This window comes from Leminorella grimontii, assembly GCF_039789245.1.
Taxonomy (GTDB): domain Bacteria; phylum Pseudomonadota; class Gammaproteobacteria; order Enterobacterales; family Enterobacteriaceae; genus Leminorella; species Leminorella grimontii.
In genome coordinates, this window is record NZ_CP146357.1 from 1,526,376 (window position 1) to 1,584,046 (window position 57,671).

The following is a 57,671-nucleotide window of genomic DNA, read 5'->3' on the forward strand; positions in this document are numbered from 1 at the left end:
GAAGTGCTCGGTCTCACGCATGACGGGCGTCGCGCCGGACACTACGGAACGAGGGTCGATAAGCTCCGTCGGGCTGTAGGTCGCGCCGCACACTTCGCAGTTGTCGCCGTACTGATCCTGCGCCTTACAGCGTGGGCAGGTGCCTTTAACAAAGCGGTCCGGCAGGAACATGGACTTTTCCGGGTCGAACAGCTGAGAGATGGTTCGGCTTTTGATAAAGCCGTTACTCTTTAAGCGACCGTAAATAAGCTCTGACAGCTCCCGGTTCTCTTCGCTGTGCGTAGAGTGATAGTTGTCGTAACTGATGAGGAAGCCGGCGAAGTCCTTCTGGTGTTCGCGGTTCATATCGTCAATCATGCTTTCCGGCGTAACGCCAAGCTGTTGCGCTTTGAGCATAATCGGCGTGCCGTGGGCGTCATCGGCGCAGATAAAGTTTATCTGATGGCCGCGCATTCGATGATAGCGAACCCAGATATCAGCCTGAATGTGCTCGAGAATATGACCGAGATGAATTGAACCGTTTGCGTAAGGGAGCGCACAGGTCACCAGTATTTTTTTCGCGACTTGAGCCATAGTTAACGTCTTAATCTTTATTGGTGAGTAATTGGGAACTTTCGATGTTAACTGATTGCGCCAGACTCGGCTAGGCCGTATCGCAGGGAAGGGCATATTTTTTACCTGCGGCTCTGCTTGCGGGGGAGCGCTGGCTTTTATTGGTAAAACCCGTTGATACCTTTGGGCTTGGCTTCTGTTATGCTAATAGACAGTGATTTCGCCATGCGGCCTACCGACGGCGAAACCTTTATTTGCTATCGTACTTGATAATAATAAGGAGTCGGGATGAGCGAACAATCCCAAAATGCGTTGACGCCAGACGCATTAAACCAGCTTGTGGCCGAGCGGCTTGCCGCGTTTAACCACCCAACGCTGAAGAAAAGCCTTGTCGAGATAAAAGCGCTGCACCACTGTGCGCTGTTGGATAACGTGTTGCACGTCGAGCTGCACATGCCGTTTGCCTGGCACAGCGGTTTTGAGGCGCTCAAGGCGGCGAAGGCCGATGAGCTTTTGAAAGCGACGGGGGCGAAGTCCATTGAATGGAAGCTGGTTTGCAACGTCGTTACGCTGAAGCGGGCGAACGATCAGGCCGGCGTTAAGGGCGTCAAAAACATTATTGCCGTTAGCTCCGGCAAGGGCGGTGTGGGCAAATCCAGCACGGCGGTTAATCTGGCGCTGGCGCTGGCGGCGGAAGGGGCCAAAGTGGGCATCCTTGACGCTGATATTTACGGCCCTTCGATTCCCACCATGCTTGGAACAACGCATGAGCGTCCAACGTCGCCGGACGGCGAGCACATGGCGCCCATCGTCGCGCACGGCCTGGCTACCAATTCAATCGGCTATCTGGTTGAGGACGGCAACGCAATGGTATGGCGCGGCCCGATGGCCAGTAAGGCGCTGCTGCAGCTGTTGCAAGACACGCTGTGGCCCGATCTTGACTATCTGGTTATCGATATGCCTCCGGGAACCGGGGATATTCAGCTGACCCTGTCACAAAACATCCCGGTCACCGGCGCTGTTATCGTAACGACGCCGCAAGACGTCGCGCTGGTTGACGCCATGAAAGGGCTGGTGATGTTTGAGAAGGTGCACGTGCCGGTGTTGGGCATCATTGAAAACATGAGCATTCACATCTGCAGCAACTGTGGTCATCAGGAAGCTATTTTTGGCACCGGCGGCGCTGAAAAACTGATTGCAAAGCACGGTAGCCAGCTGCTGGGGCAATTGCCGCTGCACATCAGCATTCGTGAAGATCTGGACCGCGGGGAACCCACTGTTGTTGCCCAGCCGAAGAGTGAAAATAGCCTCTTGTATCGTCAGGTAGCGGCGAAAGTCGCGGCTGAACTTTACTGGCAGGGACAGACGATCCCTTCAGAAATCAACATCAGAACCATGATGTAACGCCCTTCATTGCAGCCTGCCTTCCGCGTGCGTCGACGTTTGCTTGTGGCGCACGCGGTTATTAAATCATATACTTAAAGATAGAAACGTCGCGCCGCATCAATGATTATTTTCACCACGCTTTTCCTTTTAACGTTCGCGTTAATAGGAAAGACGTTATGATTTTTCAATAGAACGTGCGAGCGTGAGCTCTTTCAACTATGGCCAGCCACGTTAAGACGCGCGCGTTCAATGTGATAAGCATTAAAAGTAACCAGAATAGGACAGACAGGAGTTTAACCGTAATGAGACTATGCGACCGGGATATTGAAGCCTATTTGGACAGCGGTAAATTAAGCATTACTCCGCGCCCTCCCGAAACGCGTATTAACGGCGCTACGGTTGACGTTCGCTTGGGAAATCAGTTTCGCGTTTTTAGCGGGCATACGGCGGCCTACATCGATCTTAGCGGGCCAAAAGAAGAGGTTTCCGCTGCGCTGGAGCGCGTGATGAGCGACGAAATTAACCTGACGGATGATGAACCCTTTTTTCTGCATCCGGGAGAACTGGCGCTGGCGGTGACGCTGGAGTCGGTGTCGATTCCCGATGACCTGGTCGGCTGGCTGGACGGGCGCTCGTCTCTAGCGCGTTTAGGGCTGATGGTGCACGTTACCGCCCACCGTATCGATCCGGGATGGCAGGGTAAAATCGTGTTGGAGTTTTATAATTCAGGCAAGCTTCCGTTGGCATTGCGTCCGGGAATGGTGATCGGCGCGCTGAGCTTCGAGCCGTTGAGCGGCCCTGCGGCTCGTCCTTACCACTGTCGTGAAGATGCAAAATATAAAGATCAGCAGGGCGCAGTCGCCAGCCGTATAGATAAAGACTAGCGTTCTCTCGCTAGTGAATACACTTGACAGTAACCATTGGGGATAGTTGGGGATAGATGTCATGAGACGATTTTTAACCGCACTCGTCATCGTTTTGGTTGTCGTCGTAGCCGGAATGAGCGCGCTGGTTCTACTGGTCGATCCCAATGATTTTCGCAGCTACATGGTGAAAAAGGTTGAGGACAAGACGGGATACCACCTGAAGGTTGAAGGCGACCTTCGCTGGCACGTTTGGCCCCAGCTCAGCATTTTGGCCGGACAGATGTCGTTGACCGCGCCGGGCGCCGATTCACCGATTGTGAGCGCCGAGAATATGCGTCTGGACGTTGAGCTTATGCCGCTGTTTTCACATCAGCTGGTGGTAAAAAACGTCACGCTGAAAGGCGGCGTTATCCAGCTTCTGCCGCAAACGCAGGCGCAGACGGCAGAAAGCGCGCCGATTGCGCCGCCGGATGCAACGCAGGGGAAGGGCGTACCGGAGAACGGCAGCGCAGGCTCTCGGTGGGCGTTAGAACTTAATCAGGTGAAAATCTCTGACAGCATTCTGGTTTGGCAGCGAAGCGAAAATGACACGGTGACCGTGCGCGATATCAATATGACGCTGGAAAGAACCGATGACAGGGCCGCCGATCTTAACGTTAGCGCAAGGATTAATCGCGATCAGCGTGAGCTGGGTTTTTCTATGGACGGCGGTTTGAACCTTGTGGATTTCCCCCAGTCTTTAGCGGTGAATATCAGTAAGTTTGACTATCAGCTTCAGGGGGCGGGGATGCCCCAAAGCGGCATTAAGGGCGAAGGCGCTTTTGAGGCCGTTTATCAGCGTTCGCCTCAGTCCGTTCACATTGCGCCGCTATCGCTGACGGTAAACGACAGCCAGATTACGGCAGACCTCTCGGCGACGTTGGGAGAGACGCCGCATTATGCGCTGAAGGCAAACTCAGAAAGTTTGGATCTGGATGCGCTATTTTCGAACTCATTGGATAATAACGGTGGATCGGCGGTAAAAAATGAGACGCCGCGCCCCGTAACCTCCTCAGCAAACGGCCTTTCTGATGCGCTTGATTTGAGCGTGTTGAAGAGTTTTGACGCCACGCTTGAGCTTTCCGTCGGTTCTCTGACCTATCATAAAATCCCCTTGAGCGACGTAAGCCTGAAGGCGGTGAATAAAGACGGCGTATTGACGCTGGAAAACGCGACGGCGAAGGCTTTCAGCGGTGAGTTCGACGCCAAGGGCAGCGTTGACGGCACGAAGGCGCAGCCGACGATAGCCTTGGCCCCTCAGATTAAGCACATTCAGCTGGGAGAGTTGCTGAAAACGCTGGGCTATCCGCAAACCATGACCGGGCAGTTGACGATGCAGGGAAACTTTAACAGCGTCGGCTCTGAGCTTACCAGCCTGGAGAACGGGTGGCGCGGAAGCGCCCATCTGGTGGTTGACGGAGCACGGCTGCACGGCCTGAACATTCAGCAGCTCATTCAGCAGGCCGTGACGAGAAGCAATAAGGACGTGAAGGGGATGGACAACTACGAGCGCTATACCGAGGTACAGCGGCTGGTTGTCGATACCGTGCTTAATCGGGGGCAAGTGAAAGTCACCCGCCTTAACGGTGCGTCTGAACTGTTAACCGTCGCCGGTACGGGAACGCTAAACCTGCCGAAGCAGTACTGCGACATGAACTTGAATATTCGAGTGACGAAAGGCTGGGGCGGCAAGTCGGAGGTTGTGAACATCCTGCAGAAGACCACAATCCCGCTTCGTATATACGGGCCGTGGAGCAAGCTTAGCTACCAGCTTAACGTCGATCAGATACTGCGAGACCAGTTAAAGAGTCAGCTTGGGCAAGCGCTCGACAAGTGGCTTGATAAGAACAAGGACAAGCAGGAAAGTAAAGACGCGAAAAAGCTGCTGGAAAAGCTATTATAATCGACAGATCGTTAAAAACAGAAAGAGGCGCTTCATGCGCCTCTTTCTGTTTGAGGAGGAATTATTCCTCCTCGGGTTCAGGCTCAATCAGCGACGTAATGCGCACCTTCTGGATACGGTGGCTGCTGACTTCCAGCGGTTCGTACATCCAGTCTCCGATCTTGATTTGCTCACCCACTTCAGGAATACGCTGCGCGTGTTCCATCAGCAGGCCGGCGATGGTGTGGTAGTCGCGCTTTTCCTCAATCTCTATCGGAATATAGATAGTCAGGTCTTCCAGCGGCATATAGCCATTAACTATCCAACTGCCGTCGGCCTCGTGCTGAATGTCGTGGCGGGCGTCCAGATTTTCGCCGTGTACCGGCAGGTTTCCCGCGATGGTTTCCATCACGTCGGTGAGAGTAACGATCCCTTCGACAGAACCAAACTCATCGACAACGAACGCGAAGTGCGTTTGCGCCTGACGAAACTGTTCCAGCGCCATGAGCAGAGAAACGGTTTCCGGGAAGATCAGCGGTTGCTTAATCAGCGCGCGAATGTCCAGCGTTGGCTCAGACAGCTGCTGCTTTAGCAGGTCGTTGACGTGTATCACGCCTAGCGGTTCGTCCGCGGCGCCGTCTTCTGTCACTACCATGCGCGTATGCTGGTTGCGATGCAGCGTTTCGCGGATAGCTTCTTCCGGTTCGCTCAGATCCAGATCTTCGATGTCGTGGCGGGAAGTCATGATGCTTCCCACCGAACGCTGCGCCAGCCCCAGAACGCGCTCTATCATGTGGCGTTCCTGACGGTTAAATATTTCGTCGCTGTCGCCCTTGTGGCTGTCGGCTATCAGATTTGCTGAATGGCTGTCCAGCTCTGCGTCTTCGTGCTTACCGCTGAGCATGCGAAGCACCGCTTCTGCCGTGCGCTGGCGAAGAGGCCTGCTGGAGGAAAGGTACTTACGGCGGTTGGCCAGAGAAAGCTGGTTAAACACTTCAATAAGGATTGAAAAGCCGATAGCGGCGTACAGATAGCCTTTAGGAATGTGGAAGCCGAAGCCGTCGGCGACCAGGCTGAAGCCGATCATCAACAGGAAGCTTAAGCACAGGATCACGATCGTCGGATGTGCGTTCACAAAGCGCGTCAACGGCTTACTGGCCATCAGCATCAGCGCCATGGCGATACAGACGGCAATCATCATGACCGCCAGGTGATCGACCATCCCTACTGCGGTAATGACCGAGTCGAGGGAGAACACTGCGTCCAGCACGACGATTTGGGCGACGACCGCCCAGAACTTGGCGCCTTTATGGGCCGTAGTATCCTCATGGTCTTTGCCTTCCAGCTGTTCATTAAGCTCCATGGTGGCTTTAAACAGCAGGAACAGGCCGCCCACCAACATAATGAGGTCCCGACCGCTGAAAGGATGGTCGAACACTCTGAATAGAGGGGCCGTTAAGGTCGACAGCCAGGATATGCTGGCTAACAGAACCAAACGCATCAGCAGCGCCAGAGCAAGTCCGACGACGCGTGCGCGATCGCGTTGGTGTTTGGGAAGCTTGTCCGCCAGAATGGCGATGAAGACCAGGTTATCTATACCAAGAACGATTTCAAGGACGACCAGCGTTGCCAGGCCGGCCCAAATAGTTGGATCAGCGATCCATTCCATAAGTCAGGTGGTTACCTTCATGTAAAACAGCACGTGCTGCCCTTTCATTGTAGGGGCTAAACCGCATCACGACAATCTTTTCTCTTATTGTTAACGATATTGACAGTGAAACTGACCAACATGGCTGATTTATTCTTATGAATACCAAATAACCATCTAAGGAAGTGGGGTATCACAATATAAGCTTTTGTGAGTGGCGTGAAGAATGCGCAGCCGCAAAAAATAAAATGTCATCGGCGACAATTTCTCTGATAGCCATTTCTAACTTACCAATTACGGTATTGGTAAGTTATGATAACTTTATCTTTATATATTGTTCACGGTTATGCCCGTGAGTCTCCCCTGTCAGTGAGGTGTTTATATGTCTAAGCAGCAAATTGGTGTCGTTGGCATGGCGGTAATGGGCCGCAATTTGGCGTTGAATATTGAAAGCCGCGGCTATTCCGTTTCTATTTTTAACCGCTCGGCGGATAAAACCGACGAAGTCATTGCTGAAAACCCGGGGAAGAAGCTGGTTCCCTGCTATAGCGTAGAAGAATTCGTTAACTCACTGGAAAAGCCGCGCCGCATTCTGCTGATGGTGAAGGCGGGCGTTGCCACCGATAAGACTATCGAGTCTCTCAAGCCTTATCTGGATAAGGGCGATATTCTTATCGACGGCGGTAACACCTACTTCGAAGACACCATTCGCCGTAATAAAGAACTTTCTGCCGAAGGCTTTAACTTTATCGGTACCGGCGTTTCAGGCGGTGAAGAGGGCGCGCTGAAAGGGCCTTCCATTATGCCCGGCGGGCAAAAGGAAGCCTACCAGCTGGTGGCGCCGATCCTTGAGAAAATTGCCGCCCGCGCCAACGGCGAGCCCTGCATTACCTATATCGGCGCAGACGGCGCCGGCCACTACGTGAAAATGGTTCACAACGGCATTGAATACGGCGATATGCAGCTGATTGCCGAAGCCTACTCTTTGCTTAAGCAGGCAGTTGGCCTGACGAACGACGAGCTGGCCGATACCTTCTCGGAGTGGAACAAGGGAGAATTGGACAGCTATCTTATCGAGATCACGGCGGACATCTTCCGTAAGAAGGACGAAAGCGGTCAGTATCTGGTTGACGTGATCCTGGACGAAGCGGCGCAGAAGGGAACGGGGAAGTGGACCAGCCAGAGTTCGCTCGATCTTGGCGTTCCGCTTTCGCTGATTACGGAGTCGGTGTTTGCCCGCTTCCTGTCTGCGCTGAAAAATGAACGCGTAGCGGCGTCAAAAGTGCTGAGCGGCCCGGCTCCCGTTGCGTTTAGCGGCGATAAGGCCGAGTTCATCGAGAAAGTGCGCAGAGCACTCTATCTGGGGAAAATCGTTTCTTACGCGCAGGGATTTGCTCAGTTGAAGTCGGCTTCCGATGAGTATCAATGGAGTCTGAACTACGGTGAGATTGCCAAGATTTTCCGCGCTGGCTGTATTATCCGCGCCCAGTTCCTGCAAAAAATTACCGACGCTTACGCTGAGAATGGCGATATCGCCAACCTGCTTCTGGCCAGCTACTTCAAGAAGACCGCCGATGAGTATCAGCAGGCGCTGCGCGACGTTGTCGCCTATGCCGTTTTGCACGGCATTCCTACGCCAACCCTTTCAGCGGCGATCGCCTACTATGACAGCTACCGTGCGGCGGTGTTACCGGCTAACCTGATCCAGGCACAGCGTGACTACTTTGGCGCACATACCTACAAACGTACCGATAAAGAGGGTGTTTTCCATACGGAATGGATGGAATAACACTGTCAACGTTATAAAAAATCCGGCTTGGCCGGATTTTTTGCCTATAGTGACAAAAGAGAAATTCTTTTCAGTGGCGGTTTGCAGGTGAGTTACGTACTATCAGACAAATCACCATTGATTAATTGTTTATGACCAGTAAGGGGATCATGATGGAAAACGCGAAGCCTTCCTTCCAGAACGTGCTGGAATACGTACGCCTGTCTCGCCGCAAAAATAAGCTTAAGCGCGAAATTGTGGATAATGAGAAAAAAATTCGCGATAACCAGAAGCGCGTTTTGCTGTTAGAAAACTTGAGCGATTACATCAAGCCCGGAATGAGCATTGAAGACATTCAGGCTATTATCGCTAACATGAAGAGCGACTATGAGGAGCGCGTTGATGAATACATCATTAAGAACGCGGAGCTCTCTAAAGAAAGGCGCGATCTGTCTCAAAAAATGAAGTCTATGTCTGAAGTGAAGTAGCGCTGAAGGCCTAAAACGTAAAAATCCGCCGCGTAGTCGCTACGGGCGGATTTTTTTATGCCTGAAATCAGGCGTTATTGGGTTCGGATATATTCATCCATATCGCTTTTCAGGTTGTCAGACTTGGTGCCAAAGATGGCCTGAACGCCAGAGCCTGCAACGACAACGCCGGCTGCGCCCAGCTTCTTCAGCCCGTCCTTATCGACTTTTTCTATATCAGCGACGCCGATGCGTAAACGGGTGATACAGGCGTCCAGGTTCGTGATGTTGTCTTTCCCTCCAAACGCTGCAACCAGCGCGGCAGCCATGTCTGAACTTGAAGCGGCTACGCTTTTTTCCGTCGTTTCCACTTCTCTTCCCGGCGTTTTCAGGTTCAGCTTAACGATAGCGAAGCGGAATACGACGTAGTAGAACAGCGCGTAAAGCGGGCCGAGGATGAAGAACATCCAGCCTTTGGTTGAAAGGTGGTAAAGCAGCATAAAGTCGATGGCGCCGTGAGAGAACGTCATGCCGTGCTTCACACCCAGCAGTATGGTTATTACATAGGCAAGTCCGGCCAGAATGGCGTGGATTGCGTACAGCACGGGCGCAACGAACAGGAAGGCAAATTCGATAGGCTCGGTAATGCCGGTTAAGAAGGAGGTCAGCGCGGCAGAGATCATGATGCCGCCTATTTTTGCGCGGTTCTCTGGGCGAGCGGTGTGCCACATGGCGATGGCGGCAGCGGGAAGTCCCCACATCTTAAACAGATATCCGCCCGCCATGTTTCCAGCCGTCGGATCGCCCTGGAGATAGCGTTGAATTTCACCGGTGATCCAACGTCCGCCTTCTGCCGTACAGGCGGCTTCGTTAGCGATACCGGAAACAATCTTACCGTTTACGATACAGGCCTGACCCGCTTCATAGAAGAAGGGGACGTTCCATATGTGGTGTAAGCCGAAGGGAATTAACGAACGTTCCACTACGCCGTAAATACCAAAGGCTAACGCCGGGTTTTGGTAAGCGGCCCACTGGGAGAAGGCGTTAATAGCGCCGCCGACCGGAGGCCAAATAAATGAAAGAACGATGCCCAGTGCGATACAGGTAAAGCCGGTAATGATAGGCACAAAGCGCTTGCCGGCGAAGAAGCCGAGGTAGTCCGGCAATTGAATGCGGTAGAAGCGGTTAAACAGATAACCCGCCAGGCCGCCGACCAGAATACCGCCCAACACACCGGTATCTATTTTGGGAACGCCCAGCGCTTCCGCCATAACTTTAAGCGTGGCCGCCATAATGCCGTAGCCAACGATAGAGGCCAGGCCGGCGACACCGTCGTTGTTGGTGAAGCCCAGCGCGACGCCGACGGCGAACAGCAGGGGCATTTGGTCAAAAATGGAGCCGCCTGCCTGAGCCATAACTTTTGATACGACGGCGGGAAGCCAGCTAAATTCCGCGCTGCCGACGCCGAGCAGGATACCGGCGATGGGCAACACAGAGACCGGAAGCATCAACGCTTTACCGACCTTTTGTAGACTTGCAAAGAGATTTTTGAACATAAATGTGCCTTTGATGACGATGTTATATAAGTAGAAAAATAACCTTTCTATGCATAGATGATTCGGAATCAATTAATAAAATTTTTTATAAAGTGATGACGATCACGGCATTAAAATGAAGCAATAATTATAAGTATTAGATCTCTTTTTTGTTGTCCTCGTTTAAGTACTTCCTTTATAAAGCTAATTATTTTAAATAAGTATAGTTGCCTTTTTTATCATTGCTAAAAAAGTCGATGTAAAAAATGATCCACTATCGATGGATTTTGTTTCTTTTTGTTAAAATCAATGTGTTACGTTTTTTCTCGTTAGTCGGTTCAATAGAGGTAAAATGGTTTTTCGTTCCTGCAATAATGTAAGAGTGGGGGAAGTTGTTGTTTATTTTACTATCTTATTTTTTTGTGTTTTTAATATAAAAAGAGTATTGACAAACTTTAATAAAGAGCTAAATTTATAAACAACGCAGGCGCTATTAGCCTAACGGTTAAATAAAACGTTTGCGTTGTGAATGCGCGATAAAGGCCTTGTAGTTAACCAATGTTAATTGTGAAAGAGGATGCGGGCATCGTTCAACTGTAGTCACGTTTGGGAACCGCATCGGAAGTCGGGTCGCGTAGTTGAAGTACGATCGCGCTGCTGGGAACGAAAGGGGGATACGCGGGTTTGTATCAACCGTTGTATCAAGTGATGTTGTGAGACGGCTAAACATGATGAATATGCCGCTCGACCTGTTTAGATGTGAAGAAAAAAGGCGTTTTGGTTAATAAATCGGAGGGTTTTTTACTACAACAGCTTAATTTCTCGCTTACAAAACAAGTGCATCTAACTGCTACTGTTTTAGTCCACTAACTTAATACATGTTTAACTTATTATCGGTTCGACCTTAAAGCCCTGGCGCAACGTCAGGGCTTTTTGGTTTTATGCGATAAGCGAAGTAAAGATTGAACTAACGCATTAATCGGTAAGAATTTTCCCATAAGTTAAGCAAAGGCCGTTAAACTACCCGTGCGTGATAACGTTACATACAGTAGGAACGGCATGAAAGAAAACAGTGAGCTATTGCGGCTGGAAAACGTCGGCTATCGAACCGATGAAACGACTATTCTAAAAGGCGTCGGATTTAGCCTTAATCCTGGCGAATTTAAGCTGATCACCGGGTCATCGGGCTGTGGGAAAAGTACGCTACTTAAAATAATTGCCTCATTGATAAGCCCAACTGAAGGGAACATTCTCTTTGAGGGACAGGATATTAATGAGCTGTCGCCGGAGGCCTATCGCCAAAAGGTATCTTACTGCTCTCAAACTCCTTCGCTTTTTGGGAACACCGTCTACGACAATTTAGCCTTTCCTTATCTCATTCGTAAAGCCGAGCCGGACAGAAAAAAGCTGGCGGCGGACCTTAAGCGATTTTTCCTTCCTGAAAGCTTTCTTGATAAAGGCGTGAATGAGCTTTCCGGCGGAGAGAAGCAGCGCGTTTCTTTGATCCGCAACTTACAATTTCTGCCTAAGGTACTGCTGCTGGACGAAATTACCAGCGCGTTGGATGAAGACAACAAGCGCAACGTGAATGACATTATCCATGACTATGTTCACAACGAGAATATGGCTGCGCTGTGGGTTACTCATGACAGAGGAGAGATCCAACATGTAGATGATGCGATCGTCCTGACGGCGCGCGCTGGAAATGTGCAGGAGGTGAAGCATGAGCCAGCATAATATAACGAATGAGTCCCTTGCGCTGTCGATGCTGCTAGTGCTGGTAGCCATCCTTATCAGCCATAAAGAAAAGCTGGCGTTGGAAAAGGACATCCTCTGGAGCATTGGCCGTGCAGTAGTGCAGCTGATTATCGTCGGCTACGTGCTGAAGTACATCTTTGAGCTGAATAACGCGGCGTTAACCGTACTCATGGTGCTGTTTATCTGCTTCAATGCGGCCCTTAATGCGAAAAAGCGCAGCAGGTATATCGACAGAGCGTTTGCTATCTCTTTTGTCTCTATCACCACCGGGGCGGTGCTGACGCTCGTCGTACTAGTGCTGTCGGGTTCCATTGAGTTTGTACCTATGCAGGTTATTCCTATCTCCGGCATGATTGCCGGCAACGCGATGGTGGCGGTCGGGCTTTGCTATAACAATTTGGGGCAGCGCTTTAGCAGCGAGCGCCAACAGATTCAGGAGATGCTGAGCCTGGGCGCAACGCCAAGAATGGCCTCTGACAGGCTTATCAGAGACAGCATCCGAGCGTCGCTCATTCCTACCGTCGATTCGGCAAAAACCGTCGGCTTAGTCAGCCTGCCGGGGATGATGTCCGGCTTGATATTCGCCGGTATCGATCCGGTGATGGCGATTAAGTACCAGATTATGGTGACCTTTATGCTGCTTTCAACTGCCAGCCTGTCGACGATCATCGCCTGCTATCTGGGGTATCGGAAGTTTTATAACCAGAGGCATCAGCTGGTGGTGAGAGAGGTGAAGAAGTAGAGAACATAGAAGGTAATACCCGCTTGAAAAGCGGGTTTTTAAATGGAGAATCTTTACCGGAAAATGCTTCTGGCCTGCTCACTGTGAAGAGTTAGCCTTGAAGTGGCGAGCTATTCTGCCGAGCCTTTTTGTTAAATAGCCTTTTAAAGGCGGTTTTTTTATTCCACGTTAGCGACATTTTCCTGCATGACTGAAGTGAGAAACGTTGCGATTTTATTCTCAATCTGACTATCGATCGTTCTTAGCCGCAGTAGGCTAATACCGCATTCGTCGAGAATAGCATTTTTTAGCGCGTCGCGTTCGCGCTGCGCTGGGCAGTCATGATGTCCGCCATCTATTTCAATCACCGCTAAAGGTTGCTTTCCTACACGATAGTAAAAAACAAAATCGCAGCTTGCTCCTTGTACCATAAACTCTCGCTGACGTAGCGTAAAACGATCGTCCATACGAGAGACCAGCTGTCTGAGTGGGATCTGTGCGTGTACAGTAAGGACGCGGTAAGTCGGCAGCCTGAGCGTATCGTTGATGAGCTGCGAAGCAATCTGTTCTGAGCGAAAGCGTGAGTCGTTGGGATTAAGTCGTTTTTTCAGTTTATCTAATGAGCGGTCATACTCTTCATAGAGCAGGTCGAATGCGCTGACTACTGGGCTATAATGTACCCGATCGTTATCAGCGTAGTAGGTCATATAGCGAATTAGCGCAGCGATATGCTGATTGTTATTAGTGAATACATTATCACCGGTAACCAGCGTGAAGCGTTTTTGCGCACGTGAAACCGCGACATTGATAAGCTGCGGATCGTCAACAAAGTTAAGCGCCTGCCGATCTGCTTTCTTATCCAGTACGGTGGAAAAAATAATCTCTTCGCATTCGCGTCCCTGAAACTTATGCACCGTAGCGCTAATAAAATCAGTGGGAAGCGCTTGGTTTGAGAGGTCGACCTGAGCATTGTATGGCGCAATAAAACCGCGGCTATCTGCTTCGTCCCATTCTAGTGCCGTAAGCGACTCTAGTTCGCGTAAATTGCTTCTGTTACGCGTATGATTACCTTTAGCGGTCACTACCAGCGATAGGGCTGATTCGCCGTTGTCACGGGTCATTGCGATTAACTGATTGTCATAAAATTGCTTATTGCAGAACTGAATTATTTTTGGATGACAACGATAGTGCTCTTTCAACAAAGTGACGGGCAGCGAGTTGCCGTATAGCTTGAATAGTGAATCCAGCAGGCTGTGGCTGACACAGTCATAATGCGGCGCCGGTGCAAGCAAAGTGGTATTTTCTGGAACATGAGGAAGTTGCTTACGGTCGCCCACTACAATGACGTTTCTGGCGCAGCCTAAGGCTAAAATTCCCGGAACAATATCTTGCTGCGATGCCTCATCAATAATGACGTAATCCAATAAAGCCCCTGGAGCCAGAGAATTAATGATGGAGTGTGTGCTACTACCAATTATCGGATAGCGTTTTAGAAAATTAGTAAAAACCTTCTGATAATTTCCCTCATTGAGGTTGTCATCTGGTGTGATTGATTTCCAAAGATGTGCGCGAAGAAACGCCATGGAATCCTGAGTCAGTTTTTGTTGCAAACTTATCACATCATTATTTTTTAAAGTTTTTTCGTTTTTTATCAGCGCATTTCTGGCCTGTTGTAAACGGATAGCATAATAATGACGCTGTAAGGCAAAGAATATCGACTGGCGTTTCTCCATAGTATTTAAAGGTTTCGTTCTCACAATGCTAAATTTGAACAGGAGTATTAGCCTATTGAGAAAGCTAATACGATTTTCTTTTAGAGACTGGAGAAAGGCCATCAAGTCAGTAATTTTATGCTGCGTCAGCTGATAGCGCTCAATTTTATGATGATGTGTAATGTCGTGAGAATGTAGCCATTGGCTAAGATATTTTTCTTCGATGCTCAGTTCATCAATTTCAGCACGTAGCTTTGCTACGTCATTTTGTGCAAGGAGAAATTCTTTTAACCGCATTACTTGATTAGATATAACGCCGATTTCAGGTGCATTCGTTGGCGGTATTTTGGGGAGCTCGGGCTGAGTGGCGAAAAATTTGAGGCGATTATCCGCACTACCTAATCGAGCTACTACATAATCCAGATTTGCTTTTGCCAGTTTATCGTAAACATTCTCTACGGCAGTGTTGTTATTAGAGACGATTGCGACACTGCAATTCTTGATCAGGATATTGGCGAGGATATTAAGTATCGTCTGGGTTTTTCCTGTACCAGGAGGTCCTTCTATAACTGAAATTTGTGCGCTAAATGCTTTCTCAACAGCCGTCATTTGGCTTTCATTCAGTCCGAAGGGATAGATAATGTTGTTCGGTATGCGTCGTGTTGCATTCTTACTGTGGCAATAAGCTTCTAATGCCGTGTCGGGATGAGCCACAATTTTATCTAACTGATTCAGTATATTCTCTGCGATAGGCTTCTTGTCCTGAGTCGCGTTATGGACACGCTGTCTGGCAACGTCGCGGAAATAGGAAAAAACGTCATCATCTTTTAACGATGTTGCCGGCAGAATTTGCACGTCTTCAGCTTTCATCACATAACATCGTTCCGAGTTTGGATAATAAATAAGAGCATATTTATTACCTACTATTTCGGCGCGAGCGATGGCTCGCACATTAGAGTGGCCTTTTTTGATGAGTAAAGTGCCATTGACAAGCGTAGTGGGTTCGACCTTGCAGGCGCTGAACGGCCAAGTATAAGTTTTTCCTGAATGGAAATGACCAGTCAATTGAAGGCTCTTTGCGCTATTGCTGTAATACAGAGTCCAGTCAGAAAATTGCGCAGTTCTGTCTTGCCCTTCAACGTAAATAATGGTCATTTTCTCTTCTCCATGAGGAATGGGAATGTTCTTGTCTAACTTTGGAGATAATAAGGATAAAAGAAATTTCCCCTAACGGAAAAGAAAAAAGATTATTTTTTATGATTCGTTTTTACTAGCTGTATCAGATGTGTGTTTTATCTTATGGAATATAAATATATTAAATTCTAAAACTCTAAATAATATCTAAAATTATATGGATATTGTCGCCGTTTTTAAACATTTCGGGCTGTTGTACTGTCTGTAATGAAAAAAGGCCGTTGGCTTAATGCCTGATACGGGAATTGATATGTGAAGATGCAGCTAGTACAACCATTTATTATTTAATCATAGGATTAAAAATAGGTTGTTTTTAGACGATATCTAATCGATTTTATGAAAACGGTTTTTTCTTACTTATAGCATCTGATTATATGTCCGCCGGATATTATAATCTCTTAATTCGGCAATGTAGAAAGTAGTTCATTTCATTTTCATCAATAGCCCTGCTTGTACGTGTAGTCTCCCCAGTTTTTCGGTACAGGCCGTAAACAGTGGATGTTATGCCCGTCATTCACTGAAATACTTGAATGCGTCTTCAGATTTGTAGCTATGACGCATGAATCCCTCATTCCGCCGCTTCATAATCACATTTATAGCTTTACATCTATATAGTGTTTAACCTATATTTTCGGGGCCCGTGTGGACGATTAAAACAACGGATACGTTCGATCATTGGTGACTGATATAGACAGAGCCTGCGTGCTTGCGGCGTTAATTGTACTGAAAGAGAAGGGGCCAATGTTGTCCAGACCTTACGCCGATACGGTTAAAGGCGCTCGCTACGGTAATATGAAAGAGCTACGGCTGCTGAGGCGGGGCGAACCAATTCGGGCATTTTTTGCCTTTGATCTTCATCGTATCGCCATTCTGCTTTGCGCTGATAATAAGGTCGGTAACGAGAAACGTTTTTATGATGAAATGATTTCGATAGCCGATCGGGAATTTATGAACTATCTGAATAAATTAGAAGAGAAGGAGTAACGCCATGGGCAGAACGCTGGAACAGCTTCTCGCAGATGAAAAACCGAGCGTCGTGGCCGAAGCTCAGGCAATGGCTAAGGATATCCTGCTCAATATTCATCTTGCTGAACTGCGTGAGAGGGTGCAGAAAACCCAAGTGGAAATGGCACAGGAGCTGGGCATCAAGCAGCCTACCGTCGCGGGAATGGAAAAGCCGGGACGCGACCTGAAGCTTTCTACGCTTAAACGCTACGTTGAGGCAGCGGGCGGTAAGCTGCGGCTTGACGTTGAGCTGCCGGACGGGTCGCATTATGGATTTGTTTTGTAAGCAGTAAAGTGGGTCGTAGTGTAAATTCTTCTGGCGCAGCCCGGATACGGAAGCTGCGCCGCATTTTGTTTATTCGATCCGCAATAATCCTTTTAACTGCAAAAACAGTTTTCTATTATCGACCTTCTTACCACGAACTAAGATCCTGCCTGTACGAAATGCTTCATGACCTGAAAGAAGCGTCTGATGTATCAGGACTGTCGCCGTTTTACCGGCAATGCCGCCTTTGAAAACTGCCGGATCTGTCCTCTGATGGATTAAGGCTTTCTTCACGCTTTATTGCGCTAAGGAAATCACAATGAATCTGATGAATAATTGTGCATCGCCCGCCGCAGATGTTATATTAAAATATAATATCCGGAGGTGCTCTATGTATACCACTCGTCTGAAAAAGGTTGGCGGATCTGTCATGCTGGCGGTTCCTCCCGCCGTGCTGAAAACGCTGGGGCTGTCGACGGACAGCGAAGTGGGCATGACCATTGATAATGGCTGCCTGATTATTGAACCTCAAAAACGTCCCCGCTATTCGCTCGAAGAACTGCTGGCGCAGTGCGATCCGCATGCTGAAATAAGCGAAGAGGATCGGGAATGGATTGATGCGCCTGCGGTGGGCAAGGAGATCCTGTAAATGGACAGAGGGGAAATCTGGCTCGTTTCACTGGATCCCACCAGCGGCCATGAACAAAGCGGAAAACGTCCGGTACTCATCGTGTCGAAGGCATCATTTAACACATTCACCCGGTTGCCCGTTGTTGTCCCTGTGACCAGCGGTGGAAACTTTGCTCGCGAAGCCGGTTTTATCGTCTCACTGGACGGCGCGGGAACAAAAACAACGGGCGTGATCCGCTGCGACCAGCCCAGAACCATTGATATGGGGGCCCGAAATGGTAAGCGACTGGAACGTATACCAGACGCTGTCGTGAATGAAGTGCTGGCCCGACTGGAAGCCATTCTGGGCTGATGTTTTTTATGTGATTGAGAGATTCTGAAAAGCAAAAAGCCTGCTACAAAGCAGGCTTTTCTGAATTTGGCTCCTCTGACTGGACTCGAACCAGTGACATACGGATTAACAGTCCGCCGTTCTACCGACTGAACTACAGAGGAATCGTATAGACAGGGCGCATCATATCCGCCAGCCCGGGCGCTGTCAACCGCTTGGAAACCTCGTTAAGCGCGTTTGCTTATACTTCATCCAAAAAGGGCGCGATCCGTTTCTATTTTAGCCATTTTGATACTTTTTGGGCCTAATTTTATTTTTTCTACGCGGCTGGAAAAGCTACATATCTTTAGTCAGAAATATTCTCATACGGGTATAGCTATTGAAAAAAGTAATATAGACTTTAAGTCAAGGTGGCCGAGGCTGCAGAGAGTGGGTATTTAGCCATTGCTTTCAATTTCACTTTTCGCAGCGGCATAATATTTGATGGCTAAGTGGTGGGCGAGTGCGTTTATTTAATTCCATATCATTAAAACCGCTAGTGACGCTGCTGTTTGTGCTGCTGTTGACGATTACGCTAAGTTCGGCGCTGTTTCTCCAGTTTCGCAATGAATTGCGCATTTTTGAAAGGCTTAGCGACCGCGTGACGGCGACGCACATTGAGTCCGTTGGTACCCATCTTTTTAACTTTATGGAAGTTCCTATCCAGTCTAACGCGGCCGTTGAAATGGTCATGCGGGAAGTTCTGGATGCCCCTAAAGATACGCTGGAAGAGTTTGAATCACCGCTGAAGAGCACGATGGAAAAAATATTTCCCAATATGCCTCAGCTCAGCCTGATTGCGTTCGGTTCGATTAACGGGAATTACATTGCGGTCGACAGAGGCACTGAAAATGGCAATTTTCGACTGCTGTTAAAAGACGCTAGGACTCACGGCGTAATGAACTTCTATTCGGGGATGAGCATTCAAAGCCCGATTATTAATAGCGTTAACCACTACGATCCTCGTCTTCGGCCTTGGTACCGTGATGTAGAAATTAATCGCCAAGCAGTCTGGACTACGGCCTACTGGGACCTCAACAAGGTTAGGGAACTGACGATTTCTTATAACAGCCCCGTCTATGACGCCAACAGGCGGTATGTGGGGGTCGTCTCTAGCGACATCAAGATTGAGCGCTTTAATCAATATTTACGTTCTATCCCCAGCTTGGGCAATGGCGTGATATTCGTTCTGGATGGCGACAACGAAATGATTTCTTATTCGTCGAACGATAAGCTCTATAACGCGCCGGAGAGAGGAACGTTACTGCACGATAAGGCTAAGCTTCGTACCCCGCTGGACAGCACTAACCCCATTATTCACACCATGGCGCCCTATTTGGTTGACAGAGGGCTGGATAAGTTCACTTTTACTTTGAATGGTGAAATATTTCATGCTCGAGTTGCTCCCTTTGGCGCTTCGCTGGGGCTAAAAGATTGGCGGATCGTTGTCGCCGTACCTCGAAGTGACTTTATTGGCAGGCTTGACGCCGACAGGCGTACAACTATTTTCCTTATTTTAGGCGTATTTCTGGTTGGCATAACTCTGGCCTGGGTTGTTTTATCAAAAGTGACCACACCGATATTGGACGCAGCCCGACAGGCGAAGCTGCTTGCCCGGCAGGAGTGGTCTCCGTCCCACGAGTCGGGTTTTCAGCTTAAAGAAATCCGGCAGCTTAATAATGCGTTTAACGAGATGTCATCCCGGCTGTCAGCGGCCTTTTCGTCCTTGAAACATCAAGTTAACTACGATCCCGTGAGCGGGCTTTTAAGCGCCGAAGGGCTGTTGGAACAAATGAAGGCTCTCGATTTCTCGGGGGAAAAGCCCAAGTGGCGTGGGTTGATAATGCTAAGCCTGGACAATATTAGCGACGTCAACAACACGCTAGGCTATCAGAAAGGTGAGTGGCTGTTGGGCGAGTTTGCGGCGTCCTTAAACGCTATTGTGCCTGAAGGCGCGCTGCTTGCCCGGGTCAACGACGTCGAATTTGCCGTCTGCTACCCCGAAAGCCACCAGGGCGATATTCTGAAAGATAAAATTCCGAAATATGTTTATCTCTACACCCACTCTCAGGGCAGTGAGCACCTGATGTTTGTTGGCAATATTGCTTTCGTTGATGAAACGTTTGACGACGAATCCTTAACGGAGTATCTGCGTAAAGCGTCTCTGGCACTGGTGAGCGCACGCAAGAAGGGTACCGGCGCCTATGAAGTATATCGGCCGGAAATGATGACTCAGGCGGTTGAGAATACTCGAATGCTGTCGGAATTAAGCCAGGCGCAGTTTAATCAAGAACTGCTGGTCTACTTTCAGCCTATCGTTGAGTTGCGCGACGGCAGAGTTATCGGCGCGGAGGCGCTGATCCGCTGGCGGAGTAGGGCCTATGGCATGGTGGCTCCCTACGTTTTCATTCCTTTAGCGGAAGAGTCTGGTCTTATTCTCTCTATCGGCCGCTGGGTGCTAAAAGAGTCGTGTCGCCAACTGGCGTTGAAGATTTCTGCCGGCTGGCCGAAGGACTTTATGATTCATATCAACGTTTCTGCCCGTCAGCTTATGCAGCCTGACTTTTATGATTCCATTGTAGAATCGCTGCGCGAAAGCGAGCTTTCTCCATGTAATCTTGCTATCGAACTCACGGAATCCATTCTGGTAGAGAAGGGAACCATCATTGGCGAGCAAATTGCGAAAATCAGGGCATTAGGGCTTTCGGTCGCGATCGACGACTTCGGTTCCGGCTTTTCCAGCCTTTCTTATTTATATCGTCTACAGTTTGATTGCCTGAAAATTGATAGAGACTTCGTCTGTGGCGTACTTGAAAGCGGCAGGAGCGAAGCGATCGTCTCTGCTGTCGTGCGACTGGCTGACGGGCTATCCGTACCGCTGGTTGCAGAGGGTATTGAAACCGAGGAGGCTGCCGCGAAGCTATATCACTTGGGCTGTAAACGCGGACAGGGTTACTATTTTGGCAGACCGATTCCGTTGGATGAATGGGAAAAGCCTGAGGGAGATGGCAAGAGAGGGTGAGGCTTGTATTGCCTCTGATAACGAAAAAGCCCGCTTTAAAAGCGGGCTTTTGAAATTTGGCTCCTCTGACTGGACTTGAACCAGTGACATACGGATTAACAGTCCGCCGTTCTACCGACTGAACTACAGAGGAATTGCTTGAACGCCGCGCATCATATCCGGCTGTGCTCACCCTGTCAACGCTAAATTTTTATCTTTTATCTAAGTGCTCATCAACTGAGCAAGCCGAACGTTGTTTGAGCAAAGATAGAGGGCATGGATATGCCGATGGTACGAATGGTAAAAGTGGCGGTAATAGACGGATGAGGACGAGTGTATAAATAATAGCCGATAGAGCGCGAGTTTGCTTTAAATTAAGATGTACGTTTCTTTACTCGAACAGCCATCTATTTCATAAGGTGATTTTCACTAATCGAGAAGATGGAGAAAAAAGCATCAATACCAATAACGAAAAGCTCCATCTACCAACTTTTCGTTATTGAACTGTAATATTTATATTCTATTAATATTAATAATTAGGGGGTGTTGAAAATAAGGTGCTACGTCAGAAGATCTTTTTATACGGAATTGATTTTTTAACCTTAAAAGACGTTACTTTTACTTTCTATATATTTTGGCCGTTGGCAGCTAACAAAACACCCGACCTGAGGAAGGCACAATGTAAGTATTACTGAACCATCAGAGTAGGCAATTCTCTGGCTTGCTAATTAACAGGCACAGACAAACCGCAACGGCGTTCCGTTAGTCAACTAACTCAAACAGCAGGTGAACCCTAGCTTAATCAACGCTCTTGAAGCGTCGAATTATTTCACTTGGTACCAAATAGACTTTGGAACTTTGCCCAAATCAAAAAGCTTACCAGCAACTAGCTCTGCTCGACGGTGATCGGCAGCGCGATACATATTAGCCAAAATACTATTATCAGACAAAGAATAGTTTAGCTTATCGTAAAGACGCTCTAAGCTATCTTCGTTAGAACACTTACGAAACATCATTAAATAATCAATATCACTCATTATAGGCTACTTTATATTTAGCTCCGCGTGCGTAAATACGTGCATTGATTAATGCATCTCTAATGTCATACAACGCGCAGAGGTAATGGATTGAGAGTAATCAGCGACGGCATTAAAGTAAATGCCATCTCTGATATCATAGTCCGTTGGTAGAAAATGAACAAGCACTTATAGCGTTATTATTGCAATAATATGCAGTTAGTAGCTTAAGCTCAAAATTCTACGGGCTTCAATTTCTGTGATGTCCTTATGCTCCCCAAGAGGAAATAAATTAAATCTTTTTAAATAGTTAATTGCATCATCAATGGATGATTCCGGTATCCCATACGCTCTCAGGCTGGTCATTATTCCCATATTTTCAAAAAAACGCTTGGTTAGAGATATCGCACTATTTATCCGTTCGTCTTCATTGCCGTTCGTTAATCCCCAAACTCTGTCTGCGTACTGTAATAGTTTCAATCGCTTGTTTTTTCTTTGTACTTCCAAAACGGAAGGCAGTATTACTGCAAGGGTTTGAGCGTGATCAAGGCCGTGATATACCGTAAAATAATAGCCCATCCGATGAGTAGCCCAGTCCTGAGGAACGCCCAGACCAATCAGGCCGTTAAGCGCCTGTGTCGCACTCCACATAATGGAAGCTCTGACGTCGTAGTTCTGTCGGTCAGCCAGCGCCTTAGGGCCTTCTTCGATCAGCGTCAGCATTAATCCTTCCGCATAGCGGTCTTGCACTTTTCCGTAAACCGGGTAGGTAAGGTATTGCTCGGTAACGTGTACGAAGGCGTCGACAACGCCGTTGGCAATCTGTTTTTCGGGCAGAGTGTAGCTCTTTTTCGGGTCGAGCAGGGCAAAGCGAGGGAAAAGCAGAGGATGCTTATGGCTTAGCTTGGCGTTAAGGTCTGAGCGGCTTATAACCGCAGTGCCGTTCGTTTCAGAACCGGTTGCGGGGAGCGTTACTACACAGCCAATGGGAAGCGTCTGCTTTAAAGGGACGTTTTTTATCCAGCTGTCCCACGCGTCGCCTTCAAAGTAACGAGCGGCGGCAATAAATTTTGTCCCATCAATAACAGAACCTCCGCCGACGGCGAGAAGAAAATCGATTTTTTCTTCTTTTGCGATGCCTACGGCTTTCATCAACGTATCGTATTGGGGATTTGGCTCTATCCCGCCAAATTCAATGTACTGTCTTGCACCTAACGCGTGTTTTACCTCATCAAGCGTGCCGAATCGTTTCGCGCTTCCGCCTCCGTAGGTTATTAATACTTTGGCGTCCGCAGGGATTTGAGCGTCAATGTCCTTAATTCGCCCTTCACCAAAAAGGATCCGCGTTGGATTGTAGTAATCAAAGTTAAACATCGTTATCTCCCAATAGCGGGCATATATAAAGCTATGCGCTGAGTGGCTTGACCTTCAAGGTACTTCTGTAAGCACCGTTTATTGATGCTTATTTTAGTGAGGGATATAAATATAGCCTATTTGCACCAGCCGCTTTACTGACGTGGGATAAATTATATTTCATTTTTATTTTCTTGTTATAGAAGGAGTAATTTTGAGATTGCGTGCAGATTGAATAAATAGCGCAGGAATGTATGAAGCGGAGCAATATCGGGGACAAAAAAGCCGACCCTAAGGTCGGCTTTGCAATGCGGTGATTAAAGGAACACGCCGCCGGACTCGCCCAGCTTCTGATCGCCGGCCTTAGGCTTAGCTTTTGCCTTTGGCTTAGATGAGGTTGCTTTGGCCGGCTCAGCCTTGGCCTTATCGGCTTTAGCTTCAACTACCGGAGGGGCTAAGCGCGCGACAGCGCCTTTATCTACGGCTTCGATTTTACCGCTTTCGATTACGCCGTAAGAGATTTTGTCTTTAATTGAGGTAATCACGATGGTCGCGACTTTCTCTTCAGCGGCGCCGAGCACTTCACCCGTATCCGGATCGACCAGCTCTTCGCCCTGAGAGTAAATGTCAAAACGGTCGCCGTCATAAACCATGGCTTCGCCGCGGTTGATAATAACCTGGCCGTTCGTCACGGCAACGACTTTAGCCGGCGTCAGCTTGTTAACGATTTTATCGGCGATAACGTCGCTAATTTGCTTACGCGCGGTTTCAATGTATCGGCCGCTTTGCTCAAATACCGTAGAGTCGGACCACTGAATGCCGTGGGTTGCCGCTTCCAACAGGGAGTAGCGAACGGTGACCTTGGTTTTTGACGAACTGGAGACGTCGAATTCGCCGGTCAGGTCAACGCTGGTGACTTTGGTGGTCGTTCTTACGCCGGCTTCGGTCACGTTAATGACCAGCAGATAGTCAGCGGGTAGGGCGGTTTGGCGAACGTCGATAGAGTTGTTCAAACGGCCTTCCAGAAACTTCTCTTCTGCTTCAAAAGCCTTGTCGTTAGTCGCGCTGCGATCCAGTACGGTGAAGCGCTGTGACTGAACGATACGGTCAGTGATTTCCTGACGAAGCGTATTGGCGAACGCCGAACGGCTGCGGTTGCCGGTAGTGATAATCGCCAAACGATCGCGCTTTGAAGCCGCTTGAGACGTTTTACGTTCTACCTTATCGATTTCAACGGTCAGAATAACCGTACAGCCTTTGGCATCGCAGTCGCGCGTTTTAACCTTATAGCCTTTTACCGTACCTGCGCTGCGCGTGTCTATCTGTGCGCTTTTGCCGGTATTTACGGTAACGTCGCGGTTGGCGTTTCCGCCTACGTTAACGTCAAGGTTTTCGGTGTAGGTAGAGTCGCCGGCCTTATTGCTGAGAAACGAATTGTCGTTGTTCTTCGTATTCTCAACGTAGGTGCCTTTTCCTTCCACGTTAACGTCGGCTTTGTCTTTGATACGGACATAGTCACCCGCACGTTCAGACTGCGTTTTTACGGTCATTCCATTCACCTGACGAACGGCGTCGGCCAGAGCGGCATCGACGGCTTTTTCGTAGGTTTCACCGTATCCTTGTGCTTCGACGGTTTCAATTTTTGCAAAAGCAGAAGATGAAAACGCCAGAAGTCCTACAAGTACCAAGATCCATTTTTTCATTAGCAAGCCCTAATGGATGAAACAAACTTATGCGGCACCGCCCAATCTCTTGTCGGGCGCGCCGCTCCTAGGCATTCCGTCATTACCAGCTGGCGGTGCGATTGTCGCCGCGCTTGATGATGGGATACTCTTTTTCCCAGTAAGCCAAACCGTCATCGAGGTTGGTCAGCGTCAGCTGGAAGTAGTATTCAACCTGCTGAGTGCTGGAGTTTACGGTACGGTTTTGCTGAATGATCTTACCGGTCAGCGAGAAGTCAGGTGCGATAACGCGGCCGTCTTTCTTAACGGTTTTCTGGTTGACCATCTTGGAATTACGCAACTGGCGCACTTTACGGGTCATCTCATCTTCGGGACCGTTGGCGCTAATTGCCGTAGTCACTACGAAACGGCCAGAGTTTAGCAGGCTGGTGCGGATTTTCTTGGTCAACTGATCGGTATCGATACGCTGATCGGTGTCGTTGATAATGCCGGTAACCGTCAGTACATAACGACCGCCCTGCGGATGAACCAGCAGGTCGGAGCTCAACATGTCGTCAACCATGTTGGTCGCCGCCATTTCGAAGTCCTTATAGTCCAAGCCCATAATGGCTACGTTATCGTTTTTGCTGTCGACGTAGTAGGCGCCATCCTGCGCACATCCAGCGAGAGAAAGGGCTACTGCCGCGGCAAGAAAAGTCTTTTTGTTAAAAATAGTCATCATAACGTTCTCAACATAAGTTTAGGGTTATTACGATATCGATCCCTCAAGGGAAATTCTACATCGCATTCTTACTGGTTAATACGTCCACTTTAGGCTGCATCAGCGAATTTATACTGCGCACATAAACGACCACGGGCTGTGGCGTTGCCGGCAGATCGACGGTGATAGCTGAACCTCCTGAAGGAGCAATCTGAATCTTTTGACTGCTGGGCCATTTGACATAGGCAACCTGAAAATCGTAGGGAAGCGTATGCCAGCTGCGGATATCGGCCTGAGTGGTGACTGCCTGGGCAATCCCTGTGATAGCGCCGAGGATCCTGACCGTTTTATTATCCGAGTTCATCATCGTCGCCTGCGCTGCCGTCTTCAGAACGGCGCGAGTGAGCTCTTTAATAAGGATTCCGGTAAATTCCGTTTTAAATTCACCCTGAATGATTTTATCCATTTGGGCGAAGGATTCCGTTTTAGTCCCTCCATTGACTGAAAGATAAGGATACGCCGGGCTGCCTGATTCCAGCGTCGGTAGTGCAATACCCGCGTAGGCTACGCGTTTGGTTAATAAAATCAACGGTAAATCAATGCGCCGTTCGACTTTCTGAGCCGCCGCGCCGTTTTCAAAAATCACCCAGACGCCGGGCGGAACGCTGCGGCCTTTGCTGTTCGCCAGACTGAGGTCTGAGCGAATCTGACGGTTGCGCGTTAGCGCATAGGCGCGCTTAAGGCTTTCCTTGGCTTTGGCCAAATCGCCTGCGCTTTCGTTATTAATCAAGAAATAAAGGCCGTGCAGATAGAGAGAGGCGGGGTTGATATAGCCATCATAGGGCTTCCACTTGTCAACATCGATCCCTGATCCTTCCAGCGTTTCCATTGATTTTTTATACGTATCGCCCAGATTATTGCTTTTTATGGCGCTTTTCTGCTCATTGATCTCTTTTGAAAAATGTTCCGCGGCCCTGCGCTGGCGGTCGTCAACTCGGTTCCACTCTACGCGGGCGTTGTTAAAATCGGCCTGCTGCCAAAAGTTCAGCGCCTTATAGGTATTCACCATCACTCGGTCATAAACGCGCGGAGAGTAGTCCATGACGTTGTCGTTGACAACCATAGACGCAGCCTGGCTGAAGCCGGACGCCGCGATGTTTTTGGTCTCATCCTCTTTAATCAGAAGCTCTGCGCCGTCAAAAACTTTGGTTGAACGGTCCAACTGGTTGGTCATGCGAAGCAGGGCGCCCGCTTCCAAAGACCACAGCAGGTTTGTCGCTTCGCCGCTGCCGGATACGCCTTCATCCAGCGCAATTTTTTCCGCCATTTCAATCTGACCCTGAGACAGGGAGTAGTCAAGGTTTTTACGTGAGGGGGGATTAGCGCAGGAGGCTAGAGTTAGGGCGATGCCACAGCAAAGCGATATACGTGAGATCTGATTTTTCATAAGGTTTCTATTATTGGTAGTTATTATGTTGTCGTATTTTTTTCGTCGTATTAAAGCAGTATCGTTTGATAAATGGCTAAAAGGGCTTCCCTGCCGACTTAAAATAAATCTGCGCTGGGTTGCTGAACCGAGAGACGTACTTTCTTTTTGGCTTATTGCCTTCTCAGTTTTCCTTAATGCCATTTCCATCAATTAAACCTCCGCCACAGCTGAATAAACTGCTGTTGGTAGAGATTTAAAAGATCGGGATTGTCCGTTACGAGCACGTTTTCATAGTTATGTTGAGATGCGCTCTTCGTCCAATTAAAGCTGCCGTTAAGCAAATAGCGGCCGTCAAAAATCGCGAACTTATGGTGCATATGATAGGGCGTATCGTCCATGACGATAGAAATGCCCTTACGCATCAGATAGTCGATATCGCTGCCGCGATCTTCCGACTTATCGTCATCAGTAATAATTCTGATTTTAATATTTCGCTGATGGGCACGCATAATAGCGTCGGTGATATCATCATCGGCGATAGTGAATACGCAGATGTCGGCGCTTTGCTTTGTATGGGAGAGGAGGGCGCAGATTTTATCGCGACAGGCGTTGCCGGGAGAAAAAAAGGCAGTGCTGTTAACCTGTTTTTGCTGGCCGGAGAGGTCCAGCGTTTTAACAACCGTTTCCAGCCACTTCAGCACTGGCTGAAGATCGGTCGGGGCGGTATCAAGGTGGTCACGTACCAGATCGAAAGCGCGATTGCGCATGAATCCATACTGCTCCGCTGTGAGCGACTGGCTGATTTCCCTTAACTGGATACGCTCCCCCTGGCTTAACGAAAGATCGGCCAGCGAGTCTTCGAGGTAGCGTTCCAGCTCTTTATTTTCCATTGTCCTTTTTCTCATCCATAAAAAGAAAAATTGAAATGCTTTACATAATTTTTATTACTTTATTACCCTGCATATCAGTGATTTTTTACCTTTTAGTCAATATGCCGTCCTAGTTTGCGGGAATCGGTTACCAAAAGAAAGGGGATTAACTGAAAAATTACTTATAACGAAAGCGAATATCGCTAAGAGGGAAATATGCGAAATGAAGTCCTTCTTTGACGTTAATTTTTTCGCGCAGCTTCTGCCTTTAATTCCCTGATATCAATTCGTTAACGAGTGTTTTATTTTTTTAACCTATCCCTTCTCTTGGTGAACACGGCATAAAGAACGCCAGCCGCCGCGCCGGCGATGTGGCTTTCGGTTGAAATATAGGGATCGCTGGGCAGCAGGCCAGCCGCAATGCTGCCGTAATAAACGAGTACCAGCAGTGCAAAAAGCAGATCCAACAGCCTTCTGCGAGTGATTGCCTGAGCTAAAAGCAGCGCCCACAGGCCGAAAATCCATCCGCTGGCTCCAATATGATAGGCCGGACGGGCGAATAGCCAGACCAGCAATCCGCCGATAAAAATAATAGTCAGACTGGAGAACAGATAGTCCCGTATTGAATGCGTCATTAACAGCGCGCTGAGGAAAAGCAGTATCGGAAGGTTGCTAAAGAGATGCCTCCAATCGCCGTGAATAAACGGAGCCAGCGGGATCCCCCATAGTCCGTCCAAGCTGCGGGGCAGGATCCCCAGCGTCGCAAGCCGGCCGCCAAAAAGCGTATTGGCGCACTGAATGAGAATAAGCAGGGCCGCCAGAGCGGCCAACGTATAAACGCGATGCTTAAGCCAGGTCTTCACCCTATGCTAGTTCCTCAATGCCTGGACGCTTTCAACCAGCGATGCCAGCTGAACAACAACGCGATCGCCGACGTCTGCGTTATCGCCGCCCAGCGCCTTGTTTTTCATAAAGTCGCGCTTAATTTGCTGCCAGCGCAGGGTCTCTTCCGGCGACATGGTGTCTCGAATTTCCGCCAGCTTAAGCAGGTTCTCTTCTGCGCCTTGAGTCAGCAGCTGCGCTTCTCCCAGATAGTGATCGTCAAGGATCTGGCGAATTTCTGCGGCGTTCATCACCGCCGAGATCTTCTCGGCCAGCTTGTTCATGTTGCGGTAGCTGCCCTGAAGCTTAAAGGGCGGTTCGGTTCGGTACTTATCCGACTGCGCGGCGCTGGCGATGTACTGCTGGTTGACCTTCAGCACCACGTCGCGCAGTGAAATCATGCGTTCCAGAATGGCGACGATCTCGCTAATTTCCGCTTCGCTATACTGATAGCTTAGCGACGTTGCGGAGAACGGCTTGCCCATGGCCTTATCGACAAACAGATAGAGATCGTTCATATCCCGCAGCGCCAGCGGCGCCAGCACAGGATTGGACGTCAGGCTGTTTTCTATATAGCTTAAGGCAAAGGCCTCTTCCATTCCGCCGAGCACTTCGCCCAGATTGTAGATGTCCGCTCGGTTGGCCAACATGTCGGGAATTTTGAATACCTCGCCGGATTCCGTATACGGGTTGCCGGCCATGACGACGCAGAACTTTTTGCCGCGCATGTCGTAGGTTTTGGTCTTTCCTTTCCAAACGCCCTCGATGCGCCGCGTTCCGTCACACAGCGAAATAAACTTCTGCAGGAACTCGGGATGCGTATGCTGAATGTCGTCCACGTACAGCATCACGTTGTTGCCCATTTCCAGCGCCAGGTTGAGCTTTTCCAATTCCTGGCGGGCGGTGGCGTTCGGCGCCTGCTCGGGGTCGAGAGAAAGCACGTCGTGCCCCAGAGCAGGACCGTTGATCTTCATAAAGATCAGGCCCAGGCGGTTAGCGACGTACTCCATCAGCGTCGTTTTGCCGTAGCCGGGCGGAGATATCATCAGCAGGAGGCCCATCAGGTCTGTCCGCTTGTTTTCACCGATGGTGCCGATTTGCTTAGCCAGGTTATCGCCGATGATAGGTAGATACACGTCGTTAATCAGCTTGTTGCGAACGAAGGAACTTAGCGGCTTGGCCTTAAATTCGTGCAGGCGCAGGGCGTTTCTTTGCTCATTTAGCGCCTCCTGACGCAGCGACTGATAGCGCTGATAGCCGGGAATGAAGACCTTACGCTGTTTGCGCATGCGTACGAAGTAGTCGTCTAACCTCAAGAGCAGAGACCTGTCGACGATAAGCGGATGTTCGCCCATCAGATCGCTTACCGTGAAGTGCAAATCGGCTTCGCTAAAGCGGGCAGTGGCCGATTTGTCCAACAGCGTGAGAACAACCGCTTCGGCAACGTAGTCGCACAGCGAAGCGTATTCCGGCAGAGAGCATAGCCCCTTGAGCCAGTTTTCTATCAGCGACCAGCGCTGGGCGTAGCGATGGCCCAAGTTCTGCTGGGACTGAATAAAGTCGCGCCACATGTGGGCCTGCGTTAGCCTGGCCTGCAATCCCTCCAGCAGCGTTTTAGCGTATTTGCTAAACGTAAACTCAAGGGGAGAGCGTCCCAGCGCCAGGCTGAGATATTCGGCAGCCTGGTGCTGTTGGTAAGGCTGGCAGCTTATCGGATTTTGCTCAAGGAACAGGCTTAACTCGGCCTCTATTTCCGCCTGCAGATCGAGCAAGCCTGAGTCGTGCCGGAACAGCTGTAAAATATTAAGGCTGGTGCGTGCGCGCTCCGGCCACAGCGACGGCAGCTCCTGCTTTTGTACGTGCTGCCAGAACAGCACCGCCAGGCCGCGCGCCAACGGGTTAAAGCGCAGCAAATCCGCGCTTTGCCCGACCGGAATCAGCTTTTGTAAAATCGCGACGGCGTCATGGTCGTGAATGCCTTTTTCATACCCTTCGCGGTAGCGCGGCGCGGCGAAGTCCCGTACCGCTTTTTCCAGCGCTTCCGGCTGATTAAGCAGGCTGGTCAGCGACTCCAGCGTTAGCCCGTCCTGCTCTTTGCTTGCCGCGTAAATCATCGAATAGGCCAGATACTCAGCGCGATAAACGCTGTCGGACTCAGACTCTATTGAAATCGGCCAGTAGTCTTTCAGCTCGTCGAGTTCAGGCGTATTCAGCGGTTCCTGATAGTCGGTACCGGTCAGGTGTAGGAACAGGCGATCGCCGTGGGGCAAAATCGTGAGATCCAGCTCCTGCGTGTTGACGCTGAAACGATGGCGAGGGCCCAGTTTGATAACGCTGCCGTCGTTTTCAAAGATTTCCGACTTGTCCCTCAGGCTGCGGATAGCCTGATCGCGGGCGGCTTTGAACTTGGCGTCGATGTCGTCCGCTTTGACGCTGTCTTTCAGATCCCTTAGTCGCTCAACGATTTCCCTCGTTTTCAGCGAAAGAGGATCGGAGGCAAAGAACGCATTGAGCTCGTCCTGCGCGTTAAACTTGGCGGTTCGTCTGCGGATGCTGTCCAGCAGGCGTTCGGCGGCGACCTGAAGGTTTTGCGCCTTGCGTTGGCGCTCGTCAAGCAGCGCCTGCTTGTGGGTTTCAAACGTTTCCAGCAGCTCTTCGCGCTTACCGAGAATGTCGTTTAGAAACTCATCGTGTTCGCTAAATTGGCTTTCCAGCTCTTCAAGCTGAACCAGCAGCCTTGAAAGCTGTTCATCGCAGCGCTCTGGGTCGGTTGCCAGCGAGAGCGCGTTGGCGATCCCCTGGCTGAACAGCTTGAACTGGGCGCCGAACTGAGCGACGGACTCGGTTGAGGTTTGCTCTTTACGGCGCTGCTGTAGCCGGGCTCTGGCTTGATTAAGCCGGGCGTAAATCTCTGAAATGGACTCAATGATGCGCGTTTGCTGCGTAGTGTCTTCAAACCGAAGCGACGCCATCAGGTTGGAGAGCATGTCCAAGTCTGCCGACATGGTGTCCATGTCGGCCATCGGCTCGGCCAGTTGGGCGCTGTTGACGGCCTCCTGGGTTTGCTTTTCCAGATTTTGCAGGCGCTGATTGAAAGGGACAAGCGCCGCATCGCCGGCAAGAAACGACGCCGTCGCCAGCGAGATACGCTGCTGGCTTTCCGCCAGCTGTTTTTCCATCTCGTCTAAGCGGGCCAAATCGATATAGCGGTAGTCGCGCAGGGTGATAAGGTGGCCGCGCTGGACGCTCAGGGCGTTTAGCGCATCAACGAACTGCTGCGCGTCGGTCCAGCTGTCCGGCAGCATGGCGGACAGCAGCTGCTTTTGGCGCGTCGTCGCTTCGTTCATCGCACGTACGGACTGGCGGCGAATGCTTTCTACTTTTTCGTATTCGTCCAGCACCAGCTCGCCGGTTTGTGCGATTTCTTTAAGCAGGATGGCGGCAAACAGGCTGTGCTCATCGTTAAGCCAGTAGTAGATGTCTATCAGGCGACGGGCGTCCTGACTTAGCTTTTCATAAAGCTGAGAGGAGATCTGCTGCTGTTCGATCTCTCTGGCGATGTGGTAAAGGTCGGAAATCCCTCGCACCAGCTCGGCGTTGCCGATGCGGCCAAAGAAGCTGTTCTTGGCCGGCTGGCGCGCCGCGAATTCTTCCGAGTAGAAGGGCGTTTGCCAAATCTGCATGGGATGAATGCGCGTCGGCTCGTCGGACTGACCTTCAAACAGCACCATTTTGCCGTCTTCCAGCATCGCGTAGCCGTGACCGAACAGCGGATTTTGCAGCCTGCGTTCGATCATGTTGTAGTTGAACAGCGCCAGCCGGCCTCGGTTGGGCTCATAAAAGATGTACATGACGTCTTCGCCGTTCGGCGAACGCCTCACGCGGCGAAAGCGCATGCCGTCCATCGGCTGGTCGAAGGTTTTGTACTCGCCGTTTTGCAGGTAGTAGCCACCGGGGAAAATGATGCCGTGGTCTTCCGGCAGCTGGATACAGGCCTGTCCGATGGCGTCGATGCGCTGGACCGTTTGCGTCAGCGTGTTATAGACCAAATAGCGCCAGCTCTCTTCACGGTAGGGCAGCACTTTGATAAGGATCAGGCTGCCGGTTTGCGCATACTCGATTTGGGCGTCGTCCAGAGATTGCGTTTTATCCAGCACCGCTTCGCGATAGATCCCCAGCCCGTCCTCGGTGTTGTTTTCACACTTGATAGTCAGGTCGCCGCCGATGGTTTCCACAAACACCGTATCAAGGATGTTCATGTGTGGATGTCGGCCGTTAACGGCGTTTTCTCGCGTGGTTTTGTGCCATTCAAAGTCGTAGGCAGGGGGAAGGGCGATGTCGCGCTCGCCGCGGTTATCGATATAGCGGATTTCCGTCTTATCGCTTGAGATAGACCAGCGGAACACGCGGATGTCGGTGATGCGTTCACCGATCTGAAAGCTGGCCAAAAGCTTGCCGTCGCGTTCGACCAGCTGTAGCAGCTGCGTGTTCTTGTAGTAGGTATAAAGCTCGTTGAAGTCCTGCACGAAGCTTTGAACGTTTAAGAACGTACCGGCCAAGGGGACGGACTCAACGTCGTATTCGCCGTTTTCCTCTTTTAACCGATAGAGAGAGAACACGTCTTCGATGCGGGTTTCTCTTTTTAGCCCGATAAAGACGTTATAGCCAAACAGCAGCCAGTCGCCGACGCGAACAATATCGCGGGCGACGCAGTTGTTTTCGGTACGAATACGAATGCGGCCGATGGCGTCCATTTGGCTTTTGCCAAACTCTTCCAGACGCCGGGCATTGAGCACGGCGGCTTTCTCATGCAGCTGTTGACCCTGTTCAGACAGCCGCTTGCGTAAGATATCGTAGGCGCCGCCTTCGGCAACGGCGTTATCCAATAATTCCTGTTCGCGCTGGTTTGTTTGACTGTCTGACATAGCGTGTAGCATTCCCTTTAACGATTCTACGCGCGCAGCCGGCGGGCTTGCGCGCTTCATAAGACTGACTGAGATAAGAACACGGCGCCGTATGCTTATCTCAGCCAACGTGGGCTAAAAACGCCCGACCTTTACCAGAGTAAAAGCCGGGCGCAGAGGACGTTACTCTTCGCTCACGCCGTGGTTGCCTGACGCACCGGGCAGCGCTTTAGTGGCGCCAAACTGCTTTATCAGCGCCTGAACTTCAGGGTTTTGCAGCAGGGCGTCGAGGTCCAGCTTTTGGCCGTCCTTGCCGCTTAACAGCTTATCGACCACGTTTTGCACCAGCGGGCTCTTTTCCACCACGCCGTTAATGGCTTTGCCTACGCTTAGCGCTTTAGAGAAGGTGTTAAAGAAGCTGCCGTCACCGCCCACAATGTCGATGTTGGTCTTGCTGAGGGCCGACGCCAGAACCTCCGCCTGCTCGCGAGCAATCTCTTTGTTGGCGGCAATTTCGGCCATGGCCTGCTCAAAGTGCTTCTCAAGACGCATGCGGAACTCTTCGTGGCTACGTGCCGTATCGTTGAGGTTGCCCATAGCGGTGAACTTGTCGGTCAGACCGTCCGCCTCGGCCTTCAGGCGCTGGCGAATCACTTCGGCCTGCGCGGAGCCCAGTTGGCCCTCACCGCGAGCCTGTGCGCTCAGTTTTTCTTCCAGGATCTTGGCTTCCGCCAGACCCAGCTTCTCGTTAGCGGTGGCCTGTTGTTCGTCGCCGCGCGCTTGAGCGCTCAGCTTTTCTTCCAGCACCTTCGCGTCCGCCAGCCCTTGCTTCTGAGCGGCTTCGGCCTGCGCTTCCATCACGCGAGCCTGAGCCAGACCTTTTTCCTGGGTGCCGCGGGCTTCGGCCAGCAGCTTCTCGGCGGTGATGTTAGCCTGTACCAGACCCTCTTTCTCTTCCGCCTCGGCCTGCGCTTGACGCACGCGAGCTTCCGCTAGCCCGGTTGCGGCCTGCTCGGCCTCGATACCTTCGGCCATACGCTTCTTGGCTTCCGCCTGCTTGGCGGCGGCTTCCAATTCGGCCTGAGCCATGGTGCTTATTTCCAGCGCCCTAAACTTCGCGCTGTTTTCATCGGCTTCCGCTTGCTTGACCTGACGCACCAGCTCCTGTTCGGCCGAGGCCTGAGCCTGGATCACGGTGACCTGCTTCTGGCGGTCGGCGTCGGAGATCATGCGAACTTCTTTGATGCGCTCTTCTTCCTGAGCGACGGTTTTTTCCACCGCGACGCGCTCGCGGATCACGTTAGCGATGTTCTTACGCTCTTCTTCCAGCGCCTTCTCTTTTTCGATGCGCTGTAGCTCGACTTCACGCTGGCGAGAGACCACTTCCAGCTCTTTCGCGCGGGTGACCTTTTCCATTTCAATGGTGACCGCGCGGGTGCGGTTTTGCTGTGCGACTTCCACTTCACGCAGGCGATTTTCTTCGCGAATTTCAATTTCCTGCTGGGTTTGGATGCGGGCCTGTTCGGCCTTCAGGCGCTCTTCTTCCTTCACGCGCAGCGTTTCAGCCGCTTCACGTGCGCGGATGCTCTCGATTTCGCGCTGCTGGCGGGCTTCGGCGTCGGCCTGCTGACGCTCCAGCGCCAGGCTGGCTTCGCGGGTTTCCACGTTTTTCTTCTGGATGGCCAATTCCTGATCGCGTTCTTTCTGGTTGGTCTCGATGTTGTGGATAGCCGTGATTTCGGTGATCTTACGGATACCTTCGGCATCGAAGATGTTGTTCGGATCGAGGGAGCTTTTCGGCGTTTGTTCCAAATAGTCGATGGCGACGTCTTCCAGCGCGTAGCCGTTAAGATCCTCACCGATAACGTCAACGATGCGGTTGCGGAAGTTCTGGCGGTCTTCAAACAGCTTGGACAGCTCGAACTGCTTACCGACGGTTTTCAGCGCTTCGGAGAACTTGGCGTTAAACAGCTCGCTGACCGCCTGGTGATCGGAGGCGCGGTCTACGCCGATAGACTTGGCGACCTTCAGCACGTCTTCCGTTGTTTCATTTACGCGCAGGTAGAAGGCAACGGTGATGTCGGCGCGCAGGTTGTCTTTACAGATAAGGCCGTCTTTGCCGCGGCGGTCTACTTCAAGCGTCAGCAGCGAAATGCGCATGAACTCTTTTTTGTAGATAACGGGATAAACCAGCGCGCCGGTAAAGTGCACCTTGGGCTGAGCGGTCATGTCGTTGACGATAAGCGCCGTCCCCTGAGGCACCTTGATGTAGAACGCCTTAAAAAGTCCAAATACGCCTAAAGTAAAGACGATGAACCCGCCGATGCCGACGAGAAACGGCATGAGGTTTTCCATAGCCATAAGATGAGTGTCTCCGTGTTATACAAAGGGGGCTGGGCCCATAAGCTTAAGGTTTAAAACCGCTACCGGCTTTTAGTCGATAGCCATTATTCGAATTCGCCCCGAGCCGCCGTAAGGGAGAAGGACCGCGCTTGAACGAGCCGCGGCATTCCCACAACATGCAACGGGTAGTGCGCGAGGCTATAGTCGATTAAATTCTTCTTCGCTGACCACGTCATAGCTGTGGGTTGCGGCGCTGTAGCTGATAATGACGACGCGGTCTCCGCGCTTGAGGCCTGCGTCTTCCGCCGCTCTGATTTGTAAGATAAGGCCAGCGCCGCCGTCTTCCATTAGGGCTTCGCCACGGCGCTCCGTGACGCTGTCTGAGCGCACTTTAGCCACTTTGCCGATCAGGTTTTTTACGCTTTTTTCTACGTTGGTTTTAGCGAGGATCGGGCGAAACGGTTTCAGGATGAAGGCGGTTATCAGCAAGGCTACAAACGAGACAGCAACAAGTACGACGACGCCGAGAGGATAACGAATCAGGTCGGTGTCAATAAATCGTAAGAACCAGTGAACGCTAAAGTAGCTCATAAACCAGCCGATAAAGCTGAAAAATGAGAGGATGATGGTGATGGGAATGCCCGCCAGGCCGAACTTCGCCAGCCAGCCGGCCAAGCCGCTGAGGTCTGCGCCATCGATGTCGACATCGGGCGTGTCAACGTTGAGAATATCGGCGTCCATAAGGCCAAAAGAGGCGCTTATCCAATAAAGCAGCGTCAGAACCAGCAGGCCGCTGAAGATGATTGCCGGGAAGGTTAGACAGTTTTGCAAGAATACGGCCATCAGAATCCTTTCTAAAATAGTGTATCAAGGTGAGTGTCCAAAACTGTCTTTAAGTAGAACAGTTTTTGCCTCGCTTTTGTAGTGCAAATCCCCGCTTTTTTCGTTTTTTGAGACCCTAAGTTCGATGTTCGTATTATTTTTAACCAGTTATGCGCTGAAAGAAAAAATCAGAAAGAAAATCAGCGAGTAAAACACGTTTATCAGCGGCGTGGCGATCGAGTATAGTGGCGGCTTAACGTTATAACGTCGTGACCGTTTATCGGACGCTGAGCTTAGCTCATTCATGTTTATCAGCTTAGGAGCGTTGACCTGCCATGCGTGGACCTTACGCCGTTCTCTTTTTATTTTTGCTGGCAATCGCGTCGGGCTGCACCCCGCTTAAGGACAGGGGAGACTATTGGGTTGACGAAAGTTACTCTGCGATAGGCAGTGAACCGCGCATTCAATCGCTGATTTTCCACTATACGGCGGAAAACTTTCCCGTTTCTTTGCGGGAGCTGACCGGCGAGCGGGTCAGCAGCCATTACCTTATCGACAGTGAGCCTCAGACGATAGGAGGAAAGCCGACCGTCTTTCAACTGGTGCCCGAATCGCAAAAGGCCTGGCACGCAGGGGCAAGCTTTTGGCGCGGTCAGTACAGGCTGAACGATACGTCGATTGGCATTGAAATCGTTAACTGGGGCTTTAGGGATGAACCGAACGTAGAGCGCTGGCAGCCCTACAGCGAAAGCCAGATTGAGCTGCTCATTGCGATGTCGAAGGACATCATTGCGCGCTATAACATAAGGCCGGAAAACGTGCTCGGCCACAGCGACGTGTCGCCGCAGCGTAAAGTCGATCCGGGGCCGCTGTTCCCTTGGGAGCGGCTTGCTCAAGCGGGCATTGGCGCTTGGCCGAATGCGGACGATGTAGCCAGACGCCTGAGCGTACGGCGCGAACGGGAAGCGGTCAACCTTGAAGAGCTGCAAACCAACCTGAAGCGTTACGGCTACGAAATAGACGTCAGCGACCGCATGGATGCGCAAACGCGCAGCGTGGTCAAAGCGTTCCAGATGCACTTTCGTCCGTCAAACTACGACGGCGTGCCGGATGCCGAAACGATGGCCATTCTGGATGCGCTGCTGATGAAGTATCACGACGGCTTTTGACCGTCGCGCTCTAACGCCAGCTCCGCGATGCGCTTCGCCATGCCCTTGAAGATGAACAGATGGGCCGGCATCATGGCGAACCAGTAAAGAAGCCCGTTGAAACCGGCCGGATGCCACCACGCCCGCACGTCAATTTGGCGATACTGCGTCGTATCCGTAATGGTCAGAGTGAGTCTCCCCAGCCCCGGCGCCTTCATGCGAAACAGCATGGCCAGCTGTTTTTGCGGTTTGATAGTAATTACCTGCCAGGCGTCGATGCGATCGTCTATCTGAAGCTCTTCCCGGTCGGGGCGGCCATAGCGCTTTTCTCCGCCGACCAAATCGTCTAAAACCGCGCGGATTTTCCACAGTACGTTAGCGTAGAAATAGCCGCGCTCTCCGCCGATTTGCTGGCAGACCCACCACAGGCTTTCGGCGCTGGCGCGGGTTTTCACGCTATAGCCCGCCTGTTTGGGATAAAAGGCGTATCCGGGCCGCCAGCGGGCTTTGGCTTCGGGGGAATAGCCCCAGTCGGTGGAGTTAACCGCCTGTTGCTCTTTTTGCATCGTCCTGCGCACCGCTTCGTCATAGTCGATGAGGGTCTGCGGGATAAGCCTGCGTATTTGCGTATCGTCGGCCGGTAAATCGTGCTTTAACCCCTCAATCAGCGCTTTTGCCGTAGAGGTCGGCACGGTGGTTATCATATTCAGCCAGTAGATGGAAATCAGCTGTGTAGGCAGCGGAATAGGGATTATCCAGCGCTTTTTCCCCGCAAGGCGAATGAAGCGCTCAAACATGTTTTGATAGCTAATATATTCCGGGCCGCCGAGGTCGAAAATTCGATGCTCCTCAGAGGGATGCGCCAGAATTTTTGACAGGTAAATCAGCAGGTTTTCCAGTGCGATAGGAGAGGACTTGGAGCGCACCCAGCGTGGCGGAGTCAGCACCGGCAGGCTGTAGACCATGTCCCTCATGACTTCAAACGCCGCTGAACCTGCGCCGATGACGATCCCTGCGCGCAGCTCAGTAACAGGAATACCGCTGGCGCGCAGAACTTCACCGGTAATTTTTCTCGCCGTCAGGTGCAGAGAATGGCTACGCTCTTTGGGCTGAAGCGCGCTTAAAAAGACGATTTGCTTAACGCTAGAGAAACGCAGCGCCTGCTGCAAGTTTTGTGCAGCCAGGCGCTCGCTGTAGAGAAAATCGCTGTTATCCGCCATGCCGTGTACCAGATAGTAAAGGACGTCGACGTTGTTTAGCACCGGCGCGATGGTTTCCGGCTGCAAAAGGTCAACGTACTGGCAGGACACGTTAGGAAAATTCTGTTCTTCCAGCCAGCCGATTCGCCGACCGGCGGCAACGACCCGATGGCCATCGGCAACAAGATAGGGAAGGAGGTTTTGGCCAATATAGCCGCTGGCTCCTAAAACCAGTACGCGTAGTGGCGTCATAGGGTGTGACCTTAACCTATAGATTCTAAATAGTTCGAGTATAGTCGTAGTCGTGGAGATGCGGCTCGATAAAATAGACTCTATCATAGTGAAAGTTAAAAAGTTATTTTTCTGTATCTTTTCTGTTAAATTACGGCGACTGTGCCTGCCGCATGAGAATGAGCAATGAAAGAAAATATTTACGACAGCGAGCGCTTTTTTGAAAAATACCGCCGTTTTCCCCGTTCGGTTCAGGGGCTGGCCGCGGCGGGTGAGTGGCACGAGCTGGAAAAAATGCTGCCTGACTTCGCTGGAAAAAGGGTGCTGGATTTAGGCTGCGGTTTTGGCTGGCACTGTATTTACGCTGCCGAGCGCGGTGCGGCATCGGTGCTGGGTACGGATATTTCCGCCAACATGCTGTCCGTCGCCCGAGAAAAGACCAGCTTTTCGAACGTGGAGTATCGGCAAATAGCGATAGAGGACGTTAACCTGACGGCGCACAGCGTGGACGTGGTTATCAGCTCTCTGGCGCTGCACTACGTCGAAGACTTTGAAAGCGTCTGCCAGCGGGTGTATGAAGGGCTGGCGCCAGGCGGTACGTTCGTCTTTTCCGTCGAGCATCCGGCGTTTACCGCCTACGGTACGCAGGACTGGTACTTCGATAAAGAGGGAAACCGCCTGCATTGGCCGGTCGATCGCTATTTTACGCAAGGGTGGCGCAAAGCGGTCTTTTTAGGTGAAGAGGTGCCCAAGCACCATAAAACGCTGACAACCTACATTAACGGGCTGCTGAAAAGCGGATTCAGGTTAACTTCGCTAGTCGAACCTCAGCCTGCGCCGCATTTATTGGAGGCGGTGCCGGAGATGGCCGACGAGCTTCGCCGCCCGATGATGCTGCTGGCGGCGGCGGTTAAGCCCTAATGGCGCGTTGGTCGCCGAGAGGCGGCGACCGTATTTACACGTGCGTCAGGCGATTTCTACGCTGCCCGTCAGTCGGCAGCTACAGGCCAGAACGTAACCCATGCTGATTTCATCGTCGGTCAGCGTTGACTGGCTGCTGGTGGTGTAGTCGCCCTGTAAAATTTGAGTTTTGCACGAGCCGCAGATGCCGGAGCGGCAGGCAGCAATCACGGGCAGTTTGTTTTGTTCCAGTGCGTACAGCAGCGTAGCGCCCACCGGCACGGAAAAGTCCTGCGCCAGGCGGCGAACGCGCATTTTTATTTCATCGCCGTTGCCGTCCGCATTTTCCGCCGAAGAGTGAAACCTTTCCTGATAGAAACGCTCTGGCGTAATGCCCAGACGTTCACACAGCGCCTGCGCTTCGTCCATGTAGCCTTCGGGGCCGCAGGTCATCACGATGCACTTTGTCAGATCGGAAACATGTTGGCGGACCTGCTCTTCACTAAGCCTGCCTTGAAGAAAGCCTTCTGAGACAGATGCGCTGGTTGCCAAGCGAAACCGGAGCCTTTGTGGATGATTTTCGCAAAGCGTACGCCACTCTTTGGCAAAAATAACGTCGTTGGGCGTATGCACGTGATAAATCACGGTCACGTCAGAGTTTGGCCTGTTGGCTAACAGCCAGCGCGTCATGGACATAATGGGCGTTACGCCGCAGCCTCCCGCCAGCATAAGAAAGGGGGCATCGCCCTTATCGGCGCAGGTGAACTCACCCTGCGCGTCCGACAGCCAGAGGGTGTCTCCGGGCTTAACGTCCTGTGTCAGCCAGTTTGAACCCTCGCCGTCTTCAATACGACGGACGGTGAGCGTGATAAAGCGGCTGAGGCCCGGCGATGAAGAGAGGGTATAGGCGCGAAGCACGGCGTCGCTGTTGCGAATGCTGACCAGCGCATACTGGCCGGGAGAGTAGGGGTAAAAGTCCTGAGCGATAAGCTCGAGCGTCCAGACGTCGTCGGTTTCCTGATGAACGCCGTGAACCTGCATAGCGTTGGGGCAAAGGGAAGTCGGAAATGTCATCGTTATCACCTTGAAAGATGCGGGAGCGAAGGGCGCTCGCTCCCGCAAAGCCGGAAAGAGATATTATGCCGCGAGGATCTCTTCCATATCCTGTTCTACGGTGGTTATCGAGCGCAAGCCGAAGTTGTCCTTCAGTACGTTCATCAGGTTATCCGTCAGGAAGGCAGGCGCGGTAGGGCCGACATAAATATCCTTTACGCCCAGCGCCAGCAGCGTCAGCAGAATGACGATAGCCTTTTGTTCAAACCAGGACAGCACCAGCGTCAAAGGCAGATCGTTAACCGTACAGCCCAGTTTTTCTGACAGCCTGACCGCCAGCATGATGGCGGAGTAGGCGTCGTTGCACTGGCCGACGTCCAGAAGGCGCGGCAGGCCTTCCAGCGTACCGAAGTCCAGCTTGTTGAAGCGATACTTACCGCAGGCCAGCGTCATGATCAGGCAGTCCTGAGGCACGCTGCGGGCGAAGTCGGTATAGTAGCTGCGCTCCGTGCGGCTGCCGTCGCAACCGCCGACCAGAAAGACGTGACGAAGCTTTTTCTGCGAGACTAAATCGATAACCGTGTCAGCCGCGTTTAACAGCGTCTGGCGGCCGAATCCGACGGTGATATTATGCTCAAGTTCGCTGTAAGGGAAGCCCGCGAGAGACTGAGCCTGTTCGATAATCTGGCTGAAGTCGTCGCCTTTGAGATGCTTGACGCCCGGCCAGCCGACGATGCTGCGCGTCCAGATGCGATCGCCGTAGTTACCGACGTTAGGATCGATAATGCAGTTTGATGTCATGACGATGGGGCCAGGGAACTTGGCGAATTCGGTTTGTTGATTCTGCCAGCCGCTGCCGTAGTTGCCGACCAGATGCTTGAACTTGCGCAGCTCCGGATAGCCGTGGGCCGGCAGCATTTCGCCATGGGTATATACGTTGACGCCGGTGCCTTCCGTTTGTTGCAGCAGCATGCGCAGGTCTTTCAGGTCATGGCCGGAAATCAGAATCGCTTTACCGGCGACGGGCTTCACGTTAACGGATACCGGCGTCGGATCGCCGTAAGCGCTGGTTTCACCGTGATCGAGCATGGCCATGATGCGAAAGTTCATGTGGCCAATCTGCATGGATTTTTCCAGCAGATCGCCCATCTCGCTTGGCTGCGTTCCCAGCCAGGACATCAGCTGATGAAACTCGGCGTATACGCCTTCATCGTACTGGCCCAGCACCAGTGCGTGCTCCATATAGGCGGCGGCGCCTTTTAGCCCGTAGAGGCAAAGCATTCTCAGGCCGTGAATGTCGTCGCCGATTTCCGTTTTGTCCTTGTTCAGCGCAAATTCTGTCGCCTGCTCGAGCAGTTGAGGAAGCGTATCGGCGAGGGTAAGTTTCGCCATCGGATGGTCAAGAGTGACTGCGGCGTTTTGAGCCTGGCAGCGTTCGGCCAGAGAGGCTCTCATTTCGATAGCGTCTCTGGCGTAGGCGATGATGCGGTCGCTGTCGAAGTTAACGTTGGTGAGGGTGGAGAAAAAGGCTTTAGGTACGAAGGCGTCAATCTGATGATCGACAATGCCCAGATCGCGCGCTTTAGCCGCCCATGCTGAAAGCCCCTCCAGTACGGCAACCAGCAGGTCCTGCAGGTCTGAAACTTCGGCCGTTTTGCCGCACATGCCTTGAGCATAGGAGCAGCCGTTGCCGGCAGGAGTACGGATAGTTTGTTCACATTGTACGCAATACATAATGAATTATCCTATAAGTTGTATTTTATATTCATGTTTAATGGTAAGGGAGAGCGGCGCGTTTAAACAGGACTTTTTAGTGCAACTTCAAGGTCGCTTGATCGAAATCAATATTTTCTGCAGAAAGGCCTTCAGGCCGCCGAGAATAGCGCCATAAAGACCGGGGCGAGGAGGCTTAGAATAAAGCCGTGAACGATGGCTGCGGGGACGATTTCTACACCGCCGCTGCGCTGTAGAACCGGCAGAGTGAAGTCCATCGACGTAGCGCCGCAAACGCCGAGCACCGCAGACTGGCGGCGTTGGATAAGTGAAGGAATAACCAGGATCGCGGCCAGCTCGCGCGCTAAATCGTTAAAAAAGGCGGCGCTGCCGAGGACGGGGCCGAAGGCGTCGGTAAGTAAAATGCCGGAAAGGGAATACCAACCGTATCCGGAGGACATGGCGATGCCGACGTTAATCGGCAGCCCAAGAAGTAGCGCCGCAAGCGCGCCGCCGACGGCGGCGCTGAGGGCGACCGTCAGCGCAATCGCCGCACCGCGCTTGTTAAGCGTGATTTCTTTAATCGTCATCCCGCTGTTTCTAAGCTGAATGCCTATCAGAAGCAGCAGAATAACCAGCGCGACTTCGCTGGCGGTAGAGGCATGCTTTAGCCAAGGGTAATGGGTCAGGCCTATCAGAAACCCACCCGCAACGACGCCGCAAAGCTGCAGCGACTCCAAAATCATGTGCAGCCGGGAGCCGGCCTCTTTTTTCAGACGGGGCAAACGCCAAGGCCAGCGTTTATCCAGAAGGAGCAGCGCTATCAGGTTGGTGCCGAAAATAGCGATAAAAAACGTCACGCTGTAAAGCAGAATGGTTTGCAGGTTAGCGGCAAGATTGTCGAGAAAGGCCAGGCTAATCCCCATAAAAAACAGTATGATGTAGACCATCGCCCCCAGCGTTCGGTGGATCGTGCGCAGCGCATCGACGCTCTTTAAAGGAATGAGGTAGCCTGCGATGAGTGGGAGTAAAACGATGGCCAATCCGGAATACATAGCCTTCCAACGGCGTTAGTGAACAATAGGACAACGCTAACCAAAAGCGGTCGCAGAGTAAAGGCGAGGCAGGAAAAAAGAGCGCATAAGCGGTTTTACCTCTCGTTTTTTACGGCGATCCGTCGCATTTGAAGTCGACTGGAATATAATTATGTTATCAGTCAGCCAATTAAAGTTAAGAAAATAGCCTAAACGACCGACTTGGGAGAAAACAAAGCATGTTTTTAGAGCGCGTTGAAATCGTCGGTTTTCGAGGTATTAACAGGCTATCGCTGTTGTTGAACGACAACGTGGTTTTAATCGGTGAGAACGCCTGGGGTAAGTCCAGCCTGCTTGACGCGCTGACGCTGCTGTTTTCGCCCGGCAACGGGCTCTATCAGTTTAGGCTACAGGACTTTCACTATCCCTTAGGCGATATTTCATCCCGGCTTGACCACCTGCACATTGTCCTAACGTTTTGCGCCCGTGAAGTGGATACGCCCGAACAGCCCAAGTTTCAGCGCATTCGCCCTCTATGGGTAAAAAACGGGGACGCGCTGTCCCGTATTTTTTATCGCCTCGAGGCCGACGTTCAGGAAGACGAGAGCGTGGTGACGACCCGCTCGTTTCTTGATAGCCACGGTCAAACGCTGGAGCTGGACAACGTCGACGATATCGCAAGAGAGATAACGCGCCTGCATCCCGTACTGCGGCTGCGGGACGCGCGATTCGGGCTGCGCCTGAAGAACGGCTCGTTGTTTAGCGAAGGCGAGAACGATACGCTGACCCGGCAGCTCAGCCGGCTGGCGACCGAGCTGGAGTGCAACCCTCACAAGATTAGCGACAAGGAGCTAAAGCTCGGGCTTCAGGCCATCCACGCGCTGTTAAAACACTACTTTTCCGCACAGTTTGCCAAAGAGGGCGGAGAAACCGCGACGTATCGTAACGAGCGCTATCGCCGCGATACCCTACTGTGGCAGTCGCTGACTTACTTAAACCAGCTGCTGTCAGAACCGGAAAGCCGCCACATGCGGCTAATTCTTCTGGGCGTGTTTTCCGCGCTGATTAACGCGCGCGGGCCGGAATATCTGGACGAAAAGGCCATTCCTCTGCTGCTGATTGAAGACCCGGAGAGCCGCCTGCACCCGATTATGCTGTCGGCGGCATGGGGGCTGTTGGACAACCTACCTTTGCAGAAAATTACCACCACTAATTCCGGAGACCTGCTGTCTTTGGTTCCTTTAGAGAGCGTAAGTCGGCTGGTGCGCCAGTCAAACCGTACGGCGGCGTTTAAAATTGACGCCGGCGAGCTTAACGTTCAGGAACGTCGGCGGATTTCGTTTCATATTCGGCTCAATCGCGCCTCGTCGCTGTTCGCCAGAAGCTGGTTACTGGTGGAAGGAGAAACGGAGGTATGGCTGCTAACCGAGCTGGCGCGCCAGTGCGGCTACCATTTCGAGAGCGAGGGCATCAAGGTTATCGAGTTTGCCCAAAGCGGGCTGAAGCCGCTGCTTAAGTACGCCAGCCGCATGGGCATCGAGTGGCACGTTTTGGTCGACGGCGACGATGCGGGAAAGAAATATGCCGAAACGGTGCGCTCTTTTGTCAACGGCTCCGGCGACAGCGATCGCGAGCGGCTGACCCAGCTCCCCGCATTGGATATGGAAAACTTTATGTACAAGGCCGGGTTTAGCGAGGTGTACCACACCGCGTCGGGAATACCGATGAACGTCCATATGCCGATGCGTAAAATCATTAGTAAGGCAATTCAGCACAGCTCGAAGCCGGATTTAGCCATTGAAGTCGCAGAACGTGCGGGCGCGCTGGGGACGGAGAGCATACCGCCATTGTTAAAAAGGATGTTCTCTCGCATTCTCTGGCTGGCGAGGGGAAGGGCAAGCGCCTGACGCTTCAGCAGCAAGCGGTTTCTCTTCCCCGGGCGCATAAGAATATGCGCCTTTTCTTTCCAACGGTTTAGCCGATAGGTGAAATAGTTACAATAAATTGTTCTCTTTAACGCACACAAAAATGGCTGATTATTGAGATACCATTGAGGCAGAAAACCCTACGCGAGTGTTGAAAAAAGAAGAAAAGAGCCCAATGATAGTGGTAGAGAATATCCCCCACATTGCACCGTTCTGAAACAGACGCCAAGCGTAGAGTAGATCGGTAAAATGAGTAAAGAAGAGTAAGCGTCATGAGAGAACGGCACGTAACGCATGAATAATTTACACGATTGGCTAAGCTTGGAAGAGAGCGTAGCGTCAGAGGAAGAAGCCGCGCTTAAACAGCAACCGCCGCCGATGTATCAGGTTATACTGAATAATGATGACTATACGCCGATGGATTTTGTGGTGGAGGTTTTACAGAGGTTTTTTTCCTTCGATCTTGAAAAGGCAACGCGGCTGATGTTGGCCGTTCACTATCAGGGAAAAGCAATATGCGGGGTATTTACTGCGGAAATTGCCGAGACCAAAGTTACGCAAGTTAATCGCTACGCGCGAGAGAATGAGCATCCGTTGCTGTGTACGTTAGAAAAGGCCTGAAAAGGCGATTGATGAGGAGGTGCCCATGCTTAATCAAGAACTGGAACTTAGTCTCAATGTGGCATTTGCGAGAGCCAGGGAACAGCGTCATGAATACCTGACCGTAGAGCATCTTCTTCTTGCTTTATTAAGTAACCCAGCGGCCAGAGAAGCGCTGGACGCCTGCCAGGTTGACGTCGTCACATTGCATAATGAGCTGGAAACGTTCATTAGCCAAAACACGCCCCGCCTACAGGAAGGGCGTCCTGAATCCGATACTCAGCCGACGCTGAGCTTCCAGCGGGTTTTACAGCGCGCCGTGTTTCACGTGCAGTCGTCTGGCCGCACGGAGGTCAACGGCGCCAACGTGCTGGTGGCCATTTTTAGCGAGCAGGAGTCCCATGCGGCCTACCTGCTGCGCAAGCACGACGTCAGTCGCCTCGACATCGTGAACTTCATATCCCACGGTACCCGTAAAGACGGCTCTCAGGACGACATGGGAGCCCAGGGCTCGCTGTCTAACGAAGAGGAGCAGCCCGGCGGTGAAGAGCGGATGGATAATTTCACCTCCAATCTCAATCAGCTGGCGCAAAACGGCGGTATAGATCCGCTGATTGGCCGCGAGCTTGAACTGGAGAGAACCATCCAAGTGCTGTGCCGTCGCCGTAAGAATAACCCGCTGCTGGTGGGGGAGTCCGGCGTTGGCAAAACGGCGATCGCCGAGGGGCTGGCGTGGCGCATCGTTCAGGGGCATGTCCCCGAAGCGATGGCTAACTGTACCGTATATTCGCTCGACATTGGCGCGCTGCTGGCGGGAACCAAGTATCGCGGCGATTTCGAAAAACGCTTCAAGGCGCTGTTAAAGCAGTTGGAAGCCGACAAGAACAGCATTCTGTTCATCGATGAAATTCACACCATCATCGGGGCAGGTGCCGCCTCCGGCGGGCAGGTAGACGTCGCAAACCTGATTAAACCGATGCTGTCTAACGGTCGGATCCGCGTTATGGGTTCGACGACCTATCAGGAATTCAGCAATATCTTTGAGAAGGATCGCGCGCTTTCTCGCCGCTTCCAGAAGATTGATATTACGGAGCCTTCCGCTGAGGAGACCGTACAGATTCTGATGGGCCTGAAGGCGAAGTATGAGCACCATCACGACGTACGCTATACCACCAAGGCTATTCGCGCCGCGGTTGAGCTGTCGCAGAAATACATCAACGACCGCCATCAGCCGGATAAAGCGATTGACGTGATTGACGAGGCGGGGGCTTATGCGCGCCTGGTGCCGGCCAATAAGCGGAAAAAGACGATTAACGTCAGCGATATTGAAACCATCGTAGCCAAGATAGCCCGCATTCCGGAAAAGACCGTGTCGGCAAACGACAGAACGGTGCTGAAGACGCTGGCGGAGCGGATGAGCATGATGATTTTCGGTCAGGACAACGCCATTTCGGCGCTGACGGAGGCCATCAAGATGAGCCGCGCCGGGCTTGGCGACGATCGTAAGCCCGTCGGTTCCTTCCTGTTCGCAGGTCCTACCGGGGTCGGCAAGACCGAGGTGACGGTTCAACTGGCCAAGGCGCTGGGCATCGAGCTGCTGCGCTTTGATATGTCCGAATACATGGAACGCCACACCGTCAGCCGCTTAATCGGCGCGCCTCCCGGCTATGTCGGCTTCGATCAGGGCGGTTTGCTGACCGATGCGGTGATCAAACATCCGCACTCGGTGCTGCTGCTCGATGAAATCGAAAAGGCCCATCCGGACGTCTTTAACCTACTGCTGCAGGTGATGGACAACGGCACCCTGACGGATAACAACGGTCGTAAGGCCGATTTCCGCAACGTCATTTTGGTGATGACCACCAACGCCGGGGTACAGGAGACGCAGCGCGAGTCCATCGGTTTCAGAGTGCAGGACAACCGTACTGACGCGCTGGGCGAAATCAAGAAGGTGTTTACGCCGGAATTCCGCAACCGGTTGGACGGCATCATCTGGTTTAACCATCTGTCCGAAGCGGTTATTCAGCAGGTCGTCGACAAGTTCATCGTCGAGCTTCAGGCGCAGCTGGATGCGAAGGGGATTTCGCTGGAAGTTAGTCAGGACGCTCGCCGCTGGCTGGCGGAAAAAGGATACGACAAGGCAATGGGCGCTCGCCCCATGGCAAGAGCGATCCAGGAACACCTGAAGAAGCCGCTAACCAACGAGCTGCTGTTCGGCAAATTGGTGAACGGAGGCTCGGTCAGCGTAACGCTTGACGCACGCACGAGCGCTTTGGCGTACCAGTTTGAAAGCGTGAAAAAGGCGAAAATAGAGAAGGCCGTTCACTAACGTATCCTATACTACTCTAAATAATTCGAGTTGCAGGACAAAACGCCCACGGCGTTTTGAACAGCGCTTGCGCTGGCCCTGAAAGGGTGAGTCCCGTAGGGGCGAATCACGCGGCAAGAGAGTGAATCCCGATGAGCTTACATAAGTAAGTGATTCGGGTGAACGAGCGCAGCCAACGCATCTGCAACTTGAAGTATGACGAGTAGAAATAAAACGCCCTTGCCGTTTCAGGTAAGGGCGTAGGAGCGCTTATCGCTCCACGGTTTACGCATGTGCGTATAAACCGTCTATTAGCGGCTACGGAAGATAATGCGGCCTTTGCTCAGGTCGTAGGGGGTCAGTTCAACGGTGACCTTATCGCCGGTCAGAATGCGGATGTAGTTCTTACGCATTTTGCCAGAGATGTGGGCTGTCACAACGTGACCATTTTCCAGCTCAACGCGGAACATAGTGTTAGGCAACGTTTCTAAAATGGTGCCCTGCATTTCAATATTGTCTTCTTTGGCCATTGAATCCTCTAGGTTTAGCTACCTTAGTTTTTAACCGGCAAGATAATGCCGAAAAACAAGCAAAGAGTAAAGAAAAGAGTGCGAACTAAGCCGGGTTATTACGGTTATGAATTAGTTCGGCCGCGTATTATAGCGCGCTATTTCTTTTAAGGGTTTTTATTATAGCTGAAATTTAATTCCTGTGGTTGCCAGCAGAGTGAAGGGAGCATATGGTCTCGAAGATCTGACAATCGCTGTCGATAGTCCGAGCGGGGGATCTCTATAGCACCGAGAGACGCCGTGTGGTCGTTAAGGATCTGGCAGTCGATGAGTCTGCCGCCGTAGTCAATAAAGTGCCGACAGAATGCGTATAGCGCAAGCTTAGAGGCGTTGCTTCTTCGGCTGAACATCGATTCACCGCAAAACATGGCGCCCTGTGCGATGCCGTATAGTCCGCCTATCAGCTCATCCTCCTGCCAAACTTCAACCGAGTGGGCTATGCCCTGATGGTGTAGCTGCAAATACGCCTTTTGCATCTGCGGCGCAATCCAGGTGCCTTCATCCCGTTCGTTCGCGCAGGCGTGAATAACGTGCTCGAACGCGTGGTTTAGCGTGACGCGAAAATCCGTACGCTTTAAGAACTTGACCATGCTTCGGCTGACGTGCAGCTCACCGGGCAGCAGCACGGCCCTTGGGTCCGGAGACCACCATAAGATAGGATCGTCGGGGCTGAACCAGGGGAATATCCCGTTTCGGTAGGCGTTTTTCAGCCGTTCGGGCGAAAGGTCGCCCCCCAGCGCCAAGAGACCGTTAGGGTCGTTCAGCGCGAGGTCTATTGGCGGAAACTCAATAGAGTGGGGAGAGAGCTGAATTAAAGGCATTTGTTAACGTTCACCTTATCGCTGATGGAAGCGATAGTATTGTCCCTTCTGCGCCAGCAGCGTCTCGTGGTTGCCCTGTTCAACGATGTGGCCCTCGTCCATTACGTAAATTTTATCCATATGGTCTAAGTCTGACAGGCGGTGGGTGATCAGAATGACCGTCTTTTCCCGGCAGTGGGTGCGAAGCGCAAGCAGAATTTGCTTTTCCGTGTCTGCGTCCAGCCCTTCCGTCGGTTCATCGAGCAGGACCAGCGGAGCGCCGTGCAGCAGCACTCTGGCTAGCCCGATGCGGCGCTGTTCGCCGCCGGACAGCGGACGACCGCCTTCGCCGAGCCAAGCGTTCAGCCCCTCTTTTGCAAGCAGAGCGCCGAGCCCTACGCGTTCCAGCACATCAGACAGGCGGGCATCGTCAGCGTTTGGCGCCGCCATCTTCAGATTATCGCGGAGCGTCGCGCTGAATATGTGAACCCGCTGCGTAACGACGACCATCATGTCGCGCAGGGTTGCCTCGTCGTAGTCGGCCAACGGGCGTCCATTAAGCGTAATCTGACCATACTGCGGGTCCCAGGCCCGCGTAAGCAGCTGAAGCAAGGTCGATTTGCCGCAGCCGGTGCGGCCCAGCAAGGCTACGTGTTCACCGGCGTTAACGTGAAAGTCGATGTCTTTCAGCACAGGAAACGGCTGATTACGATAGGTAAATTCAATCGCCTGAACGGAGAGAGCCGCCTGCGGCGAAGCGCCAACCTTCTGCGTAGGAAATTCTACCTCAGGCTTTTGTTCAATAATCTGGTGTACCCGTTCGGCGGAAGACATCACCTGTCCGAGATGGAGGAAAGCGCCGGCGACCGGCGCAAGCGCTTCAAAGGCGGCCAGAGAAATAAAAACGAACAGGGCGATATAGGCGCCAGGATGAGTATCTCCGCCAATGCCTGCGGCAGCTAGCCAAAGAATGAGAATAAACGTTAGCCCGGAAGCCAGCGTCATCAGCGACTGAGAGGCGGCATTGAGCCGAGCCTGCTTTTTCTGCTGAGTTAGCCACTGCCGTTCGGTGTCGTCCAGCTTATGGCGAAACGCGCCTAAGGCGCCAAAAACGGCCAGCTCCGCCTGGCCCTGCAGCCAGGCGGTTAGCTGCCCGCGATAGTCGCTTCGTAGTGAGGTCAGCGCAACGCCAATCGGCTTGCCGGTTCGATAGAACAGCGCAGGGATGACGCACAACAGCGCCAGCATAATGCCGCCCAGCGTCAGGGCCAGGGAGACGTCGAGAACGCTAAGGCCGATAGTAACGACTAAAATGACGGCAACGGCGCTGACCAAGGGCGACATAAGCCGAAGGTAAAGGTGGTCAAGCGTATCGACGTCGGCCACCAGTCGGTTAAGCAGCTCGGCCTGATGGAAGCGGGCAATCGCGCCGGGAGAAAGCGGCAGGATCTTCTGAAAGGTGAACGTACGCAGGTGCGCGAGCACGCGAAACGTTGCATCATGACTGGCCAACCTTTCGGCGTAGCGAGCGGCGGTGCGTATAATCGCGGAACCGCGCACGCCGGCGGCAGGCAGCATGTAGTTAAAGGTCAGCAGACCTGCCAGCCCGGCCAGCGCCGAAGCGGCTAAAAACCAGCCGGACAGGGTGAGCAGCCCTATGCTTGCGAGGATCGTAACGATTGCCAACGCCATGCCGAGCGTCAGGCGAAACCAATGGCGGCGATACAGAGCCAGGAAGGGCAGCAGCGCTTTCATTTTTATACCTCCACGCTTCGGTTAGACAGCAGGTCGGCAAACGCGCCGGGGGACCGAGAGAGCGTTTGGTAGTCTCCTTGTTGGATAATCTGCCCTTTATCCATGACCCAAATCTCATCAAAGCGGGCGGTATCTTCAAGGCGATGGGTGACCAGCAGCGTCGTTTGTCGCTCGGCGGCGTCGTTCAGCGCCGCCATAACGAGGCGTTCACTGTTTGCGTCCAGGCTGGCGGTGGGCTCGTCTAATAACAACAGATGACAAGGGGAGAGCAGGGCGCGAGCCACCGCGACTCTTTGCGCCTGCCCGACGGACAGCCGGGCCGCGCCGTCGCCTACCTCTGTTTCCAGCCCTTCAGGAAAACGCGGCAGAAATTCGTCGACGTAGGCTCTGCGCACCGCTTGGGCGATTTGTTCTTCCGAGGCATCCGGAGAAGAAAGCGTAATGTTCTCTCTCAGCGTACGTTCCGGCAGGTGGGGATTCTGTCCAACCCAGCTTAAGTTCTGGCGCCACTGCTCGGCGCTCAGCGCCTTTAGCTCCGTACCGTTGACGGTGAGCGAGCCGCGATAAGGGAGAAACCCAAGCAACAGGTTAAGCAGGGAGCTTTTTCCCGCTCCGCTGTGGCCGACGATGGCGACTTTATGGCCCGGCGACAGCGAGAAGCTGAGCGGGCCGGCAAGGGGGTGGCCATCGGGAGACAGGATTTCCAGATTTGTGGCTTGAAGTGTGACGTTGTCACTAACGTTCAAGGAGGCCTTCTTCTCAGCCGCCGCTGGCGCAGCGTCGGTTTCTGCGTTTAAAAATGTCTCCAGCGTTTCCGCCGCGCCAATCGCCTGAGCCTTGGCGTGATAGTAGGTACCGAGGTCGCGCAGAGGCTGGAAAAACTCCGGCGCCAATATTAAAACCAGAAAGCCGGCGAAAAGCGTAACGGGCGTGCCATAGTGGCCAAAGTTCAGCTCTCCAAGGTAGGAGAAGCCAAAGTAAACGGCGGCGACGGCGATAGAGACTGACGCGAAAAATTCCAACACGGCGGAAGAGAGAAACGCCAGCTTCAATACGTCCATCGTGCGAGAGCGAAAGTCTTCCGAGGCCTGGCGAATCTGTTCGGTTTCCGCCTCGGCGCGGTGAAACAGGCGTAGAGTATCCAATCCTCTCAGCCTGTCTAAAAAGTTGCCGCTCAGGCGCGCCAGAGCGATAAAGTTGCGCCGGTTGGCCTCGGCCGCGCCCATTCCAACCAGCGCCATAAAGATAGGGATCAGCGGTGCGGTGACGAATAAAATCAGTCCCGCAATCCAGTTGATGGGAAAAACGGCGGCTAGAATTAGCAGCGGAACGGTGACGGCCAGCATCATTTGGGGCTGATATCGAGCGTAGAAATCCTGCATATCGTCAATCTGTTCTAAAATCATCGTCGCCCAACTGCCGGCCGGTTTTCCCTGAATCCAAGCCGGGCCTAGCGCTTCAAGCCGGTTGAGCACCTGTTGGCGGATAGACTGACGGATAGTCGCTCCGTAGATAAATCCGGCCTGCTCCCGTAGCCAGACCAGTACCGCACGCAGTGCTACGGTGGCAATCAGCAAAAGAAAGTAGGTGGTAAGAGAAGAGCGGGAAACCTGTTCGATAATGAGCTCATGCAGCAGCGTCGCTAAAAGCCACGCCTGGCCGATAATCAGCAGGCCGCTAAGAAGCCCCAACAGCGTCGATACGCGTAACCAGCGGCGGGCAAGTAAACCGTTATTCTTTAACCAGCGCGTGAGTTCGCGCTGCCGTGTTTTTTTCATTTCAGACATAAGAATGGACTGGTTAGCCTTACGATATGCGGTTTAGGATACCACACCGCTGTAAAAGAATAAGGCGACCTGAGGTCGCCTTACTATATTGAGGTAGCTATAAATTCAACACAATAGCTATTATTTGTTATTTATACTCGTCGTCCTTCAACTTGTAGCTGCGTTGGCTGCAAATATTCGGCCCATTTATGGGCCTCGCCCTAAAGGGCCAGCGCTTTACGCTGTTCAAAACGTCATGGACGTTTTGTCCTACAACTCGAATTATTTAGAGTATAGCGTCTCCAGATAGCGCTCTGCGTCAAGCGCCGCCATGCAGCCGCTGCCGGCGGAGGTGATCGCCTGGCGGTAAATGTGGTCAGCGACGTCGCCTGCAGCGAAAATCCCCGGGATGCTGGTTTGCGTCGCGTTGCCGTTTGTGCCTGAATGTATAGACAAATAGCCGTCTTTCATCTCAAGCTGGCCGGCGAAAATAGCGGTATTGGGGCGGTGGCCGATGGCGATAAACACGCCCGTCAGAGTAAGCTCTTCCGTCACCTGCGTTTTGGTATCCTTGAGGCGAACGCCGGTCACGCCCATATCGTCGCCCAGCACTTCATCCAGCGTTCTGTCGGTGTGCAGAATGATGCTGCCGCTGCGCACTTTTTCCATCATGCGGTCGATAAGAATCTTTTCGGCGCGGAAGCTGTCGCGACGGTGAATAAGGTGAACTTCCGCTGCGATATTAGACAGATAAAGCGCTTCCTCAACGGCCGTGTTGCCGCCGCCGACAACCGCGACTTTTTGGTTACGGTAGAAGAAGCCGTCGCAGGTGGCGCAGGCCGATACGCCCCGGCCTTTGAAGCTCTCTTCGGAGGGGAGGCCAAGATATTGCGCGGACGCGCCGGTCGCAACGATCAGCGCGTCGCAGGTATATTCTTCACTATCGCCAAACAGGCGGAAGGGGCGGGCCTGAAAGTCAACTTTATGAATATGATCGATAATGACTTCGGTATTAAATTTCAGCGCATGCTCACGCATACGCTCCATCAGGCCGGGACCGGTTAGGCCTTCTGCATCACCGGGCCAGTTTTCGACTTCGGTCGTCGTGGTCAACTGACCACCCTGTTCGATGCCAGTGATCAGCACCGGCTTGAGGTTTGCCCGCGCGGCATAAACGGCAGCGGTATAGCCTGCGGGGCCGGAGCCGAGGATCAGAAGTTGACAATGTTTGGCCATAAACGATTTCCTGTTAACGGATGGGGCTGCAAGAGTAAAGTGATTGTAAGAAAAATACACCATGAAAAAAAGCGCGTAACCCGTTTACATCAATCCTTATGATAGTTATTGCCTATTAAATGATGCTTTTTGGATAAAAAACAACGCAATTATGATTTTTTATAGAGATATGTGCTTTTTTTTACTCTTTTACTTTGACAATACAGCGTGTATTTGCGAAAACATTATCTTGTAATTACGCTAGTAATCGCGTGAATAAAGTCTATGAAGGTGGGTAATCAGGCAAGGTTACAGAGACTTACTCTTTATTTACGTGGATTAACGGCTAATTCAACTTGTTCAGCGGTTCGTTTGGTAGGGTTGCCCTGTCAAAAACAAAAACAGAGAGGACGATAAGTCTTTGCGACAGGCAGGCCTTTTGCTATTGAGGCAGGAACAATAGCAGAAGGCGCAGAGCACTATGCGGGCTATTCTTATCAAGCCTGGCTGAACGGTGGCGCCAACTATCTTTATATGGAGAGAGAGTGGTGTATCAGAAACAAGGAAGATATTGAGAGAAAAAAAATGGTAGACAATAAAAAACGCCCTAGTAAAGATTTAGACCGTATTGACCGCAATATTCTGAATGAATTGCAGATGGATGGCCGTATCTCTAACGTTGAGCTTTCAAAGCGCGTAGGCCTTTCGCCGACGCCTTGTTTAGAGCGCGTTCGCCGTTTGGAAAGACAAAAATTTATTCAGGGCTATACGGCGCTGTTAAACCCCCACTATCTGGACGCTTCACTGCTGGTTTTTGTTGAAATTACGCTAAACCGCGGCGCGGCCGACGTTTTTGAACAGTTCAACACTGCCGTTCAAAAGCTTGAGGAAATTCAGGAGTGCCACCTGGTTTCGGGTGACTTTGACTATCTGTTGAAAACGCGCGTATCCGACATGTCGGCATACAGAAAGCTGCTGGGTGAAACCCTGCTGCGTTTACCAGGAGTTAACGACACGCGTACCTATGTCGTAATGGAAGAAGTAAAGCAGAGTAACCACCTCGTTATTAAAACGCGATAAGTTCACGGAGACAGGTGCAAACCCTGTGGATTTCCGTTACACTCCTGTTTATCCATACAGTTTCAGCGCTGGGGAAATCCTGGCGCTGCCGTTTTTGCGTCACTACGATGACCTGGAGAGCCTTTCTTGAGCCAGGAATATATAGAAGATAAAGAGCCTAAGTTGAAGAAGCTGAGCAGCCGCCAGCGGCTGCTTGAAGCCGGCCTGTTGGTCGTGACGGTGTTTGCCGTTTATATGATGGCCGCGCTGGTCAGCTTTAATCCTGCCGATCCCAGCTGGTCGCAGACGGCCTGGCATGAGCCCATCCATAACGTAGCCGGGGAGAGCGGCGCGTGGCTGGCGGACGTTTTCCTGTTTATTTTCGGCATCTTGGCCTATGCCATTCCTCCCTTGATGATTTTTTCCTGCTGGATGCTGTATCGCTTTACGCGCGAACAAAAGAGCGTAGATTTTTTTGCCTTTTCGCTACGCCTTGTTGGCTTTTTGGCGCTTATCTTTTCTTCCTGCGGCCTTTTTTCCATCAGCATTGACGACTGGTACTACTTCGCGTCTGGCGGCGTCGTTGGCAACCTGATTAACAGTGCGCTGCTTCCGCATATGAACAGCATGGGGGCGACGCTGACCCTGCTGGGCATTTGGGCGGTTGGCCTGACGCTATTGACCGGCTGGTCGTGGCTGACGATCGCGGAAAAAATCGGCGGAGTGGTCATGGGCATACTGACGTTTGCCTCCAACAAGACGCGAAAATCTTCCGGTGAGCCGTACGTAAATGAAAACGACGTTGACGAACGGCGGGATGGAAGAACCGTTGTGGTCGCGGGCGATGAAGACGACGTTTTACTTCGATCCCCTACGCTGGACTTAACCGAAGAAGAAAAAGACGATTCCGACGTTAATAATGAAGTTCAGCAGACGTTCACTTTTGCGCAGGCGAAAGAAACAGAGGATGAAATCGGCGAGGGCGTTCAGCTACAGCCTGGTCGCGTTGACATTTCCATGTTTGACAGCTCGCTGGTTTCTCAAAACGTAGAAGGGCAGCCCGGTGGCGAAGAGGCGGCTGCGCCTTCCTTCACCACGCAAATGCAGCACGCTGAGCAAAGCGACACTAGCGAAGCTCCGCAACCGCATTCGTCGGCATTTTCCTTCGGGCAAACGACGTTTACCAGCGTATCGCCCATATCTATTGATTCCGAACGTGAACCTGCTGCTGAGCCTTCCGATAATCACGAACAATACGGTTCGTGGCCAGAGCCAGCGCCTGAATGGCCGTCGACAGCCGTAAATAATGCCGCTGATAGCTCGAATGAAGCGCCGGAATATAACCCCTCTGCGCCGCAGGATGCCGTATCTGAAGCGTTTAATGCGCTTTCTGCCTCTACCGCTGCGGCGGCAGCCAGCATGACTTCCGCCTCGACGGGAATGCCGTTTACGCCAGTGCCCGTAGGCGGAATGCCTCAGGTGAAGCAGGGCATCGGGCCCGAACTGCCCAGACCCAATCCGGTCCGCATTCCGACTCGCAGAGAGCTGGCTTCCTACGGCATCAAGCTGCCGTCTCAGCGTGAGGCCGAGCTGCGTG

The 57,671-nt window shown here is 51.9% G+C and carries 41 protein-coding genes, 2 tRNA genes and 1 pseudogene (2 of these 44 cut by a window edge); 19 read left to right on the forward strand and 25 right to left on the reverse strand.

The window, feature by feature from the left end:
• A protein-coding gene (gene metG / locus V8L73_RS07380; RefSeq protein WP_347254524.1) for a methionine--tRNA ligase crosses the window boundary here: on the reverse strand, positions 1–573 show its beginning. 1,470 nt of this gene lie to the left of the window's left edge; the window shows 573 of its 2,043 coding nt (coding positions 1–573); its start codon is at positions 571–573; its stop codon lies off the left edge, out of view.
• Positions 574–840: 267 nt separating this feature from the next.
• Between metG and apbC the strand changes: the two genes are divergently transcribed.
• The 3 genes from apbC to asmA all read left to right on the forward strand — a co-directional run bounded on the left by apbC (position 841) and on the right by asmA (position 4,746).
• Entirely contained in the window at positions 841–1,956 is a 1,116-nt protein-coding gene (apbC, locus tag V8L73_RS07385) for an iron-sulfur cluster carrier protein ApbC (protein ID WP_027274462.1), read from the forward strand.
• Between the two features lie 284 nt (positions 1,957–2,240).
• A complete protein-coding gene (gene dcd, locus V8L73_RS07390; RefSeq protein ID WP_027274463.1) occupies positions 2,241–2,822 on the forward strand; it encodes a dCTP deaminase in 582 nt (193 codons plus the stop codon).
• Positions 2,823–2,883: 61 nt separating this feature from the next.
• On the forward strand, positions 2,884–4,746 hold the full coding sequence (gene asmA / locus V8L73_RS07395; RefSeq protein WP_347254525.1) for an outer membrane assembly protein AsmA: 1,863 nt from the start codon (positions 2,884–2,886) through the stop codon (positions 4,744–4,746).
• 61 nt (positions 4,747–4,807) lie between these two features.
• Here asmA and V8L73_RS07400 read toward each other — a convergent pair whose 3' ends face one another.
• Positions 4,808–6,394, reverse strand: a complete 1,587-nt coding sequence (locus V8L73_RS07400) for a TerC family protein (RefSeq protein WP_027274465.1) — start codon at positions 6,392–6,394, stop codon at positions 4,808–4,810.
• 361 nt (positions 6,395–6,755) lie between these two features.
• On the opposite strand from V8L73_RS07400, the gene gndA reads away from it, so the two are divergent.
• Together gndA and tmaR are read left to right on the forward strand one after the other, a co-directional pair.
• Positions 6,756–8,162, forward strand: a complete 1,407-nt coding sequence (gene gndA, locus V8L73_RS07405) for an NADP-dependent phosphogluconate dehydrogenase (RefSeq protein WP_027274466.1) — start codon at positions 6,756–6,758, stop codon at positions 8,160–8,162.
• A 152-nt stretch (positions 8,163–8,314) separates the two neighbouring features.
• Positions 8,315–8,629: a PTS system regulator TmaR gene (gene tmaR, locus V8L73_RS07410; RefSeq protein WP_027274467.1), complete on the forward strand. Its 315-nt coding sequence runs from the start codon at positions 8,315–8,317 to the stop codon at positions 8,627–8,629.
• 74 nt (positions 8,630–8,703) lie between these two features.
• Here the strand turns inward: tmaR and ptsG are convergent, their stop codons facing one another.
• Complete coding sequence (gene ptsG / locus V8L73_RS07415) at positions 8,704–10,164, reverse strand: PTS glucose transporter subunit IIBC (protein ID WP_347254526.1); 1,461 nt, start codon at positions 10,162–10,164, stop codon at positions 8,704–8,706.
• Between the two features lie 1,038 nt (positions 10,165–11,202).
• On the opposite strand from ptsG, the gene fetA reads away from it, so the two are divergent.
• Together fetA and fetB are read left to right on the forward strand one after the other, a co-directional pair.
• Entirely contained in the window at positions 11,203–11,880 is a 678-nt protein-coding gene (fetA, locus tag V8L73_RS07420; RefSeq protein WP_347254804.1) for an iron efflux ABC transporter ATP-binding subunit FetA, read from the forward strand.
• On the forward strand, positions 11,867–12,643 hold the full coding sequence (gene fetB, locus V8L73_RS07425) for an iron efflux ABC transporter permease subunit FetB (protein ID WP_027274470.1): 777 nt from the start codon (positions 11,867–11,869) through the stop codon (positions 12,641–12,643). Before fetA ends, fetB begins: the two co-directional genes overlap by 14 nt.
• 158 nt (positions 12,644–12,801) lie before the next feature.
• Here fetB and V8L73_RS07430 read toward each other — a convergent pair whose 3' ends face one another.
• Positions 12,802–15,489 (reverse strand): AAA domain-containing protein, encoded by a 2,688-nt coding sequence (locus V8L73_RS07430; protein ID WP_027274471.1) that lies wholly within the window; start codon positions 15,487–15,489, stop codon positions 12,802–12,804.
• A 679-nt stretch (positions 15,490–16,168) separates the two neighbouring features.
• Between V8L73_RS07430 and V8L73_RS07435 the strand changes: the two are divergent.
• The 4 genes and pseudogenes from V8L73_RS07435 to V8L73_RS07450 all read left to right on the forward strand — a co-directional run bounded on the left by V8L73_RS07435 (position 16,169) and on the right by V8L73_RS07450 (position 17,780).
• Positions 16,169–16,512, forward strand: a pseudogene (locus V8L73_RS07435) (type II toxin-antitoxin system RelE/ParE family toxin).
• A gap of 4 nt (positions 16,513–16,516) precedes the next feature.
• Positions 16,517–16,819 (forward strand): helix-turn-helix domain-containing protein, encoded by a 303-nt coding sequence (locus V8L73_RS07440; RefSeq protein ID WP_027274472.1) that lies wholly within the window; start codon positions 16,517–16,519, stop codon positions 16,817–16,819.
• Between the two features lie 370 nt (positions 16,820–17,189).
• A complete protein-coding gene (locus tag V8L73_RS07445; protein ID WP_347254527.1) occupies positions 17,190–17,447 on the forward strand; it encodes an AbrB/MazE/SpoVT family DNA-binding domain-containing protein in 258 nt (85 codons plus the stop codon).
• The gene (locus tag V8L73_RS07450; protein WP_027274473.1) at positions 17,448–17,780 is read left to right on the forward strand and encodes a type II toxin-antitoxin system PemK/MazF family toxin; all 333 of its coding nucleotides are present in this window, start codon (positions 17,448–17,450) and stop codon (positions 17,778–17,780) included. It begins immediately after the preceding gene.
• Between the two features lie 67 nt (positions 17,781–17,847).
• Here V8L73_RS07450 and V8L73_RS07455 read toward each other — a convergent pair.
• Positions 17,848–17,923: transfer RNA gene (locus V8L73_RS07455), tRNA-Asn, on the reverse strand.
• 338 nt (positions 17,924–18,261) lie between these two features.
• Between V8L73_RS07455 and V8L73_RS07460 the strand changes: the two genes are divergently transcribed.
• On the forward strand, positions 18,262–20,820 hold the full coding sequence (locus V8L73_RS07460; RefSeq protein ID WP_347254528.1) for a bifunctional diguanylate cyclase/phosphodiesterase: 2,559 nt from the start codon (positions 18,262–18,264) through the stop codon (positions 20,818–20,820).
• 57 nt (positions 20,821–20,877) lie between these two features.
• Here the strand turns inward: V8L73_RS07460 and V8L73_RS07465 are convergent.
• From V8L73_RS07465 to V8L73_RS07515, 11 genes are all read right to left on the reverse strand, one after another.
• Positions 20,878–20,953: transfer RNA gene (locus V8L73_RS07465), tRNA-Asn, on the reverse strand.
• 670 nt (positions 20,954–21,623) lie between these two features.
• Positions 21,624–21,836 (reverse strand): transcription modulator YdgT, encoded by a 213-nt coding sequence (ydgT, locus tag V8L73_RS07470; RefSeq protein WP_027274475.1) that lies wholly within the window; start codon positions 21,834–21,836, stop codon positions 21,624–21,626.
• A 198-nt stretch (positions 21,837–22,034) separates the two neighbouring features.
• Positions 22,035–23,189 carry an iron-containing alcohol dehydrogenase gene (locus V8L73_RS07475; RefSeq protein ID WP_347254530.1) on the reverse strand — a complete coding sequence of 385 codons (1,155 nt, stop codon included), beginning with the start codon at positions 23,187–23,189 and terminating at the stop codon, positions 22,035–22,037.
• A 296-nt stretch (positions 23,190–23,485) separates the two neighbouring features.
• Positions 23,486–24,871: a hypothetical protein gene (locus V8L73_RS07480; RefSeq protein ID WP_347254531.1), complete on the reverse strand. Its 1,386-nt coding sequence runs from the start codon at positions 24,869–24,871 to the stop codon at positions 23,486–23,488.
• An 82-nt stretch (positions 24,872–24,953) separates the two neighbouring features.
• The gene (lpoB, locus tag V8L73_RS07485; protein ID WP_211218902.1) at positions 24,954–25,571 is read right to left on the reverse strand and encodes a penicillin-binding protein activator LpoB; all 618 of its coding nucleotides are present in this window, start codon (positions 25,569–25,571) and stop codon (positions 24,954–24,956) included.
• Positions 25,572–25,626: 55 nt separating this feature from the next.
• Entirely contained in the window at positions 25,627–26,877 is a 1,251-nt protein-coding gene (locus tag V8L73_RS07490) for a hypothetical protein (protein ID WP_347254532.1), read from the reverse strand.
• Between the two features lie 308 nt (positions 26,878–27,185).
• Entirely contained in the window at positions 27,186–27,869 is a 684-nt protein-coding gene (locus tag V8L73_RS07495; RefSeq protein WP_027274479.1) for a phospholipase D-like domain-containing protein, read from the reverse strand.
• 281 nt (positions 27,870–28,150) lie between these two features.
• Positions 28,151–28,711 (reverse strand): rhomboid family intramembrane serine protease, encoded by a 561-nt coding sequence (locus tag V8L73_RS07500; RefSeq protein ID WP_027274480.1) that lies wholly within the window; start codon positions 28,709–28,711, stop codon positions 28,151–28,153.
• 6 nt (positions 28,712–28,717) lie between these two features.
• Entirely contained in the window at positions 28,718–33,655 is a 4,938-nt protein-coding gene (locus V8L73_RS07505; RefSeq protein ID WP_347254533.1) for a DNA repair ATPase, read from the reverse strand.
• Positions 33,656–33,817: 162 nt separating this feature from the next.
• On the reverse strand, positions 33,818–35,995 hold the full coding sequence (locus tag V8L73_RS07510) for a flotillin family protein (protein ID WP_347254534.1): 2,178 nt from the start codon (positions 35,993–35,995) through the stop codon (positions 33,818–33,820).
• A gap of 180 nt (positions 35,996–36,175) precedes the next feature.
• Positions 36,176–36,820 carry a ubiquinone biosynthesis protein UbiH gene (locus tag V8L73_RS07515; RefSeq protein ID WP_347254535.1) on the reverse strand — a complete coding sequence of 215 codons (645 nt, stop codon included), beginning with the start codon at positions 36,818–36,820 and terminating at the stop codon, positions 36,176–36,178.
• A 314-nt stretch (positions 36,821–37,134) separates the two neighbouring features.
• On the opposite strand from V8L73_RS07515, the gene V8L73_RS07520 reads away from it, so the two are divergent.
• Complete coding sequence (locus V8L73_RS07520; protein ID WP_347254536.1) at positions 37,135–37,968, forward strand: N-acetylmuramoyl-L-alanine amidase; 834 nt, start codon at positions 37,135–37,137, stop codon at positions 37,966–37,968.
• Here V8L73_RS07520 and V8L73_RS07525 read toward each other — a convergent pair.
• Entirely contained in the window at positions 37,953–39,398 is a 1,446-nt protein-coding gene (locus tag V8L73_RS07525) for a DUF2867 domain-containing protein (protein WP_027274484.1), read from the reverse strand. The genes V8L73_RS07520 and V8L73_RS07525 overlap by 16 nt on opposite strands.
• A gap of 165 nt (positions 39,399–39,563) precedes the next feature.
• Here V8L73_RS07525 and V8L73_RS07530 point away from each other — a divergent pair, with 165 nt between their 5' ends.
• Positions 39,564–40,298 (forward strand): class I SAM-dependent methyltransferase, encoded by a 735-nt coding sequence (locus tag V8L73_RS07530; protein WP_347254537.1) that lies wholly within the window; start codon positions 39,564–39,566, stop codon positions 40,296–40,298.
• 45 nt (positions 40,299–40,343) lie between these two features.
• On the opposite strand, the gene hcr is transcribed toward V8L73_RS07530, so the two are convergent.
• From hcr to V8L73_RS07545, 3 genes are all read right to left on the reverse strand, one after another.
• A complete protein-coding gene (gene hcr, locus V8L73_RS07535) occupies positions 40,344–41,351 on the reverse strand; it encodes an NADH oxidoreductase (RefSeq protein ID WP_347254538.1) in 1,008 nt (335 codons plus the stop codon).
• Positions 41,352–41,414: 63 nt separating this feature from the next.
• Positions 41,415–43,064: a hydroxylamine reductase gene (hcp, locus tag V8L73_RS07540; protein ID WP_347254539.1), complete on the reverse strand. Its 1,650-nt coding sequence runs from the start codon at positions 43,062–43,064 to the stop codon at positions 41,415–41,417.
• Positions 43,065–43,195: 131 nt separating this feature from the next.
• Complete coding sequence (locus V8L73_RS07545; RefSeq protein ID WP_347254540.1) at positions 43,196–44,098, reverse strand: lysine exporter LysO family protein; 903 nt, start codon at positions 44,096–44,098, stop codon at positions 43,196–43,198.
• Between the two features lie 218 nt (positions 44,099–44,316).
• Between V8L73_RS07545 and V8L73_RS07550 the strand changes: the two genes are divergently transcribed.
• The 3 genes from V8L73_RS07550 (at position 44,317) to clpA (ending at position 48,931) form a co-directional block, all read left to right on the forward strand.
• Entirely contained in the window at positions 44,317–45,984 is a 1,668-nt protein-coding gene (locus V8L73_RS07550) for an ATP-dependent endonuclease (protein ID WP_347254541.1), read from the forward strand.
• Positions 45,985–46,296: 312 nt separating this feature from the next.
• The gene (clpS, locus tag V8L73_RS07555; RefSeq protein WP_261831623.1) at positions 46,297–46,623 is read left to right on the forward strand and encodes an ATP-dependent Clp protease adapter ClpS; all 327 of its coding nucleotides are present in this window, start codon (positions 46,297–46,299) and stop codon (positions 46,621–46,623) included.
• Between the two features lie 25 nt (positions 46,624–46,648).
• Positions 46,649–48,931, forward strand: a complete 2,283-nt coding sequence (clpA, locus tag V8L73_RS07560; protein WP_027274491.1) for an ATP-dependent Clp protease ATP-binding subunit ClpA — start codon at positions 46,649–46,651, stop codon at positions 48,929–48,931.
• A 290-nt stretch (positions 48,932–49,221) separates the two neighbouring features.
• Here the strand turns inward: clpA and infA are convergent, their stop codons facing one another.
• From infA to trxB, 5 genes are all read right to left on the reverse strand, one after another.
• A complete protein-coding gene (infA, locus tag V8L73_RS07565) occupies positions 49,222–49,440 on the reverse strand; it encodes a translation initiation factor IF-1 (protein WP_027274492.1) in 219 nt (72 codons plus the stop codon).
• A gap of 146 nt (positions 49,441–49,586) precedes the next feature.
• Complete coding sequence (gene aat / locus V8L73_RS07570; protein WP_347254542.1) at positions 49,587–50,300, reverse strand: leucyl/phenylalanyl-tRNA--protein transferase; 714 nt, start codon at positions 50,298–50,300, stop codon at positions 49,587–49,589.
• A 15-nt stretch (positions 50,301–50,315) separates the two neighbouring features.
• Positions 50,316–52,034 (reverse strand): heme ABC transporter ATP-binding protein/permease CydC, encoded by a 1,719-nt coding sequence (gene cydC, locus V8L73_RS07575; protein WP_347254543.1) that lies wholly within the window; start codon positions 52,032–52,034, stop codon positions 50,316–50,318.
• Positions 52,035–52,036: 2 nt separating this feature from the next.
• The gene (gene cydD, locus V8L73_RS07580; protein WP_347254544.1) at positions 52,037–53,812 is read right to left on the reverse strand and encodes a heme ABC transporter permease/ATP-binding protein CydD; all 1,776 of its coding nucleotides are present in this window, start codon (positions 53,810–53,812) and stop codon (positions 52,037–52,039) included.
• A gap of 270 nt (positions 53,813–54,082) precedes the next feature.
• On the reverse strand, positions 54,083–55,036 hold the full coding sequence (trxB, locus tag V8L73_RS07585) for a thioredoxin-disulfide reductase (protein ID WP_027274496.1): 954 nt from the start codon (positions 55,034–55,036) through the stop codon (positions 54,083–54,085).
• A gap of 564 nt (positions 55,037–55,600) precedes the next feature.
• Between trxB and lrp the strand changes: the two genes are divergently transcribed.
• Together lrp and V8L73_RS07595 are read left to right on the forward strand one after the other, a co-directional pair.
• Complete coding sequence (gene lrp, locus V8L73_RS07590) at positions 55,601–56,095, forward strand: leucine-responsive transcriptional regulator Lrp (RefSeq protein WP_027274497.1); 495 nt, start codon at positions 55,601–55,603, stop codon at positions 56,093–56,095.
• 126 nt (positions 56,096–56,221) lie between these two features.
• Positions 56,222–57,671, forward strand: the 5' end (the start) of a protein-coding gene (locus V8L73_RS07595) for a DNA translocase FtsK 4TM domain-containing protein (protein WP_347254545.1). Its footprint extends 2,078 nt past the window's final position; 1,450 of the gene's 3,528 nt are visible here — the first part of the coding sequence; the start codon lies at positions 56,222–56,224; its stop codon lies off the right edge, out of view.

What these genes read in the sequence shown, in the direction of transcription:
- V8L73_RS07480 (WP_347254531.1), bottom strand. Translation starts at nt 24,871, where the DNA reads ATGAAAAAATGGATCTTGGTACTTGTAGGACTTCTGGCGTTTTCATCT.
- infA (WP_027274492.1), bottom strand. Translation starts at nt 49,440, where the DNA reads ATGGCCAAAGAAGACAATATTGAAATGCAGGGCACCATTTTAGAAACG.
- V8L73_RS07445 (WP_347254527.1), top strand. Translation starts at nt 17,190, where the DNA reads ATGTATACCACTCGTCTGAAAAAGGTTGGCGGATCTGTCATGCTGGCG.
- cydC (WP_347254543.1), bottom strand. Translation starts at nt 52,034, where the DNA reads ATGAAAGCGCTGCTGCCCTTCCTGGCTCTGTATCGCCGCCATTGGTTT.
- V8L73_RS07515 (WP_347254535.1), bottom strand. Translation starts at nt 36,820, where the DNA reads ATGGCCGTATTCTTGCAAAACTGTCTAACCTTCCCGGCAATCATCTTC.
- trxB (WP_027274496.1), bottom strand. Translation starts at nt 55,036, where the DNA reads ATGGCCAAACATTGTCAACTTCTGATCCTCGGCTCCGGCCCCGCAGGC.
- asmA (WP_347254525.1), top strand. Translation starts at nt 2,884, where the DNA reads ATGAGACGATTTTTAACCGCACTCGTCATCGTTTTGGTTGTCGTCGTA.
- V8L73_RS07530 (WP_347254537.1), top strand. Translation starts at nt 39,564, where the DNA reads ATGAAAGAAAATATTTACGACAGCGAGCGCTTTTTTGAAAAATACCGC.
- hcp (WP_347254539.1), bottom strand. Translation starts at nt 43,064, where the DNA reads ATGTATTGCGTACAATGTGAACAAACTATCCGTACTCCTGCCGGCAAC.
- dcd (WP_027274463.1), top strand. Translation starts at nt 2,241, where the DNA reads ATGAGACTATGCGACCGGGATATTGAAGCCTATTTGGACAGCGGTAAA.
- hcr (WP_347254538.1), bottom strand. Translation starts at nt 41,351, where the DNA reads ATGACATTTCCGACTTCCCTTTGCCCCAACGCTATGCAGGTTCACGGC.
- V8L73_RS07520 (WP_347254536.1), top strand. Translation starts at nt 37,135, where the DNA reads ATGCGTGGACCTTACGCCGTTCTCTTTTTATTTTTGCTGGCAATCGCG.
- cydD (WP_347254544.1), bottom strand. Translation starts at nt 53,812, where the DNA reads ATGAAAAAAACACGGCAGCGCGAACTCACGCGCTGGTTAAAGAATAAC.
- V8L73_RS07440 (WP_027274472.1), top strand. Translation starts at nt 16,517, where the DNA reads ATGGGCAGAACGCTGGAACAGCTTCTCGCAGATGAAAAACCGAGCGTC.
- ptsG (WP_347254526.1), bottom strand. Translation starts at nt 10,164, where the DNA reads ATGTTCAAAAATCTCTTTGCAAGTCTACAAAAGGTCGGTAAAGCGTTG.
- apbC (WP_027274462.1), top strand. Translation starts at nt 841, where the DNA reads ATGAGCGAACAATCCCAAAATGCGTTGACGCCAGACGCATTAAACCAG.
- V8L73_RS07495 (WP_027274479.1), bottom strand. Translation starts at nt 27,869, where the DNA reads ATGGAAAATAAAGAGCTGGAACGCTACCTCGAAGACTCGCTGGCCGAT.
- V8L73_RS07545 (WP_347254540.1), bottom strand. Translation starts at nt 44,098, where the DNA reads ATGTATTCCGGATTGGCCATCGTTTTACTCCCACTCATCGCAGGCTAC.
- lpoB (WP_211218902.1), bottom strand. Translation starts at nt 25,571, where the DNA reads ATGATGACTATTTTTAACAAAAAGACTTTTCTTGCCGCGGCAGTAGCC.
- fetA (WP_347254804.1), top strand. Translation starts at nt 11,203, where the DNA reads ATGAAAGAAAACAGTGAGCTATTGCGGCTGGAAAACGTCGGCTATCGA.
- V8L73_RS07510 (WP_347254534.1), bottom strand. Translation starts at nt 35,995, where the DNA reads ATGGCTATGGAAAACCTCATGCCGTTTCTCGTCGGCATCGGCGGGTTC.
- V8L73_RS07490 (WP_347254532.1), bottom strand. Translation starts at nt 26,877, where the DNA reads ATGGCGGAAAAAATTGCGCTGGATGAAGGCGTATCCGGCAGCGGCGAA.
- tmaR (WP_027274467.1), top strand. Translation starts at nt 8,315, where the DNA reads ATGGAAAACGCGAAGCCTTCCTTCCAGAACGTGCTGGAATACGTACGC.
- aat (WP_347254542.1), bottom strand. Translation starts at nt 50,300, where the DNA reads ATGCCTTTAATTCAGCTCTCTCCCCACTCTATTGAGTTTCCGCCAATA.
- V8L73_RS07400 (WP_027274465.1), bottom strand. Translation starts at nt 6,394, where the DNA reads ATGGAATGGATCGCTGATCCAACTATTTGGGCCGGCCTGGCAACGCTG.
- V8L73_RS07450 (WP_027274473.1), top strand. Translation starts at nt 17,448, where the DNA reads ATGGACAGAGGGGAAATCTGGCTCGTTTCACTGGATCCCACCAGCGGC.
- gndA (WP_027274466.1), top strand. Translation starts at nt 6,756, where the DNA reads ATGTCTAAGCAGCAAATTGGTGTCGTTGGCATGGCGGTAATGGGCCGC.
- V8L73_RS07430 (WP_027274471.1), bottom strand. Translation starts at nt 15,489, where the DNA reads ATGACCATTATTTACGTTGAAGGGCAAGACAGAACTGCGCAATTTTCT.
- lrp (WP_027274497.1), top strand. Translation starts at nt 55,601, where the DNA reads ATGGTAGACAATAAAAAACGCCCTAGTAAAGATTTAGACCGTATTGAC.
- V8L73_RS07550 (WP_347254541.1), top strand. Translation starts at nt 44,317, where the DNA reads ATGTTTTTAGAGCGCGTTGAAATCGTCGGTTTTCGAGGTATTAACAGG.
- V8L73_RS07525 (WP_027274484.1), bottom strand. Translation starts at nt 39,398, where the DNA reads ATGACGCCACTACGCGTACTGGTTTTAGGAGCCAGCGGCTATATTGGC.
- fetB (WP_027274470.1), top strand. Translation starts at nt 11,867, where the DNA reads ATGAGCCAGCATAATATAACGAATGAGTCCCTTGCGCTGTCGATGCTG.
- clpS (WP_261831623.1), top strand. Translation starts at nt 46,297, where the DNA reads ATGAATAATTTACACGATTGGCTAAGCTTGGAAGAGAGCGTAGCGTCA.
- V8L73_RS07475 (WP_347254530.1), bottom strand. Translation starts at nt 23,189, where the DNA reads ATGTTTAACTTTGATTACTACAATCCAACGCGGATCCTTTTTGGTGAA.
- clpA (WP_027274491.1), top strand. Translation starts at nt 46,649, where the DNA reads ATGCTTAATCAAGAACTGGAACTTAGTCTCAATGTGGCATTTGCGAGA.
- ydgT (WP_027274475.1), bottom strand. Translation starts at nt 21,836, where the DNA reads ATGAGTGATATTGATTATTTAATGATGTTTCGTAAGTGTTCTAACGAA.
- V8L73_RS07505 (WP_347254533.1), bottom strand. Translation starts at nt 33,655, where the DNA reads ATGTCAGACAGTCAAACAAACCAGCGCGAACAGGAATTATTGGATAAC.